The organism is Acidovorax sp. Root219 (genome assembly GCF_001428665.1).
In the GTDB taxonomy this organism is placed as follows: domain Bacteria; phylum Pseudomonadota; class Gammaproteobacteria; order Burkholderiales; family Burkholderiaceae_C; genus Acidovorax.
The window spans coordinates 217,318-272,541 of sequence record NZ_LMIJ01000030.1 but is presented as its reverse complement, the minus strand read 5'-3'; the positions used below and the strand labels follow the sequence as shown (position 1 = coordinate 272,541).

General features: G+C 67.6%; 53 protein-coding genes and 1 riboswitch (1 of these 54 only partly in view). Of the genes, 38 read left to right on the top strand and 15 right to left on the bottom strand.

The features are described from left to right. Nucleotides 1-82 precede the first annotated feature (82 nt). Nucleotides 83-859, bottom strand: coding sequence for an SDR family oxidoreductase (locus ASE28_RS26520; protein WP_057269199.1), 777 nt, complete (start codon nt 857-859; stop codon nt 83-85). Between the two features lie 74 nt (nt 860-933). Next, the gene (locus ASE28_RS26515; RefSeq protein WP_057269134.1) at nt 934-1,584 is read right to left on the bottom strand and encodes a TetR/AcrR family transcriptional regulator; all 651 of its coding nucleotides are present in this window, start codon (nt 1,582-1,584) and stop codon (nt 934-936) included. A gap of 78 nt (nt 1,585-1,662) precedes the next feature. On the opposite strand from ASE28_RS26515, the gene ASE28_RS26510 reads away from it, so the two are divergent. From ASE28_RS26510 to ASE28_RS31650, 6 genes are all read left to right on the top strand, one after another. Next, nucleotides 1,663-2,754, top strand: coding sequence for a DUF2855 family protein (locus ASE28_RS26510; protein ID WP_057269133.1), 1,092 nt, complete (start codon nt 1,663-1,665; stop codon nt 2,752-2,754). Between the two features lie 50 nt (nt 2,755-2,804). Beyond that, nucleotides 2,805-2,883: riboswitch (S-adenosyl-L-homocysteine riboswitch) on the top strand. A gap of 73 nt (nt 2,884-2,956) precedes the next feature. After that, nucleotides 2,957-4,390 carry an adenosylhomocysteinase gene (gene ahcY / locus ASE28_RS26505; protein WP_057202442.1) on the top strand — a complete coding sequence of 478 codons (1,434 nt, stop codon included), beginning with the start codon at nt 2,957-2,959 and terminating at the stop codon, nt 4,388-4,390. Nucleotides 4,391-4,499: 109 nt separating this feature from the next. Further along, a complete protein-coding gene (locus ASE28_RS26500; RefSeq protein ID WP_057201585.1) occupies nt 4,500-5,492 on the top strand; it encodes a TlyA family RNA methyltransferase in 993 nt (330 codons plus the stop codon). Continuing rightward, the gene (metF, locus tag ASE28_RS26495; protein WP_057201586.1) at nt 5,489-6,340 is read left to right on the top strand and encodes a methylenetetrahydrofolate reductase [NAD(P)H]; all 852 of its coding nucleotides are present in this window, start codon (nt 5,489-5,491) and stop codon (nt 6,338-6,340) included. Before ASE28_RS26500 ends, metF begins: the two co-directional genes overlap by 4 nt. Nucleotides 6,341-6,392: 52 nt before the next feature. After that, complete coding sequence (locus ASE28_RS26490; protein ID WP_057201587.1) at nt 6,393-7,004, top strand: hypothetical protein; 612 nt, start codon at nt 6,393-6,395, stop codon at nt 7,002-7,004. Nucleotides 7,005-7,203: 199 nt separating this feature from the next. Continuing rightward, nucleotides 7,204-7,683: a septal ring lytic transglycosylase RlpA family protein gene (locus ASE28_RS31650; RefSeq protein WP_082604121.1), complete on the top strand. Its 480-nt coding sequence runs from the start codon at nt 7,204-7,206 to the stop codon at nt 7,681-7,683. A 34-nt stretch (nt 7,684-7,717) separates the two neighbouring features. On the opposite strand, the gene ASE28_RS26480 is transcribed toward ASE28_RS31650, so the two are convergent. Further along, complete coding sequence (locus tag ASE28_RS26480) at nt 7,718-8,605, bottom strand: 23S rRNA (adenine(2030)-N(6))-methyltransferase RlmJ (RefSeq protein WP_057269132.1); 888 nt, start codon at nt 8,603-8,605, stop codon at nt 7,718-7,720. A gap of 275 nt (nt 8,606-8,880) precedes the next feature. Here ASE28_RS26480 and ASE28_RS26475 point away from each other — a divergent pair, with 275 nt between their 5' ends. The 7 genes from ASE28_RS26475 (at nt 8,881) to mdtD (ending at nt 15,100) form a co-directional block, all read left to right on the top strand. Beyond that, nucleotides 8,881-10,770, top strand: coding sequence for a serine/threonine-protein kinase (locus ASE28_RS26475; protein ID WP_057269131.1), 1,890 nt, complete (start codon nt 8,881-8,883; stop codon nt 10,768-10,770). Between the two features lie 205 nt (nt 10,771-10,975). Beyond that, nucleotides 10,976-11,407: a 50S ribosomal protein L13 gene (gene rplM, locus ASE28_RS26470; RefSeq protein WP_056414298.1), complete on the top strand. Its 432-nt coding sequence runs from the start codon at nt 10,976-10,978 to the stop codon at nt 11,405-11,407. Between the two features lie 11 nt (nt 11,408-11,418). Beyond that, nucleotides 11,419-11,811 (top strand): 30S ribosomal protein S9, encoded by a 393-nt coding sequence (gene rpsI, locus ASE28_RS26465; protein ID WP_007856955.1) that lies wholly within the window; start codon nt 11,419-11,421, stop codon nt 11,809-11,811. Between the two features lie 91 nt (nt 11,812-11,902). Next, nucleotides 11,903-12,616 (top strand): DUF6776 family protein, encoded by a 714-nt coding sequence (locus ASE28_RS26460; protein WP_057201590.1) that lies wholly within the window; start codon nt 11,903-11,905, stop codon nt 12,614-12,616. Between the two features lie 138 nt (nt 12,617-12,754). Continuing rightward, nucleotides 12,755-13,180, top strand: a complete 426-nt coding sequence (locus tag ASE28_RS26455; RefSeq protein ID WP_057201591.1) for a polymer-forming cytoskeletal protein — start codon at nt 12,755-12,757, stop codon at nt 13,178-13,180. A gap of 34 nt (nt 13,181-13,214) precedes the next feature. Next, complete coding sequence (gene erpA / locus ASE28_RS26450) at nt 13,215-13,580, top strand: iron-sulfur cluster insertion protein ErpA (RefSeq protein ID WP_008907234.1); 366 nt, start codon at nt 13,215-13,217, stop codon at nt 13,578-13,580. Nucleotides 13,581-13,678: 98 nt separating this feature from the next. Beyond that, on the top strand, nt 13,679-15,100 hold the full coding sequence (mdtD, locus tag ASE28_RS26445; RefSeq protein WP_057269130.1) for a multidrug transporter subunit MdtD: 1,422 nt from the start codon (nt 13,679-13,681) through the stop codon (nt 15,098-15,100). An 11-nt stretch (nt 15,101-15,111) separates the two neighbouring features. Here the strand turns inward: mdtD and ASE28_RS26440 are convergent, their stop codons facing one another. Together ASE28_RS26440 and ASE28_RS26435 are read right to left on the bottom strand one after the other, a co-directional pair. After that, nucleotides 15,112-16,221, bottom strand: coding sequence for an anhydro-N-acetylmuramic acid kinase (locus tag ASE28_RS26440; RefSeq protein ID WP_057269129.1), 1,110 nt, complete (start codon nt 16,219-16,221; stop codon nt 15,112-15,114). 27 nt (nt 16,222-16,248) lie between these two features. Further along, nucleotides 16,249-17,607, bottom strand: coding sequence for a M23 family metallopeptidase (locus tag ASE28_RS26435; protein WP_057201594.1), 1,359 nt, complete (start codon nt 17,605-17,607; stop codon nt 16,249-16,251). 201 nt (nt 17,608-17,808) lie between these two features. Here ASE28_RS26435 and tyrS point away from each other — a divergent pair, with 201 nt between their 5' ends. Beyond that, entirely contained in the window at nt 17,809-19,041 is a 1,233-nt protein-coding gene (tyrS, locus tag ASE28_RS26430; protein WP_057269128.1) for a tyrosine--tRNA ligase, read from the top strand. Between the two features lie 57 nt (nt 19,042-19,098). Here tyrS and ASE28_RS26425 read toward each other — a convergent pair whose 3' ends face one another. Then, nucleotides 19,099-19,995, bottom strand: a complete 897-nt coding sequence (locus ASE28_RS26425) for a LysR substrate-binding domain-containing protein (protein WP_057269127.1) — start codon at nt 19,993-19,995, stop codon at nt 19,099-19,101. Nucleotides 19,996-20,249: 254 nt separating this feature from the next. Between ASE28_RS26425 and ASE28_RS26420 the strand changes: the two genes are divergently transcribed. Genes ASE28_RS26420 through ASE28_RS26395 form a run of 6 tightly spaced genes read left to right on the top strand, consistent with a single transcriptional unit; the run spans nt 20,250 to nt 26,264 of the window. Beyond that, nucleotides 20,250-21,233: a porin gene (locus ASE28_RS26420; RefSeq protein WP_235516223.1), complete on the top strand. Its 984-nt coding sequence runs from the start codon at nt 20,250-20,252 to the stop codon at nt 21,231-21,233. 22 nt (nt 21,234-21,255) lie between these two features. Next, nucleotides 21,256-22,230, top strand: a complete 975-nt coding sequence (locus tag ASE28_RS26415) for a tripartite tricarboxylate transporter substrate binding protein (protein ID WP_057269126.1) — start codon at nt 21,256-21,258, stop codon at nt 22,228-22,230. Between the two features lie 22 nt (nt 22,231-22,252). Then, nucleotides 22,253-23,071 carry an aldolase/citrate lyase family protein gene (locus ASE28_RS26410; protein WP_057269125.1) on the top strand — a complete coding sequence of 273 codons (819 nt, stop codon included), beginning with the start codon at nt 22,253-22,255 and terminating at the stop codon, nt 23,069-23,071. Nucleotides 23,072-23,088: 17 nt separating this feature from the next. Then, nucleotides 23,089-23,973, top strand: a complete 885-nt coding sequence (locus ASE28_RS26405; protein ID WP_057201600.1) for an amidohydrolase family protein — start codon at nt 23,089-23,091, stop codon at nt 23,971-23,973. Next, a complete protein-coding gene (locus ASE28_RS26400) occupies nt 23,970-25,085 on the top strand; it encodes a hypothetical protein (RefSeq protein WP_082608264.1) in 1,116 nt (371 codons plus the stop codon). Before ASE28_RS26405 ends, ASE28_RS26400 begins: the two co-directional genes overlap by 4 nt. A 39-nt stretch (nt 25,086-25,124) precedes the next feature. Continuing rightward, the gene (locus tag ASE28_RS26395; protein WP_057269123.1) at nt 25,125-26,264 is read left to right on the top strand and encodes a DUF5624 domain-containing protein; all 1,140 of its coding nucleotides are present in this window, start codon (nt 25,125-25,127) and stop codon (nt 26,262-26,264) included. 77 nt (nt 26,265-26,341) lie between these two features. Here ASE28_RS26395 and ASE28_RS26390 read toward each other — a convergent pair whose 3' ends face one another. Next, on the bottom strand, nt 26,342-27,337 hold the full coding sequence (locus ASE28_RS26390) for a LysR substrate-binding domain-containing protein (RefSeq protein WP_057201603.1): 996 nt from the start codon (nt 27,335-27,337) through the stop codon (nt 26,342-26,344). A 128-nt stretch (nt 27,338-27,465) separates the two neighbouring features. Between ASE28_RS26390 and ASE28_RS26385 the strand changes: the two genes are divergently transcribed. The 3 genes from ASE28_RS26385 to ASE28_RS26375 all read left to right on the top strand — a co-directional run bounded on the left by ASE28_RS26385 (nt 27,466) and on the right by ASE28_RS26375 (nt 30,041). Beyond that, complete coding sequence (locus ASE28_RS26385) at nt 27,466-27,999, top strand: DUF2917 domain-containing protein (protein WP_057269122.1); 534 nt, start codon at nt 27,466-27,468, stop codon at nt 27,997-27,999. Between the two features lie 139 nt (nt 28,000-28,138). Continuing rightward, the gene (locus tag ASE28_RS26380; RefSeq protein ID WP_057201605.1) at nt 28,139-28,528 is read left to right on the top strand and encodes a DUF2917 domain-containing protein; all 390 of its coding nucleotides are present in this window, start codon (nt 28,139-28,141) and stop codon (nt 28,526-28,528) included. A 238-nt stretch (nt 28,529-28,766) separates the two neighbouring features. Beyond that, nucleotides 28,767-30,041: a glycosyltransferase gene (locus ASE28_RS26375; RefSeq protein WP_057269121.1), complete on the top strand. Its 1,275-nt coding sequence runs from the start codon at nt 28,767-28,769 to the stop codon at nt 30,039-30,041. 29 nt (nt 30,042-30,070) lie between these two features. On the opposite strand, the gene ASE28_RS26370 is transcribed toward ASE28_RS26375, so the two are convergent. Then, on the bottom strand, nt 30,071-30,469 hold the full coding sequence (locus ASE28_RS26370) for a BLUF domain-containing protein (RefSeq protein ID WP_057269120.1): 399 nt from the start codon (nt 30,467-30,469) through the stop codon (nt 30,071-30,073). Nucleotides 30,470-30,639: 170 nt separating this feature from the next. On the opposite strand from ASE28_RS26370, the gene ASE28_RS26365 reads away from it, so the two are divergent. The 7 genes from ASE28_RS26365 to cobJ all read left to right on the top strand — a co-directional run bounded on the left by ASE28_RS26365 (nt 30,640) and on the right by cobJ (nt 37,278). Continuing rightward, nucleotides 30,640-31,398: a Crp/Fnr family transcriptional regulator gene (locus ASE28_RS26365; RefSeq protein ID WP_057269119.1), complete on the top strand. Its 759-nt coding sequence runs from the start codon at nt 30,640-30,642 to the stop codon at nt 31,396-31,398. Between the two features lie 86 nt (nt 31,399-31,484). Then, nucleotides 31,485-32,909, top strand: a complete 1,425-nt coding sequence (gene glmU, locus ASE28_RS26360) for a bifunctional UDP-N-acetylglucosamine diphosphorylase/glucosamine-1-phosphate N-acetyltransferase GlmU (RefSeq protein WP_057269118.1) — start codon at nt 31,485-31,487, stop codon at nt 32,907-32,909. Nucleotides 32,910-32,930: 21 nt separating this feature from the next. Beyond that, a complete protein-coding gene (locus ASE28_RS26355) occupies nt 32,931-33,713 on the top strand; it encodes an ATP-binding protein (RefSeq protein ID WP_057269117.1) in 783 nt (260 codons plus the stop codon). An 11-nt stretch (nt 33,714-33,724) separates the two neighbouring features. Beyond that, nucleotides 33,725-35,068 carry a precorrin-3B synthase gene (gene cobG / locus ASE28_RS26350; RefSeq protein ID WP_057269116.1) on the top strand — a complete coding sequence of 448 codons (1,344 nt, stop codon included), beginning with the start codon at nt 33,725-33,727 and terminating at the stop codon, nt 35,066-35,068. Continuing rightward, entirely contained in the window at nt 35,068-35,697 is a 630-nt protein-coding gene (locus tag ASE28_RS26345; RefSeq protein ID WP_057269115.1) for a precorrin-8X methylmutase, read from the top strand. The genes cobG and ASE28_RS26345 overlap by 1 nt, the downstream gene beginning before the upstream one ends. Then, complete coding sequence (gene cobI / locus ASE28_RS26340) at nt 35,687-36,457, top strand: precorrin-2 C(20)-methyltransferase (RefSeq protein ID WP_235514403.1); 771 nt, start codon at nt 35,687-35,689, stop codon at nt 36,455-36,457. The genes ASE28_RS26345 and cobI overlap by 11 nt, the downstream gene beginning before the upstream one ends. Then, nucleotides 36,454-37,278, top strand: a complete 825-nt coding sequence (cobJ, locus tag ASE28_RS26335; protein ID WP_057269114.1) for a precorrin-3B C(17)-methyltransferase — start codon at nt 36,454-36,456, stop codon at nt 37,276-37,278. Before cobI ends, cobJ begins: the two co-directional genes overlap by 4 nt. Here cobJ and ASE28_RS26330 read toward each other — a convergent pair. Next, entirely contained in the window at nt 37,230-38,006 is a 777-nt protein-coding gene (locus ASE28_RS26330) for a cobalt-precorrin-6A reductase (RefSeq protein ID WP_057201613.1), read from the bottom strand. The two genes, cobJ and ASE28_RS26330, sit on opposite strands and share 49 nt — an antisense overlap. On the opposite strand from ASE28_RS26330, the gene ASE28_RS26325 reads away from it, so the two are divergent. Genes ASE28_RS26325 through cobF form a run of 4 tightly spaced genes read left to right on the top strand, consistent with a single transcriptional unit; the run spans nt 38,005 to nt 41,385 of the window. After that, the gene (locus ASE28_RS26325) at nt 38,005-39,198 is read left to right on the top strand and encodes a bifunctional cobalt-precorrin-7 (C(5))-methyltransferase/cobalt-precorrin-6B (C(15))-methyltransferase (RefSeq protein ID WP_057201614.1); all 1,194 of its coding nucleotides are present in this window, start codon (nt 38,005-38,007) and stop codon (nt 39,196-39,198) included. The two genes, ASE28_RS26330 and ASE28_RS26325, sit on opposite strands and share 2 nt — an antisense overlap. Then, a complete protein-coding gene (locus ASE28_RS26320) occupies nt 39,195-39,695 on the top strand; it encodes a cobalamin biosynthesis protein (protein WP_235514404.1) in 501 nt (166 codons plus the stop codon). The genes ASE28_RS26325 and ASE28_RS26320 overlap by 4 nt, the downstream gene beginning before the upstream one ends. Beyond that, on the top strand, nt 39,692-40,537 hold the full coding sequence (gene cobM / locus ASE28_RS26315) for a precorrin-4 C(11)-methyltransferase (protein WP_057269113.1): 846 nt from the start codon (nt 39,692-39,694) through the stop codon (nt 40,535-40,537). Before ASE28_RS26320 ends, cobM begins: the two co-directional genes overlap by 4 nt. Continuing rightward, the gene (cobF, locus tag ASE28_RS26310; RefSeq protein WP_057201617.1) at nt 40,534-41,385 is read left to right on the top strand and encodes a precorrin-6A synthase (deacetylating); all 852 of its coding nucleotides are present in this window, start codon (nt 40,534-40,536) and stop codon (nt 41,383-41,385) included. Before cobM ends, cobF begins: the two co-directional genes overlap by 4 nt. Here cobF and ASE28_RS26305 read toward each other — a convergent pair. Both ASE28_RS26305 and ASE28_RS26300 read right to left on the bottom strand, forming a co-directional pair. Then, nucleotides 41,374-42,450, bottom strand: a complete 1,077-nt coding sequence (locus ASE28_RS26305; protein ID WP_057269112.1) for a GGDEF domain-containing protein — start codon at nt 42,448-42,450, stop codon at nt 41,374-41,376. The two genes, cobF and ASE28_RS26305, sit on opposite strands and share 12 nt — an antisense overlap. A gap of 154 nt (nt 42,451-42,604) precedes the next feature. Then, the gene (locus ASE28_RS26300; protein WP_057201619.1) at nt 42,605-43,102 is read right to left on the bottom strand and encodes an Lrp/AsnC family transcriptional regulator; all 498 of its coding nucleotides are present in this window, start codon (nt 43,100-43,102) and stop codon (nt 42,605-42,607) included. A 128-nt stretch (nt 43,103-43,230) separates the two neighbouring features. On the opposite strand from ASE28_RS26300, the gene glmS reads away from it, so the two are divergent. Beyond that, nucleotides 43,231-45,138, top strand: a complete 1,908-nt coding sequence (gene glmS, locus ASE28_RS26295) for a glutamine--fructose-6-phosphate transaminase (isomerizing) (RefSeq protein ID WP_057269111.1) — start codon at nt 43,231-43,233, stop codon at nt 45,136-45,138. Nucleotides 45,139-45,289: 151 nt separating this feature from the next. Here glmS and ASE28_RS26290 read toward each other — a convergent pair whose 3' ends face one another. From ASE28_RS26290 to ASE28_RS26275, 4 genes are read right to left on the bottom strand one after another with little or no spacing between them, the layout of a single operon-like run. Further along, on the bottom strand, nt 45,290-47,032 hold the full coding sequence (locus ASE28_RS26290) for a carboxylesterase/lipase family protein (protein WP_235516221.1): 1,743 nt from the start codon (nt 47,030-47,032) through the stop codon (nt 45,290-45,292). A gap of 7 nt (nt 47,033-47,039) precedes the next feature. Further along, nucleotides 47,040-48,059 (bottom strand): tripartite tricarboxylate transporter substrate binding protein, encoded by a 1,020-nt coding sequence (locus ASE28_RS26285; protein ID WP_057269110.1) that lies wholly within the window; start codon nt 48,057-48,059, stop codon nt 47,040-47,042. A gap of 39 nt (nt 48,060-48,098) precedes the next feature. Next, on the bottom strand, nt 48,099-49,382 hold the full coding sequence (locus ASE28_RS26280) for a DUF1254 domain-containing protein (protein WP_235516220.1): 1,284 nt from the start codon (nt 49,380-49,382) through the stop codon (nt 48,099-48,101). Next, entirely contained in the window at nt 49,379-50,590 is a 1,212-nt protein-coding gene (locus tag ASE28_RS26275) for a CaiB/BaiF CoA-transferase family protein (RefSeq protein ID WP_057269196.1), read from the bottom strand. The genes ASE28_RS26280 and ASE28_RS26275 overlap by 4 nt, the downstream gene beginning before the upstream one ends. A 107-nt stretch (nt 50,591-50,697) precedes the next feature. Here ASE28_RS26275 and ASE28_RS26270 point away from each other — a divergent pair, with 107 nt between their 5' ends. The 3 genes from ASE28_RS26270 to ASE28_RS26260 all read left to right on the top strand — a co-directional run. Beyond that, on the top strand, nt 50,698-51,687 hold the full coding sequence (locus tag ASE28_RS26270) for a LysR family transcriptional regulator (RefSeq protein WP_057269108.1): 990 nt from the start codon (nt 50,698-50,700) through the stop codon (nt 51,685-51,687). A gap of 608 nt (nt 51,688-52,295) precedes the next feature. After that, on the top strand, nt 52,296-54,029 hold the full coding sequence (locus ASE28_RS26265; RefSeq protein ID WP_082608262.1) for a diguanylate cyclase: 1,734 nt from the start codon (nt 52,296-52,298) through the stop codon (nt 54,027-54,029). Nucleotides 54,030-54,275: 246 nt separating this feature from the next. Beyond that, nucleotides 54,276-55,224: the 5' portion of a tripartite tricarboxylate transporter substrate binding protein gene (locus tag ASE28_RS26260; RefSeq protein ID WP_057269106.1), read on the top strand. The gene runs 35 nt beyond the window's last position; the window shows 949 of its 984 coding nt (coding positions 1-949); the start codon lies at nt 54,276-54,278; the stop codon falls past the right edge of the window.

Here is a 55,224-nt window from a genome sequence, read left to right as displayed (position 1 = left end):
CGGCAATCGGTGGGGCTGCCCATGGGGCGCCCGGATCTGCCGATTTTACCGGGCCGGCGCCCCGTCCCCCTGCGGCAGCCCCTCAGGCCACTTGTGCCTGGGTGTGGCGCGCATACATCTTCTGCATGCCGCCCAGCCAGCGCTCGTAGTCCTGGCCCTTGTTGCGGAAGTACTGCGCCACCTCGGGGTGGGGCAGCACCAGGAAGCGCCCGTCCTGCATGGCGGCCAGCACGTCGCCCGCCACCTGCTCGGGCGGCAGGATGCCGTCGTGCGAGGCCGAGCCGCCATCGCCCGTGACCATCGCGGTCTGTACCGACTGCGGGCACAGGCAGGCGACGCCCACGCCCTTGCGGCCGTAGGCGATGCGCAGCCACTCGGCAAAGGCCACGGCCGCATGCTTGGTGACGGCATAGGGGGCGGATTCAACGATGGTCAGCAGCCCGGCCGCCGAGGCCGTGATGAGGAAGAAGCCCTCGCCGCGCTCCACCATCTCGGGCACCACGGCGCGGGCCGCCCAGACATGGGCCATGCCGTGGATGTTCCACATGGCGTCCCACAGCGGGTCTTCGAGCTCGATGCCGCCCGGGCGGCCCAGAATGCCGGCGTTGGAGATGTAGGCGTCGACGCGGCCGTAGCATTCGCGCGTGGCGGCCACCAGGGCCTGGATATCGGCTTCGCGCGCAACGTCGCAGCGCACGGCCAGGCCACCGAATTCGTCGGCCACGGCCTGGGCTGGGTCCAGGTGCAGGTCGGCCACGACCACGGCGCGGGCGCCTTCCTGTGCAAAGCGCCGCGCGATGCTGCGGCCGATGCCGCTGGCGCCGCCGGTGACGATGATGACCTTGTCCTTCGGGTCCATGGGGTGCTCCTTCTTCTGTGAGGGCGCCAGTGTGGAGTGCCACGGCAAGCGTAGCAGCCGCGCAGGTGACAGGTTCAGCGCGGCGGATTCGCGGCCTGCAGGATGGCTGCGCAGCACAACTGCTCCACGCCATCGGCCCATTGCCGCATGGCTGCAGGATCGAGCTGGAGCAGCAGCACATAGCGGCGCCCGCCCCAGGCCGACAGGTGCAGGGCCTGCTGGAGGTCGGGGCCCGGTGGGTGGGGCAGGTCGGTGCAGGCGGCGAACACATGGCCCCAGGCCGCAGCCAGCTCTTCGTGGGCGCGGCGGTGGTGGTGCGGCTCGGCCATGGCGGCTTCCAGTGCCAGCATGTCGGGGTGGAAGGTGGGCAGCTCGGGCGCATCCACGCCGCAGACCAGGCGCACCAGGTGGTGGATGCGTTCCTCCCAGCGCAGGCCGGCGGGCTGCACGGCCTCGCGGTCGATGGCCGCGAGCAGGGCTTCGAGGCAGTGGCGCACATAGCCCGAGAGCAGGGCGGTCTTGTTGGGGAAGTAGTCGTAGAGCGTGCCCACGGCGATGCCGGTCTCCAGCGCCACGTTGCGCGTGGTGAGCCTGTCCCAGCCATCGCGCTGCCAAATCCGAACAAAGGCGTCGTAGATGGCCTGCACGGTGAAGCGGGCGCGGGCCTGGCGCGGCCTTTTCAACGGCCTGGCAGCCGCTGCGGGGCGGGCGGGAGGGGCCTTCATCGGTTTCCGAACCCGCTGCAGGGCAGGGCGCCATACAGTGACCGCAGCGCATTTTCACACCCGACCCGGAGACACACCATGACCATGCAGACCCGCTTGTTGACCGACAAGAATGCATTGAATCACACCCGCGCCGTGCAATCGCCCCTGGCGCCACTGCAGTCAGGCGAGGCCCTGCTGCGCGTGGACCGCGTGGCCGTGACGACGAACAACATCACCTACGCCGCCTTCGGCGATGCCATGAAGTACTGGGACTTCTTTCCCACCGGCGAGGCCGGCTGGGGCCACATGCCGGTCTGGGGTTTTGCCGAGGTGGTGGCTTCCGACGTGGAGGGCGTGGCCGTGGGCGAGCGCTTCTACGGCTACTGGCCGATTGCCAGCCATCTGCGCATGCAGCCCGTGCGCGTGACGGCGCGGGGCTTCTACGACGGCGCGGAGCACCGCCAGGGCCTGACCTCGGCCTACAACCAGTACACGCGCACCAGCGCCGATCCGGCCTACCGGGCCGACGACGAGAACTACCAGATGCTGGTGCGGCCGCTGTTCATCACCTCGTTCATGCTGGCGGACTTCCTTGCGGACAACGCATTCTTCGGTGCAGAGCGCCTGGTGTTCTCCAGCGCATCGAGCAAGACGGCCTTCGGCACCGCGTTCTGCCTGCAGGGTCTGGAGGGCATCGAGCGGGTGGCACTCACTTCGCCCCGCAACAGCGCCTTTGTGCAAGGCCTGGGGTGCTACGAGCGCACGGTGGCCTATGGCGAACTGGAGGCGCTGGATACGGCCGTGCCCACGCTGTACGTGGACTTTTCGGGCGACGAGGACCTGCGCGCGCGGGTGCACCACCACCTGGGCGATGCGCTGGTCTACGACTGCTATGCCGGCTCGGCCCAGAACACGCATTTCCTGCGCGATACCGCACTGCCCGGGCCCGCTCCCGCGTTCTACTTCGCGCCGGTGCAGATCCGAAAGCGCAATGCCGACTGGGGCCCGGAGCTGGTGAACCAGAAGTTCAACGCCGCGCAGCGCGCCTTCATCGACCGCATCAGCGATGCCCGCCAACCCTGGATGCAGGTGCAGGAGCACCAGGGTTTTGCGGCGGCGCAGGCGCTGGTGCAAGACCTGCATGCCGGCCGCATCGACCCGCGACTGGGCCACGTGGTGATTCTGTAGGCGTGTGCAGCCGGAAAGCCGTGGCCGGGCGGTTTTCCCTATAATGCGCGCATCCGAGGAGCGTTGCAGCGTCCCCAGCACTGGCGGGGCGTGAGGCTCGGAGTCATCTAGCAACGACGCTCATCCACTTCTCGTGTGGTGAGCCTTCCGTCTCTCCCCGCGCAGAACGTGGTCTTTCAAACATGCTTTGGAGCACACCATCATGAACGCACGCGTCAACGCCCCGGTCAACACCGACTGCATCATTGCCGACATCGGCCTGGCCGCCTGGGGCCGCAAAGAGATCCGCATCGCCGAAACGGAGATGCCTGGCCTGATGGCCATCCGCGAGGAATTCGCTGCCCAGCAGGCGCTCAAGGGCGCCCGCATCACCGGCAGCCTGCACATGACGATCCAGACCGCCGTGCTGATCGAAACCCTGCAGGCCCTGGGCGCCGACGTGCGCTGGGCATCGTGCAACATCTTCTCCACGCAGGACCATGCCGCTGCCGCGATTGCCGCCAACGGCACGCCCGTGTTCGCCATCAAGGGCGAAACCCTGGCCGAATACTGGGACTACACCCACCGCATCTTCGACTTCGGGCCTGCCGGCAGCGAAGGCGAAGGCCCCAACCTGATTCTGGACGACGGCGGCGACGCCACGCTGCTGATGCACCTGGGCCAGCGCGCCGAGAAGGATGCCTCGCTGCTGGACAACCCCACCAGCGAAGAAGAAACCTGCCTGTACGCCTCCATCAAGGCCAAGCTGGCCGTGGATCCGACCTGGTACACCCGCAAGAGCGCCCAGATCATCGGCGTGACCGAAGAGACCACCACGGGCGTGCACCGCCTGAAGGAAATGTCGGCCAAGGGCACGCTGCTGTTCCGCGCGATCAACGTCAACGACTCGGTGACCAAGAGCAAGTTCGACAACCTGTACGGCTGCCGTGAGTCGCTGGTGGACGGCATCAAGCGCGCCACCGACGTGATGATCGCCGGCAAGGTGGCCTGCGTGGCCGGCTACGGCGACGTGGGCAAGGGCAGCGCCCAGGCCCTGCGTGCCCTGTCGGCCCAGGTCTGGGTGACCGAGATCGACCCCATCAACGCCCTGCAGGCGGCGATGGAAGGCTACAAGGTCGTGACCATGGAGTACGCCGCCGACAAGGCCGACATCTTCGTCACCACCACCGGCAACAAGGACGTGATCACCCATGACCACATGAAGGCCATGAAGGACCAGGCCATCGTCTGCAACATCGGCCACTTCGACAACGAGATCCAGGTCGCGTCGCTCGAACAGTACGAGTGGGAAGAGATCAAGCCCCAGGTGGACCACGTGATCTTCCCGGACGGCAAGCGCATCATCCTGCTGGCCAAGGGCCGCCTGGTGAACCTGGGCTGCGGCACGGGCCACCCGAGCTTCGTGATGTCCAGCTCGTTTGCCAACCAGACCATCGCCCAGATCGAGCTGTTCATGCACAAGGACCGCTACGAAAACGGCCAGGTCTACGTGCTGCCCAAGCACCTCGACGAAAAGGTGGCCCGCCTGCACCTGAAGAAGGTCGGCGCCATGCTGACCGAGCTGTCCGACGATCAGGCCGCCTACATCGGCGTGTCCAAGCAAGGCCCTTACAAGCCTGACACCTACCGCTACTGATCGGTTGCTGCCGCTGGCGCTCTTCTTCTCAAGGGAGGGGCGCCGGCGGCGAACGACTTCCTGCCCTCGAGGCCCTGAAATCCATTGCCCTCGGGTGAGAGAGTGACGCATGCGCGCAGATGTTTTTTTGGTGGAATCCGGCCATGCGACCACACGGTCGCAGGCACAGCGCCTGATCACTGCAGGGGTGGAGTGGCGCCTGTCGCCGCTGTCGCCCTGGCAGAAGGTGGCCAAGAACGGTGACGAGATTCCATCGGTGGCCGAGTTGCGGCTGCTCGATGACGCGGAGGTGAAATACATCTCGCGCGGCGGGCTCAAGCTCGAAGGCGCGCTCAAGGCGGTGGGCCTGTCCGTCACCGGGCTGCGCTGCCTGGACGTGGGCCAGAGCACCGGCGGTTTCACCGACTGTCTGCTGCAGCAGGGCGCGGTGCAGGTGATCGGCGTGGACGTGGGCCAGGCCCAGTTGCACGAGAGCCTGCGCAGCGACGTGCGCGTGGTCTGTGTGGAAGGGCTGAACGCGCGATCGATCACCGCGCAGGTGCTCAAGGAGGCCTGCGAGCAGGCGATCTCGGACCCGGTGGGCGGCGCGGTGGCAGACGACGATGTGCAGCCCGAAAACCCGTACCGCTGGATGTCGGGCGATGGCGAGGTCACCGACTACGACGACAGCGACGATGTGAGCGACGACGATATCGAGGCGGACGCTGCCAAGGGTGCTGCTCCGGCAGGCCAGGAGCCCACGCCCCGATCCGGGCTGCGCCGCCGTGCGGGTTACGAGCAGGTGGACACCACCCCCAGCTTCAGCCTGGTGGTGGGCGACCTGTCGTTCATCTCGCTCACGCTGGTGCTGCCCGCGCTGGTGCCACTGCTCGCGCCGGATGGTCAGTTGCTGATGCTGGTCAAACCGCAGTTCGAACTGCAGCCCGGCCAGGTGGGAAAGGGCGGCATCGTGCGCGATGAATCCCTGTACGCGGTGGTCGAGCAGCGCATCCGCGACTGCTGTGCCGGCCTGGGTCTCTCGGTGCAGGCCTGGCTGGACAGCCCCATCAGCGGGGGTGATGGCAACCGTGAATTCTTTGTTTTTGCCAGGAGGGCCGCATGAATGCTGCCAAGGCGCAGGCCACCGGGTTTCCGGTAAGTCTCGAATTCTTTCCCACCAAGACGCAGGCAGGCGCTGACAAGCTGCGCGCCGAGCGCCAGCAGTTGTATGCGCTGAGCCCCGAGTTCTGCTCCGTCACCTACGGTGCGGGCGGCTCCACCCAGGAAGGCACCTTCGGTGCCGTGCGCGAGATCCTGGCCGAAGGCGTGCCTGCGGCATCGCATTTCTCGTGCATCGGCGCCACGCGCGAATCGGTGCGCCAAGAGCTGGCCCAACTCAAGGCCATGGGCGTCAAGCGCCTGGTGGCGCTGCGCGGCGACCTGCCCAGCGGCTATGGCGCGGGTGGCGAGTTCCAGTATGCCAGCGACCTCGTGGCCTTCATCCGGGCCGAGACGGGGCGCGACTTTCACATCGAAGTGGCCGCCTACCCCGAGGTGCACCCCCAGGCGCGCTCGCCGGAAGCCGACCTCAAGGCCTACCTGGCCAAGGTGCAGGCGGGTGCCGACGCGGCCATTACCCAGTATTTCTACAACGCGGATGCCTATTTTCGCTTCGTGGACGACGTGCAGCGCCTGGGGGCCAGCATTCCGGTGGTGCCCGGCATCATGCCGATCACCAGTTCCACCCAGCTCATGCGCTTCTCAGATGCCTGCGGCGCCGAGATCCCGCGATGGATTCGCTTGCGTCTGCAGGCCTTCGGCGACGACACGGCCAGCATCAAGGCCTTTGGCCTCGACGTGGTGACGGATCTGTGCGACAAATTGCGCAGTGAGGGCGTGCCGGCGCTGCACTTCTACACCATGAACCAGAGTGCCGCCACGCTCGAAATTTGCCGTCGGCTGGTGCTGTAACCGGGCCGAAACGGTAATATCCGTACCCTTTGTTTCATTTTTCTGGTGCGCCATGAAGGTTGTATTTGCGGTGATGCTGGCCCTTTTGGGCGGGCTTGGTGTGTCCAACGTGGGGGCGCAGACGCGCTACCACTGCCGGGATGGCAATGGCAATGACTACAGCCTGTCGCGCCCGTGCCCGAGTGGCAGCACCACCCGGACGGTGGAGGCCGGACCTGCTCCGTCTTCTTATTCGTACAGCCAGCCCTCCCGTCCCACGGTGGTGCGCACCGCGCCCGACGTGCCGGATCACTACAGCTACATGAGCGGGCGCTGCCGCTCGCTGGACGAAAACATCCGCAACGCCTATTCGCGCAAGATCGCGCCCGACGTGGTGCAGGGCATGCAGCGCGAGTACCGCCGCGACTGCAGCGAGGAAGAGCGCGATGCGTCGCGCCGCATGTACGATGAGCGGCGCTCCGGCGACCGCCAGCGCCGCGACGAGGAACAGTCTGCCCAGGCGGCAGCCGACGCGGCGCGCCAGCAGGATGCCCGCCAGGTCCAGCAGTGTGCGGAATCGCAGCGCATCCTGAACGCCAAGCGCGCCCGGACCGACCTCACCGAGGGCGAGCGGGGCGACCTGAAGCGCTTTGAAGAGGCGTTTCTTGCGCGCTGCAAGCGCTGATCTTTTGCGAGGAATCGCCTGCGCGCTGGTGGCCTGCCTGCTGTGGTGGCCATCCGCATGGGGCGAAGAGGCGGGTTTGCGCCTGGATGGTGCAACAGGCAGCGGCCTCAAGGTGCCAGCCGACGCAGCAGAGGTATTGCCGCTTCGCAACGGAACTGCCGTGCCTTCCTATCCCACCCTGCCGTCTGATACGGCGGAAATGAACGACGAAGACGACGACGACTCCCCCGAAGTGGACGAGAGCCCCCTCGAAACGGGGCTGGCCTCCTGGTATGGCCAGCGCTTTCACCGGCGGCGCACGGCCAGCGGCGAGCTGTTCGACATGAACGCCATGACGGCGGCGCACCGCACGCTGGCATTCGGTACCCGCATCTGCGTTCGCAGCCGGGAGACGGGCAAGGGCGTGGTGGTGCGGGTCAACGACCGGGGTCCGCACGTGGCCAACCGCATCGTGGACCTGAGCCGTGGCGCGGCGATGGCACTGGGGGTGCAAAGCCTGGGGCTCAAGGCCGTGGACGTCTTCCCCCTGAGCGCAGATGCGGTCACCTGCCCGCCCGCTCCCCTGGACAACCTCTTGCAGCGTTTGGCCCCACCGGAGGTCGATGAGGCGGGCGCACCAGTTGCCAACAACGGTCGTCGCACACGTGCCGTGCCGCCGCGCTTGCGGCGTTCTCCCTGAGCGAGCGCTGCCGCGCGAAGCGCGGCCGTTCTCTTTATCCGCCGGATTCCAGCGTGTGGGTGGCGTTCCTGTCCTGCGCCAGCAGCTCGGTCATCTGGGGCAGGGCTTCCTTGAGCGCGGCCTTGAGCGTGAAGGGGGGGGTGATCAGGAACATGCCGCTGGCCGGCAGGCCGGGGCGCTTGACGTCGCCGGCGGCGTTTTCGGTGATCTTGCTGGACTTGACGGTCAGCGTGGCATGCAACCAGCTTTTGCCCGCCTTGGTGGCCAGGGTCTTCAAGCGGCGTGGCAGGTCATGGGCTTCCGGGCGCGGGATGATCGGGTACCAGAACGCATAGGTGCCGGTGGCAAAGCGCTTGAGCGAATCCGCCGCCATGTCGAGCACCTTGCCGTAGTCGCTTTTCATCTCGTAGCTGGGGTCGCACAGCACCAGCGCGCGCCGCGCAGGCGGGGGCAGGAATTTCTTGATGCCCTCGAACCCGTCCTCGTGCAGCACGGCCACCTGGCGGCCAGCCTCCAACTGGGCCACGTTGCCTGCCAGCGCGCGCAGGTCGGTCGGGTGCAGCTCGAACAGCTTGAGCTTGTCACGCTCGCGCAGCAGGCGCTGGATGATGAAGGGCGAGCCGGGGTAGACCCGCGTGGCCGCCCCCTGGTTGAAGGCGCGTACCATGTCCAGATAGGCCTGCAGGGCAGGCTGGAGCGCGGGAACGCCCGGAGCGATCAGCCGGGCGATGCCGTCGGCCGATTCGGCGCTGGTGTTGGCATAGTCGCCGTCCAGCCGGTACAGGCCTGCGCCGGCATGGGTGTCCAGCACGGTCAGGGCCGCATCTTTCTCGACAAGGTGTTGCAAGGCAGCAATCAGCACCGTGTGCTTGAGCACGTCGGCGTGGTTGCCTGCATGGAAGGCGTGGCGGTAACTGAACATCCCCCAATGGTAACGAGTGTCAGCCCCCGGGCTGATATTTCGGCGGCGGATCCGTCAATCGGGGCTTTCAGCCGCCACAGGGTGGCACGGACAATGCAGGACAGGGCAGAATTGCGTGCTGGGAGGCTCCTGCGTGACGTTTTTGGCAGATGGGTGGCTTTTTGTTTCAATGCCCCGGCTGTCATGCATCATGATCGCTGGTGCCGCGGGGCGGCCCCTCGCAGCAGTTCCCTGACCCCCGTCCCGGCCGCCTTTCCGCCCAGCTTTTTCGCACAATGATCGAAACCTCTGCTCCTGCTCCTGCCAGTGCCGTCAGCCATGTCGATGCGCTGCCGCCTGGGACGCGGCTGGCCGAGTTCGAAATCCTGGCGCTGCTGGGCGTGGGCGGTTTTGGCATGGTCTACAAGGCGTTCGACCATTCCCTGCACCGCGCGGTGGCCATCAAGGAATACATGCCGTCGGCACTGGCCGGGCGTGCGCAGGGGCAATCGCTGTGGGTGCGCTCGTCATCGGACCAGCAGACCTTCCACGCCGGCCTCGAATCGTTCGTGGGCGAGGCCCGCCTGCTGGCGCAGTTCGACCACCCCTCGCTGGTCAAGGTGTTCCGCTTCTGGGAGGCCAACAACACCGCCTACATGGTCATGCCGCTGTATTCGGGCATGACCTTCAAGCAGGCACGCGCCCAGATGCGCACGCCGCCCACCGAGGAATGGCTGCGCAAGCTGCTGTGGTCGGTGCTGGGGGCGCTGCGCGTGCTGCACGACGGCAAGACCCTGCACCGCGACATCTCGCCCGACAACATCTTCCTGCAGGACAGCGGCCCACCGGTGCTGCTGGACCTGGGCGCAGCGCGCCATGCGATCAACGATAAGGACCACAAGCACACGGCCGTGCTCAAGGTGAACTACGCGCCTATCGAGCAGTATTCCGAAGGCGACGAGGATTTGCGCCAGGGCCCCTGGAGCGACCTGTATTCGCTGGGTGCGGTGGTGCATGGCTGCCTGTGCAACGACACGCCCCTGCCAGCCACCCTGCGCTCCATCAAGGACCGCATGGTGCCGTTCTCGCGGGTGGCCAAGACCGTCAAGAAGCAACTGGGCGTCGAATATTCGCCCGCCTTCGTGGCCGCGGTCTCGCAGGCGCTGTCGCTCAAGCCGGAAGACCGGCCGCAGAGCATCGATGCCTTCCTGCAGCTCATGGAAATGACCGCGCCCCCGGAAGGCGTGGACCATTTCGATTTTCGAGCCGACCTGGGCGACATCTGGGTGGAGCCCGCCGACCAGCCCGGCCCTGGCCTCCTCACCCCGACGGTAGATGTGACGGCCGCCCCCGCCATCGTGGCCGAAATCGCAGCCCAGGCGAACAAGGCGATGGAGGCTGCGGGCGAAGACGCTGCTGCCGATGGGTACCCCGATACCGTCCAGCGGGGCGGGGCCGACACTGTCTTCATGGACCCTGCGGACACAGAGGTCCTGGTGACGGCCGACCATGACCGCAAGGCAACGCGCCACGGCCGCGGCGAGGCCAGTGGTGCCGCAGGCCGGGTGCGTGCGGCACTGACGGAGTCCGAGCGGGCCGCTGCAGCCCTGGCGGCACGTGCCGACCGCCGGCCGGGCCGGATGCCGGTGTGGCTGGTACTCGGCGCAGCCGGGTTGGCCGTGGCCGCCGCCGGGGTCTGGTGGTCGCAAGGCCGCGGCCCGAAGGCCGCACCCGCAGACGACATCATCACCGAGATGGCCGAGCCGGCGCCCGCTGCGTCCGAGGCGGCGGCCGTTCTGGTGCCGGCCTCGGAACCTGCGCTCGTGGTGGCCAGCGCGCCTGCGGACGCCGCGCCCGGCGCTGCCGATGCCGCCTCGGCGGCGGCGGTGGCCAAGCCCGCGCCCAAGCCCAAGCGCGCTGTGGCCTCCGAGCCGGCGCCTGCGCCCGTCGTGGCCCACGAGGAGCCGCCACCACCGCCACCACCACCGCCTCCGGTGGAGCGCCCCCGTCCGGCGCCGGTGCGCGTGCCATCGCCCCAGGAAGCGTGCGCAGACGCCAGCTTCCTGACGCGGCCCATGTGCATTCACAACGAATGCCAGAAGCCCTCCCAGGCGAATTCCGCCATTTGTGTGGAGAACAAGCGCCGCTACGATGCCGAAGAGGCGCGCCGCCGCCAGTCGCCCTGAGCCGGCTTGGTGCGCAATTGCGGGCCTTGCGTTGATTTCGCCAGGCATGGCTTGCGCCGCATGCCCAGTAATTCGTATAATCGAGGGCTTCGCAGCGCTTTTGTGGTCCCGCGGCGAGGAATTACATGCCACCTAAGAGGCTTCCTTCAGAGAAGCACCGACCGTGGAAAAGGACCCGCCAAACCCTCTTTTGAAGAGAAAACTCATGACTACTACTTTCAGCGCCAAGCCCGCTGAGGTCGTGCACGAGTGGTTTGTGATTGACGCGACCGACAAGGTCCTCGGACGAGTAGCCAGCGAAGTTGCTCTCCGTTTGCGCGGCAAACACAAGGCCATTTACACGCCTCACGTCGACACCGGTGACTTCATCGTCATCATCAACGCCGCCCAGCTCAAGGTCACCGGCACCAAGTCCCTGGACAAGGTGTACTACCGCCACTCGGGTTACCCCGGCGGTATCACGGCCACGAACTTCCGCGACATGCAAGCCAAGCACCCTGGCCGTGCGCTGGAAAAGGCTGTCAAGGGCATGCTGCCCAAGGGTCCCCTTGGCTACGCAATGATCAAGAAACTCAAGGTGTATGGCGGTGCAGAGCATCCCCACACCGCCCAGCAGCCCAAGGCTCTGGAAATCTAAGGAGCCTTGAGATGATTGGTGAATGGAACAATGGCACCGGCCGTCGCAAGTCCAGCGTCGCCCGCGTGTTTCTGAAAAAAGGCACTGGCAAGATCACGGTGAACGGCAAGGACATCCAGTCCTATTTCGGCCGCGAAACCTCGATCATGATCGCCAAGCAGCCGCTCGCACTGACCAACCATGTCGAAACCTTCGACATCCAGATCAATGTGCACGGTGGTGGTGAGTCCGGCCAGGCCGGCGCTGCCCGCCACGGCATCACCCGCGCCCTGATCGACTACGACGCGACGCTCAAGCCCGCACTGAGCCAAGCCGGCTTCGTGACGCGCGATGCCCGCGAAGTGGAACGCAAGAAGGTCGGTCTGCACTCTGCACGCCGCGCCAAGCAGTTCTCCAAGCGTTAAGCCTGGTTTGCCCTGCAAAAAAACCGCCTTCGGGCGGTTTTTTCGTTTAAGGTGCGCTCTTCGTTTTCGAGCACCTGTTTCCGACCCCCCCATGCGTTTTCGCCTTCTTCGCCGCCGGCTGACCATCAGCGCCCCTCGGGTGGCCATTCGCAGCGCCATGCCCTGGCCCGTGCGCTGGCTGTTGCTGGCGGTGGTCTTCGGGCTGTGCGCCGCCGTGGCGCTGTGGGCCTTCGAGTTCGGCAAATCCATTGCGGGGCTTGAATCCGGTGCTCGCGAGGAACTGGTGCGGCTGCGCGGCGAAGTGGCGCGGCTGGTGGAAGAGACCCAGCGCCAGCATGCCGTCTCGCAGACGGCCGAGAGCATCCTCACGGCCGACCGGGCTACCTTGCAGACTCTGATGACACAGGTGCGGCAACTCGAGGCCGAGAACCGCACGCTGCGCGAGGACTTGGGCTTCTTTGAGCGCCTCATTCCCGCTGGCGGCACCGAAGGCGTGGCCATCCGCGGCCTGCATGCCGAAATCGTGGGCGGCATGCAGTTGCGCTGGCAGGTGCTGGTGATCCAGGCCGCGCGCAATGCCCCCGAGTTCAATGGCAAGCTGGAGCTGATCCTGGCCGGCACCCAGGACGGCAAGCCCTGGAGCCAGGCCTTCCCCCAGAGCGCGGCCCTGCAACTGCGCCAGTACCGGCGACTGGAGGGCATGTTGACGCTGCCGCCCGATGCCGTGGTAAAAACCGTGACCGCGCGGGTGCTGGATGGCAGCACTGTGCGCACCTCCCAGACCATGGCCCTGGCGGCCGAATAGCCGCCGCCAACCGCCGCCGCGTTGTTGCTGGGTGGGCACAGGATGCCAGGGCCTTGCCTTTCTTTTTGATGCGGATGGACCGCCTGCCGGCGCCTTTGGCGCGTGCGGGCCGCCGTCCCTGACCCAGGAGTTTTGCCCATGTTTTCCCGAAAAAAGCAGCCCCCGATCAAGAGCCTGGTGGCCCACGGCACCCGCATCGACGGCAATGTGCTGTTCGGCGAGGGCATGCGCATCGATGGCGAGGTGGTGGGCGACATCCGCTCGGGCACCGAGCAGCCCAGCATTCTGGTAATTTCAGAGTCGGCCCGGGTCGAAGGCGCGGTGCATGCCGACCATGTGATCGTCAACGGCTCGGTGACCGGGCCGGTGCATGCGGCCGAGCTGCTGGAGCTGCAGCCCAAGGCGCGCATCACCGGCAACGTGCACTACAAGGCGCTGGAGATGCACCAGGGCGCCATGATCACCGGCCAGATGTGCCCCCTGGCCGCAGTGGCCGATGAAAAGCCCCCACTGCAGTTGTCGTCAAAGCCGGCGGCCCCTGAATCCCCGACTGCTTTGCAGTAGTATTGGCTCCAAACCTGAAAATCGGAGTTCCCCCATGAGCGCAGTTGCCGAAAACATCCAGACCGAAATGCCGGCCCCCATCCTGTTCACCGACAGTGCAGCAGCAAAGGTGGCGGACCTGATCGCGGAAGAAGGCAATCCGGACCTCAAGCTGCGCGTTTTCGTGCAGGGTGGCGGCTGCTCGGGCTTCCAGTACGGCTTCACCTTCGACGAAATCACGAACGAAGACGACACCACCATGACCAAGAATGGCGTGTCGCTGCTGATCGACGCCATGAGCTACCAGTACCTGGTGGGTGCCGAGATCGACTACAAGGAAGACTTGCAGGGTGCCCAGTTCGTGATCAAGAACCCCAACGCCACGACCACCTGCGGCTGCGGCTCCAGCTTCTCTGCCTGAGGACGCGGGGCCGTGCCCACGGCACCGCACTTCGCAGCAAGCCGCCTTCGGGCGGCTTTTCATTTGGGGCTCCTGATTCCCTCTTAGTCTGGCACTGCATGCAGCAAGAACAATCCCGCAAAGTCCTCCTGTGGCTGGTGGCCATCGGCTTCTTCATGCAGACGCTGGACGCCACCATCGTCAACACCGCGTTGCCGGCCATGGCGCGCAGCCTGGGCGAAAGCCCGCTGCAGATGCAGTCGGTGGTGGTTGCCTACTCGCTGGCCATGGCCATGCTGATCCCGGCCTCGGGATGGCTGGCCGACCGCTTCGGTTCGCGCCGCGTCTTCCTCTCGGCCATCGTGCTGTTCGTGCTGGGCTCGGTGTGCTGCGCGCTGGCCCAGAGCCTCGCCCAACTGGTGGCGGCGCGCGTGGTGCAAGGCCTGGGCGGGGCGCTGCTGATGCCCGTGGGGCGGCTGGTGGTGCTGCGCACCTTCCCGCGCGAGCAGTTCCTGCAGGCCATGAGCTTCGTGGCTGTTCCGGGCCTGATCGGTCCGCTGATCGGCCCCACGCTGGGCGGCTGGCTGGTGGAGGCCGCCTCGTGGCACTGGATCTTCCTGATCAACGTACCCGTGGGGCTGGTGGGGTGCATCGCCACGCTGCGCTTCATGCCGGGCGAGCCCGTGACCTTCGTGCCCCGGTTCGACCTGGCGGGCTACCTGATGCTGGCTTTCGGCATGGTGTCGCTTTCCTTGGCGCTGGATGGCCTGGCCAGCATGGGCCTGCGCCAGGCCAGCGTGCTGGTGCTGATGGTCTTTGGCCTGGCCAGCCTGGTGGCCTACTGGCTGCATGCGGCGCGGCGGGCCGATCCCCTGTTCTCGCCGCAGCTGTTTTCGGTCGACACCCTGCGCATCGGCCTGCTGGGCAATCTGTTCTCTCGCCTGGGCAGTTCCTGCATGCCCTTCCTGATCCCGCTGCTGCTGCAGGTCACCATGGGCTACTCACCCATGCAGGCCGGCATGATGATGCTGCCGGTGGCGATTGCCGGCATGTCGATGAAGCGCTTCACCACGCCGCTGATCACCCGCTTTGGCTACCGGCAGGTGCTGGTGGGCAATACCCTGCTCGTGGGGGTGACCATGGCCAGCTTCGGGCTGGCCACGCCCACCCAGCCGCTGTGGATGCACGTGCTGCAACTGGCCGCCTTTGGCGCGGTGAACTCCCTGCAGTTCACGGCCATGAACACGGTGACCCTCAAGGACCTGGACCATGCCAATGCGAGCAGCGGCAACAGCCTGTTGTCCATGGTGCAGATGGTGGCCATGGGCATGGGCGTGGCAGCGGCGGGCGCGGTGCTGGCAGCCTTCACGGCCTTTTTCCAGCCCTCTGCTGCGGGCCACACGCTCTGGGCTTTTCAGGCGACGTTTGCCTGCATGGGGTTGATCACGGTGGCTTCGGCCGGCATCTTCTGGCAATTGTCGCCAGAGGATCGGGCCAGCAGCAAGGCTGCGACCACGGCCGACGCGGCAGACCATGGCTGACCCACCAGCGCTCACGCCGGGTAGATGGCGCCCAGCACGCGGCCCCCGGCGGCGCCGGTGACGCTGGGCAGGTTGCCCGGCTGGCCCCTCACCGCCTGGCGCGCCAGCCAGGCAAAGGCAGCGGCTTCCACCTGCAGCGCGGGCAGGCCCAGCGCATCGGTGGCGACGATCTGCAGGGCAGGGCAGGCGGCCTGCAGTCGGGCCATCAGGTGGTCATTGAGCGCGCCGCCGCCGCATACCGCCAGGGTTGAGGCGCCCGCGCCATGGCGCCGGGCATCTTCGGCGCAGGCAAGCGCCGTGAACTCCGTGAGCGTGGCCTGCACGTCCTGCGGGGTGGCGCTGCGAAAGGCATGCAGGCGGTTGGCGAGCCAGCCGGGATTGAAAAGGTCGCGCCCCGTGCTCTTGGGTGGCACTTTGTGCAGAAAGGGTTCCTGCCGCAGCAGGACCAGCAACTCGGGCAGCACCTGACCGCTGGCGGCCCAGGCGCCGCTGGCGTCAAATGCCTGGCCTGTGTGCAGCTGGCACCAGTGATCCATCAGCGCATTGCCGGGGCCGCAGTCGAAGCCCAGCACCTGGCCATCGGCGCCCAGCACGCTCAGGTTGGAGATGCCCCCGATGTTGAGCACCAGCATGGTTTCGCCGTTGCGCCCGAAGACACCCTGGTGAAATGCGGGCACCAGAGGTGCGCCTTGCCCGCCTGCAGCCAGGTCGCGGCTGCGAAAGTCGGCCACCACGGCAATGCCCGTGCGTTCGGCCAGCAAGGAGGGGTTGCCCAGTTGCAGCGTGTAGCCCGTGCCGTCGAACTCCTGCGGGCGGTGGCGCACGGTCTGGCCGTGGGCTCCGATGGCACGGATGGCACTGGGTGCCAGCCCGCTGCGTTCCAGCAGCGTCTTGACCACGCCCGCATAGGCGCGGGCCAGCCCGTTGCCCGCCAGGGCGGCACGGTGCAGCTCATCGCTGCTGGGGGTGTTGAGGGCGAGCAACTCGGCCCTCAGGTCGGGGGTGAAGGGCGCGCTGGCATGGTGGGTGACCACCATGCGGGAGTCGGAGAAATCCGCCAGCACCCCGTCGATGCCGTCGAGCGAGGTGCCCGACATCAGGCCGATGTACAGCTCGGACATGGCCCGGTGGCTTGTTGGCGAAGGACGTCAGTCCGCGCTGGCTTGTTCGATCGACGCAGCTGCAGACAGCTGGATGCGCATGTTGGAAGCCAGGCGCTCAAAGGCAGGGCGGCCAGCGGCCGACACCGGTGCGGCGGCTTCGCTCGCTGCCACGATGGTCTGCGGATCCTGGTGCTGGCCGTTCACGCGGAATTCGAAGTGCAGGTGCGGGCCGGTGGCCCAGCCCGTGGAACCCACGGCGCCCAGGGTCTGGCCCTGTTCCACCGACTGGCCCTGGCGCACGTCGATGCGGCTCAGGTGAGCGTACACGGTGACGTGCTGGTTGCGGTGCTTGACGAAGACCACGTTGCCGAAACCGTTCTGTACGCCGGAGAACTCCACCACGCCGTCACCCACGGTGCGCACGGGCGTGCCCGTGGGGGCCGCGAAATCAGTGCCCAGGTGGGCGCGCCAGGTTTTCAGGATGGGGTGCATGCGCATCTTGAAGCCGCTGGTCACGCGCGAGAACTCCACGGGGGAGGTCAGGTAGGCGCGGCGCATGCTTTCACCGTCCAGCGTGTAGTAGGCACCTTTGGAGGCACCCGATTCCTGGAACCAGATGGCCTGGTGGGTCTTGCTGTTGTTGACGAACTCGGCGCTCAGCACGCGGCCGCTGCTCAGTGGCTCGCCGTCGGCTTCCAGGGTTTCATAGACCACCGAGAAGCGGTCGCCCTTGCGCAGCGAACGGCGAAAGTCGATGTTGCCCGAGAACAGCTCGGCCATCTGCACCGCTACGGCGTCGGGGATGTTGGAGGCGTCGGTCGCGGCGAACAGCGAGCTGTTGATCACGCCGCCCGCCAGGCGGCTGTTGGTCGTGAGCTTGGCGGTCTCGACGCGCGCGCCGAATTTCTCGCCCGTGCGCTCCACGATCAGGCGGCGGAAGTTGCCGCTGTCGTCGGGCACCCAGCGGGCCGTCAGGCGCACCAGGCGGTGGTCGTCGGTGGTTTCGGCCGACACGACGCGGCCGGTGCGGCCCAGCATGTTCTGGCGCACCGTGTTGTCGCCGCGCAGGAAGGCGGCGGCGGCCGGGTCGGCCACGCCCAGGCGCTGCAGCAGCGATTCGGGGGTGTCGCTGCTGCGCACCTGTTCGGAGCGGAACAGCGAGAAACCGGGTGCATCAAGCTGGCCGAGCACCAGGTTCTCGGCCAGTGATTCCACCGGGTAGCTCACCATGCGCACCGGCATGTCCGCCGGGTCGGGTGCGAACGATGCGACTGCAAATGCGCCACCGCCGCCCGTGAGCAGCAATGCTGCAACGGCGGCGGTGATGTGCTTGGGGTGTTGTTGGATGCTATGGGACAGTCGGTCTAGCAAAGCCGCGCTGGCGGTGGTCAAGCCGTGAATCAAAGGTCTATCCCCAGTGTGAGAGTGATCTCCTGGCACTTCCCCGGTGTGAATACGGGGCAAGGCAAGGCGCACAGACTGTCTGTTTGCAGCGATTCGACAGGGTACGAAACGGGTCGAAACAGCGGGCCCATTAGAATCCGCCTCTGCAATGTGGGCTGGAGTATAGCGGTGCGCGCTGTATAGACATCCCAAAAAACCCTTATGAATCAATCTGCTGTTACAACGATGCCGGTTTCCGATGGTGTAGGACGGGCGCTTGAAATCTCGCTGCGCGGCGTGCAGGAACTGCTGCCGCAGGACGAATGGGTCAAGAAGCTGGCGCGCTCGGAGGCCACGGAGACGCCCTTGCGCATCAAGCTGGGCCTGGATCCCACGGCGCCCGACATCCATATCGGCCACACGGTGGTGCTCAACAAGATGCGGCAACTGCAAGATCTGGGCCACCAGGTGATCTTCCTGATAGGAGATTTCACCAGCCTGATCGGCGACCCCTCGGGTCGCAACAGCACCCGCCCGCCGCTCACACCCGAACAGATCAAGGCCAACGCCGAGACCTATTACCGCCAGGCCAGCATGGTGCTGGACCCGGCACGCACCGAGATCCGCTACAACAGCGAGTGGAGCGAGCCCCTGGGCGCCAGCGGCATGATCCAACTGGCCGCCAGGTACACGGTGGCGCGCATGATGGAACGCGACGATTTCCACAAGCGCTTCACCACCGGGCAGTCCATTGCGGTGCATGAGTTCCTGTACCCGCTGATGCAGGGCTACGACTCCGTGGCCTTGAAGAGCGACCTGGAGCTCGGCGGAACGGACCAGAAGTTCAACCTGCTCATGGGCCGCCATCTGCAGCAGGAATATGGCCAGGAGCCGCAGTGTGTGCTCACCATGCCGCTGCTGGTGGGCCTGGACGGCGTGGACAAGATGTCCAAGTCCAAGAACAACTACATCGGCATTGCCGAAGAGCCGAACACCATGTTCGCCAAGGTGCTGTCGATCTCCGACACACTGATGTGGGACTGGTTCACCCTGCTGTCCTTCCAGTCGCTGGCGCAGATCGCCGCGCTCAAGGCCGAGGTGGCGGGCGGGCGCAACCCCAAGGACGCCAAGGTCATGCTGGCCAAGGAGATCACCACGCGCTTTCACAGTGCAGCGGCGGCCGAGGCAGCCGAGCAGGACTTCCACAACCGCAGCAAGGGCGGCGTGCCCGACGAAATTGCCGAACTCAGCCTGTCCGGCGCGCCCATGGGCATCGGCGCGCTGCTCAAGGCCGCCAATCTGGCCCCTTCCAGCAGCGAAGCGGGCCGCCTGATCGATGGTGGCGGCGTGCGCGTGGACGGCAGCGTGGTCAGCGACAAGGGCCTCAAGCTCGAAGCGGGCACCTACGTGGTGCAGGTCGGCAAGCGCAAGTTCGCACGGGTAACCCTGGGCTGATCCCCATCCTGGTCAGGTAAGGCCCCCTGCCGATCCGTCGGCAGGGGGCCTTTTCATTCATGGCGCACTGGCCACGGTGCGCAAGGTGGCCAGCATGGCCAGCGTGTGCGGGTCGGTTTCTGCCGTGCGGTATGCCAGGTAAAGGGTCGATGCCGCGTCCTGCTCTTTGATCGGCTTGTAGTCCACCCCTTCGAGGCCTATGCAGCGGGTGTCCTGCGGAACGATGGCGATGCCCAGGCCGGCGGCGACCAGGCCGATCATGAACGCCGGCTCGCGCGCCTCGCGCACCACGCGGGGGCGAAAGCCGGCCTGGGCGCACAGCTGCATCACCGGCCAGTACAGGCCGATGCCGGCGTCGCGCGGATAGGTGATCAAGGCCTCGTGGCGCAGGTCGGCCATGCCGACGGTGTCCTGCCGGGTGAGCGCGTGGCCTCGGGGAATGGCCGCCACCAGGGGCGCGCGGTACCACTGCTCCAGATGCACGCCGTCCGGTGGGCGCGCGTCGGGTTTGCGCAGGATGCCCACATCCAGTTCGCGCTCGTACAGCGCCGCCAACTGGGCTACGGAGGCCATCTCCTGCAGGTCGATCTCCACATGTCCGTGGCTCTGGCCAAAGCCGCGCAGCGCGCGCGGCAGGCGCTCGGTGAACATGGCCGAGGCCGTGACACCGAGCGCAATGCGCCCGAAGATGCCGGCCGAGGCGCTGCGCGCCGCCTCGGTAGCCTCCTGGGCGGCGGCCAGGATGGCGCGGGCCCGCACCAGCAGCTCCTTGCCAGCCTGGGTCAGGTACACGCGCCGCGTGTCGCGCACGAAGAGTTCGGCACCGATCTCCTCCTCCAGCGCGCGGATCTGGGTGCTCAGCGGGGGCTGGGCCATGTGCAAGCGCAGGGCGGCACGCGTGAAGTTCAACTCTTCGGCAACGGCCACGAAGTAGCGCAGATGGCGCATTTCCATGGGAGGCTCCTGCAGTGGGCAAAGGGAAATTCGGAATTTATACGAAATAGATATTGATTTCTATCTAAAAATAGTATTTCCGGATATTGATCGCCAAACTTAGCATTCCTCCTGCCGTAGCCGCCATGCGATGCGGACACCTATAACAGGAGACAAAGTTGACCCCCCCAAAGCCATCCCTCCGGAGGACGGGCCGTGTTCGTGCGGCCTCCACCACCCCAGCCTTCCTTTTTCTCTCCGGTATCGCGGCCTGCGTGCTGGCCACTGCAGCCCATGCCCAGAGCGGCGTGACCATCTTCGGAACGCTCGACCTCAATGTGACCCACGCCAAGGCCGGTGGCGCCTCGGTGACCTCCATGTCCTCGGGCGGCAACCTCATTCCCAGCCGCCTGGGCTTTCGCGGCACGGAAGACCTGGGCGGCGGCCTGGCCGCCAGTTTCTGGCTCGAAGCCCAGTTGCTGCCCGACTCGGGCGCGCTCGAGGGCTCGGCCCTGTTCCACCGCCGCTCCACCGTGAGCCTGTCCAGCACCGCCTGGGGTGAGGTGCGTCTGGGTCGCGACTATGCGCCCACGTTCTGGAATGTTTCCCAGTTCGCGCCCTTCGGCACGGTGGGCGTCGGCGGCTCTGCCAACATCATCGAGGGCTGGCCCTTCGGCACCGGCGGGGCCCGCACCTTCGTGCGCTCGGCCAACTCGCTCGGTTACCTGCTGCCGCGCAACCTGGGTGGCGTCTATGGCCAGGCCATGGTGGCGGCGGCCGAGGGAGCCGATGGCGCACGGTACACCGGTGCCCGGCTGGGCTATGCCTCCGGTCCGGTGGACGTGGCCGTGGCCTACGGCGAAACTCCGGCCAAGGGGCAGACCAACAAGGTGGCCAACATCGGCGGCTCGTACAACTTCGGCATGGTCAAGCTCATGGGCTACTGGCTGGACCAGCGCGCGCAGGGCACCAAGCACTCGAACTGGCTGCTGGGCGCTACGGTGCCAACGGGGGACGTGGGTACCGTGCGCCTGTCGGTGGCCGAGGCCAAGGCGCGCGGCGCTGCGGTGGCGGGCGACGGTGCGCGCCAGATCGCCGTGGGCTACGTGCATGCGCTGAGCAAGCGCACGGCGCTGTACACGGCGTATTCGCGCATCACCAACCGGGGCAGCGCAGTCTTCATGACCAGCGAGGCCCCCGAGGCGACGCCGGGCTGCAATGCCTCGGGCCTGCAGTTCGGCATCTCGCACAGCTTCTGACGTGGCACAGGAGCTTCACACCATGCACAAGCGCAACGCTCTTCTTGGCATCGCCGCCGCCGCCGCCCTGGCCTGCACGGGTCAGGCCCATGCCCAATCCACGCCGGACTGGCCCAATGGGCCGGTGCGCCTGGTCACCCCCACCCCGGTGGGGGTCGGGTCCGACGCCTTTGCGCGCCTGTATGCCGACCGCCTGTCCAAGCTGCTCTCGGCCGCCGTGGTGGTCGAGAACCGCCCGGGCGCTTCCAGCACGCTGGGCACCGATGCGGTGGCCAAGGCCGCGCCCAACGGGCAGACCTTCCTGTTTTCCACCAGCCTGCCCATCACCACGGTGCCGCACCTGATGGCCAAGCTGCCCTACCACCCCGAGAAGGACCTGGTGCCCGTGGCGGCGCTGTTCCGCGGGGGCTCCTTCGTGGTGGCCAGCCAGTCGTTCACCGGCAAGTCGCTGCGCGAGATGGTGTCCATTGCCAAGCAGAAGCCCGGTAGCCTCAACTACGCCACCTACGGGCCGGCGAGCACGGCCAACCTGGGGATGGAGCTGCTGCAGGATGCGGCAGGCATCGACATGGTGCAGATCGCCTACAAGCAAAGCGCCATGCCCGACCTCATGAGCGGCCAGCTCGACGTGGGCTGGGAGCCGGCCTCGTCGGCCCTACCCAACATCCGCTCGGGCAAGCTGCGCGCGCTGGCCTACACGGGCGACAAGCGCAGCGCCACCCAACCTGACGTGCCCACGCTGTCCGAGCTGTACCCGGGGCTGGAGCTGTTCACCTGGATCGGCATCTGGGCGCCGACAGGAACCTCCCCTGCGGTCATCGAGCGCATGCGCAAGGCGCTGGAGACTGCCTCCAAGGACCCGCAGATCGTCAGCGCCCTGCATGAGACCGGTAACAAGGTGCTGAACCTGACGCCTGCACAGATGCAGGCCAACATCGCGCGCGAGTCGCAGTCGATGGAGCGCCTGATCAAGGCCAAGAAGATCGTCATCAACTGAACGCCAGAGAGAACCCGCACCCATGTCCGCCCACCACCTTCCCCCCCTGACCCCTGTTGCGGGCGCTCCCTGGCTGATCGACCGGCTCACCATGGGCCACCCTGTGGCCGCCTTTGGCGTGCGCGGCGCGCGCACGCCCGAGATCGCCCGACTGGCCAAGGCCAGTGGCCATGAAGTGATCTGGGTGGACCTGGAGCACAGCACCATGCCCATCGACGTGGCCGGGCAGATCTGCGCCTGCGCGCTGGACATCGGCATCATGCCGCTGGTGCGCGTGCCCGAGCGCGAGTACGGCGTGATCGGGCGCCTGCTCGATGCGGGGGCCATGGGCATCATTGCGCCCCGCGTGGAAACGGCTGCGCAGGCGGCGGACATTGTGGCCGCCTGCCGCTTTGCGCCCCACGGCCACCGCTCGGCCATCGGTACGCTGCCCCTGGTGCAGTACCGCCGCATGCCTGCCGACACCCTGTACCGCGCAGCCGACCAGGCCACGCTGGTCAAGGTGCTGGTCGAGAGCCCGCTGGGCATCCGCAATATGGCCGAGATCGCGGCCGTGCCTGGCGTGGGCCTGCTGGCCATCGGCACCAACGACCTCAGCGCCGAGCTGGGCGTGCCTGGCGACTTCCGCGACCCGGCCGTGCGCGCCGCGCACGAAGCCGCACTCGCCGCCTGCCGCGCCGCCGGCAAGCCCCTGGCCATCGGCGGCATCAGCGACGCGGCCTACAGCGCCGAGCTGGTGCGCCTGGGCGCGGCGCCGCTGCTCATGACGGCCATTGACACCGATCTTCTTCTTGCTGCCGCGCAGGCCCGCGCGGCACAGGCTTTTGCAACCCTCTCCTGACTGAATGGTTCCGATTCATGGCTTCCGAGATCCTCGTTCCCACCCCCACCCGCGATGCGGACACCTTGTCGCGCCCCGCCTTTGCCATGCCGGCCGGCGCCTGCGACAGCCATGTGCACGTCTTCGGCCCGGTGGACCGCTACCCGCATGTGGCGCAGCCCCACTACACCCTGCCCGAGGGCCCGGCCCCCATGCTCGAGCGCATGACGCGCGGCCTGGGCCTTGCCCGTTTTGCCATCGTGCAGCCCAGCTTCTACGGCACGGACAACTCCTGCATGCTCGACGCCCTCGATGAGCTGGGCGGTCGCGCGCGCGGCGTGGCCATGGTCGAAGACTCGGTGGACGACGAGACCCTGCAGGCCATGCACCAGCGCGGCGTGCGTGCCCTGCGGCTTGATCTGTTCCTGCGCGCGCAGTGGCCCATCGCACAGATCGTGGACTACATCCAGCGCAGCGCCGAGCGCGTGCGTCCTTTTGGCTGGCACCTGCAGTTCTATACACCGGGCACCGTGGTGCGCGACCTGATCCCGGCGATGCCGGACATCGCCTCTGACTTCGTCATCGACCACATGGGCTACATGCTGGAGAGCGATGGCCTCACGCGCACCGACTTCGACCGCCTGATCGCCGCCGTGGCCGGCGGCAGCGGCTGGATGAAGCTCTCCGGCCCCTACCGCATCGCCAAGGATGGCAATTACGCGCGCCTCTTGCCCTATGCCCAGGCCATCGTGGATGCGCTTCCCGAGCGCACCATCTGGGGCAGCGACTGGCCGCATATTCCCAACGGGCAGATGGACACCGGCGCCCTGCTCAATCTGCTGGGCGAGTGGGTGCCCGACGAAGCACGCCGCAACCGCCTCCTGAGCGACAACCCTGCCCGCCTTTACGATTTCCAGCCATGATGAACCCGTCCTCCGCCATCGCCCTGCGCGAAATCCAGCGCCTGCCCACCAGCGCCGCGCGCGCCGTCGAGCCCTTCACCATCCATGGCGTGCAGTACCTGGCGGTTGCCCAGCTGTCCGAGGACATACCTGGCACCGCCCCCGGAATGGGCGCGGGCGACAGCGACGTTGATCTGTGGGTCTACCGCTGGGAGGCCACGGGCTTCACCGAGTTCCAGCGCCTGCCCGTGCCAGGCGGCGAGGACGCCGAATTCTTCACGCTGGACGGTCGCCACTTCCTGGCCACGGCCAGTCTGCGCAGCGGCCATGGGCCCTACGACATGTCGCCGCCTTCGGTGATCTACGAATTCGTGAACGGCCGTTTCGAGCCCTTCCAGCAGATCGTGGGCACGGCGGCCAAGCAGTGGCACTTCTTTGGCGTGCAGGGGCGGCATTTCCTGGCGCTGGCGCAAGGGGCAGCCGGGCATGGAGCGCCCGTGGACGGGGCGGCGCAGTCCATCCTCTTCGAATGGGATGGCGAGCGCTTCGTACCGTTCCAGACCGTGGAATCGGCCTGGCGCTACAACTGGCTGGCGTTCGAGGTGCAGGGCCGCACGCTGCTGGCGTATGCCGACCACATCGCGCCCTCGCGCCTGCTGGCCTGGAGCGGCACGGCGTTCGAGACGCTGCAGGTGCTCGAAGGCACCAGTGGCCGGGCCTTCTGCCACTTCCATGCGTCGGGTGCCGACTGGCTGGTGTTTGCCAACCTGCTGGGCGAAACCTGGCTGCTGCGCTGGAACGGCGCGCAGTTTGCGGCCTACCAGCACCTGAGCGGGCCGGGCGGGCGCGAGTTCGCGTGGTTGCCCGCCCGGGCCGGTGCCGATGGCGGCCACCTGGTGCAGGTCAACTTCATCCACGGTAGCCGCGAGGCCCCGATCCCCGAGTTGCAGTCGGTCATCTACCGCTGGCAGGGCGATGGGCTGGCGCCCGTGCATTCGTTCGATACCTCGGGCGGAACCGATGCGGCGGCCTTCACGGTGGGCGGTGTTCCGTACCTGGCCGTGGCCAACAGCCTGAGCGGCTCGCTGCACTTTCGCACCGACAGCCGCATCTACCAAATTCTGCATACGTGACAGCAGGTTCACCAGTCCGTACCACCACGACAAGCCACCATGTACCAACCCCAATCCGACTTTGCGGGCCTGTTCCATGCCTTCACCGGTGGGCCCGATGCCATTGGCCCACAACTCACCGCGATGATGCTTGAGCAGCGCGCCGACAGCCCGCTTCTCGTCTCCGCCGCGTCGGACATCGCCCTGTTTCCGGGGCGCGGCGCTGCGCCGAGCCTGGAGAGCTTTCGCAAGTCCACGCGCGGCTTCATCGAACTCACGGCGGTCTCCCACCTGCCGCTGGCCTTGGCCTACGTGGCGCGCCGCCGCGAGCTGGCGCCCGATGATCTGGCATGGCGCACACAGCTGCAAGGCCTGCTGCCGCACATCGCCCGGGTGCGGGCGGCCAACACCGAGGGCATGTGGCGCCAGCATGTGAACCTGGACGCCTTCGCGGGCCAGGAGGCGAAGATCGTGGCCATGGTGCATTACACGCTTTCCACCACCGAGGCCTACATCCAGCGCGCGCTGGCCGATGCCTCGCTGATGGACTTTGATGCGCTCGTGGTGCAGTACCTCGACCCGCCGGCTGCGGTGTCGCCCGTGTCGATGAACGCCATCATGTTCGCCACCTTCGGGCTGGCCTATGTCGACATCGCCTACCGCATCGGCGCCTGGCTGCGCGGCAGCGGCATCGATTGGGCGCGGGTGATGGTGCTGGTCAGCGGCCAGTCGGGCCGGCCCACGGCCGGGGTGACCTGGTCGTCCAACAGCATGTGCAACCTGGTCTGGCGGGTGAGCGACGGCCAGATGCCGGCCGACCGCCTCTACGTGGCGCCGCACGCGCCAGGGTTCTCGGTGGACCAGTTCAACGACACGGCTGCGCTGGCCAGCCTGGAGGTGAGCTACCGCAAGCTCTGGATGCACACCCGCACCAGCGTGGAAGTGTCTCGCCAGATGTTCGCCAACCACCCCGCCTATGTGTTCTCGCCAGCCACGGCGCAGGACATGCCGCCCATCCATGGCCTCGATGACCAGGCCGCCTGCGTGGCGCGCCTGCGCCGCATCATGGAAGACCCGCAGCAACTGCTGGTGAACTGCGTGGCCGACTATGTGATCGAGGCGCTGCAGCGCAATGGCAACCGGCCCGGCGAGGTGGCCATCCCCGGCTTCACCAACGTGGACTTCAGCGCACTGGCCTGATTTCCGGTGTGCCTTGCCCTGTTGGCAACCCTGCCTGGTGATGGTTGCCAGCGGGGCAGGGCCTGCCGGAAACTGGATCAGTCCAGGTCGTCCTGCGTGTCCGGGTCGGGAACTTCGCCCACGGCCTCGCGGGTGGCCTGCGCCTGTATCTCCAGCCAGGCGCAAAAGGCCTTGATCTCCGGGCGCTGCGCGCTGCGCGGCCCGACCAGCAGCCAGTAGGCCAGGGGTGAGTCCAGCCGGTGGTTGGGCAGCAGTTCCACCAGGTCGCCCGCAGCCAGGGCATCGGCAATCAGCGGCATGCGCGCCAGCGCCAGGCCCTGACCGCTCAGGGCCGCCTGCACGATCTGGTGGGCGTAGTTGAAGTACAGCCAGCGCTGGGGCTGCAGCTTGGGGTGGCCCTGGTTCTCGAACCAGCGCTGCCAGCTGAGCCATTCGAGGTGCTGGCTGCGGTGCGCGTCCCCCGCCTCGATCAGGGTGAAGCGGGCCACGTCGGCGGGTGTACGCACCGGCGGGTTGCTTTTGATGAGCCAGGGGCTGGCCACGATGGCCAGTTGCTCGCCGCACAGGCGCACCGCGCCGGGCGGCAGCGTTCCGGGCAGGCTGTAGCGCAGCGCCAGGTCCACGTCGGAGGTTTCCAGATCCACGGGCACATCGGTGGCGTCGATGCGGATGTCGATGCCCGGGTTGTCGCGCTGGAACTCTTCCATGCGCGGAATCAGCCACATCGATGCGAAGCTGGCCCAGGTGCTGATGGCCACGCTCTTGCGCCCGGCCGTCTGGCGCACCAGGCGCACCGAGGCATCCATGCGCTCAAGCGCAGGCGCCACCGCACGCTGCAACTGGGCGCCGGCGCTGGTCAGCTCCACCGCGCGCGTGTGGCGCAGGAACAGGGGCACGCCCACTTCGTCCTCCAGTGACTGGATCTGGCGGCTCACGGCCGATTGGGTCAGGGCGAGTTCATCGGCTGCGGCGCGGAAGTTCAGGTGCCGGGCCACGGCCAGAAAAGCCCGCCAGTGGCCGACAGCCACTGGGCGGGTGCGCGAAAGGGCGGGGGTGTTCTCGGCGTTCTGCATGCGGGGTGTGAATGTTCATTCATGCGTTGGTGGCATCAATAGCGTACCGCGTTTTCATTGGACCGAAGACCGCTACAGGCGGATCATCCAGGCTCTACAACGTTTTTTCAAGCACCAAGGAGCCCACCATGTCGTCCCGCACCGTTCTGGAATCGCAACAATCCGCCATCGCCCCCGCGGCCGGCCGCGTGTTGGCCGGAAGCTGGAAGCTGGACGCGGGCCGCGCCATCACATTGAACCCGCGTGAGCGCAGTGTGCTTGAAATTTCGCAGGGCCGGGTGTGGCTTGCGGTCGGCGCAAGGCCCGGCCACACGGATCAGGGCGCGCAGGACATGGTTCTGGTCCGGGGCCAGTCCCTGGTCATCGAGCCTGGCCAGCAGGTGGTGATGGAGTCCTGGTACCTGCGGGGGGGCGCCCCCGGTGCCGTGGCCTTCTGCTGGGACAGCGTGCCAGCCACCCGCCCGGCTGCTGATCCGGCGCTGGACTGGGAGCTTGGCGTGGCGCAACCGCTGCGTGACCTGGTCTGCGCGCTTGGCCAGGGCGGGCGGGCCGTGGGGTCGGCGGTGGCCGCCACCCTGGGTGCCAGCGGCCGGCTGGTTGCCGGCCTGGTGCGGTTTGCTCTGCATCGGTTAGCGACCCAGCGTGCGCGCATGCCCGCCTGAGGAGGACAGGCCGTCACCGGTATCCGGCCGTTTTGTCGATTGATGCCGAAGTTGAATCAATCAGGGCCTTGCAATTCATTGGACGCACCGCAAGCACAGGTGCACCATAGAGGCCTATAGGGTTTACCAGGAGAAAACCATGACCGCATCGAATGTTCTGCAATTGCAAGCTTCCAGCGCCTCGGGCCGCGTTGCGGCCAAGGACGTCTGCACGCTCAAGGCTGGCGCAGCCATCAGCTTCACGCCCCGCACACCCCGGGCCCTGCGCATTACCGAAGGCCAGGCCTGGGTGACGTTGGACGACGGCCCGCACGGTGCCAGCCGCGAGGCGGCTGGAGACGTCTTCCTGCAGGCCGGCCAGACGCTGTGGGTGGCCGCCGGCCAGCACGCAGTGGTGGAGACGCTGGGCCGCCAGCGCCTGCAGTACCGCTGGACCGGCCTGGCCCCTCGCTCCGCACCTGCCTGGTGGCGCCGTGCACTGGGCGTGGCCAGCCTGCCCTCTTCGGATGGAGCCCCCTGCTGCGCCTGATGGGTGTTGGTGACCACCACGCAGGTGGTGGTGCGACGTAGAAGAGAGAGCTGAGAGCTGCTGCTGCCTGGTTCACAGGCGCTGCGGCTCTTTTTTTGTTGGCGCAACCTGCCGGGTTCCTGGGCCCCCGCTCTTCGCGAGAAGTGCGGGGGCTTTTTATTTCTGATCTACATTGCCTGAATGAAAAGCTGCCGTATGCAGTTGAGATGAAGCACTTGGCACTCGCCCACTCCCCCTGATGAAAATCCTCTTCATTCACCAGAATTTTCCCGGACAGTTCCAGCACCTGGCACCTGCCCTGGCATCGCAGGGGCACGAGGTGCTGGCCTTGACCATGACGCCGGCTGCCACGGGAGGGCAGGCGTCGTGGAATGGGGTGAGGATGGTTCCCTACATGCCTTCACGCCAGTCGACACCCGGCATCCATCCTTGGCTGGTCGACACGGAAACGAAACTCGTGCGTGGCGAGGCCGCTTTCCGGGCCTGCCTGGAATTGCAGCGCCAGGGGTTCCACCCCGATGTGGTCATCGCCCATCCGGGTTGGGGCGAGAGCCTGTTCGTCAAGGAGGTCTGGCCCGATGCCAGGTTGGCGATCTATTGCGAATTTTTCTACCAGGCGCATGGCGCAGATGTCGGGTTTGACCCGGAGTTTCCCGATGGGCCGTTTCCCCGTGCCCGCATGCGCGCAAAGAATTTCAACAACCTGCTGCATTTTGATCTGGCGGACGCCGGTATCTCGCCGACCCGGTGGCAAGCGGACGGGTTTCCCTCGCCCATGAGAGATCGCATTGCCGTCATTCACGATGGCATCGACACGGACCTGCTGGTGCCGAATCCGGCGGTCGCCCTGGCGTTCTCCACGCCCTCTGAAAAGGTGACCATCCGAAAGACCGATGAGGTCATCACATTCGTCAGCCGCGATCTGGAGCCATTGCGCGGCTACCACCGGTTCATGCGGGCCCTGCCGGAGATCCTGCAGCGCCGGCCGCACGCGCGTGTTCTTGTCGTCGGCGGTGATGGCGTCAGCTACGGTCCCAGGCCCGATCCTGCCCGGTTCGGGGCGCGCAGCTGGAAGCAGATTTTCCTGGACGAGGTCCGCGACGCCCTGGGGCCGCAGGGCATGGCGCGCGTCCATTTCCTGGGGCGCCTGTCCCATGCGGATTTCGTGTCGGTGCTCCAGATCAGCAGCGTGCATGTCTACCTCACCTACCCCTACGTGCTCAGCTGGAGTCTGCTGGAGGCGATGAGTGTGGGCTGTGCCATCGTTGCCAGTGATACCGCCCCGGTCCGGGAGGCGGTGGTGCACGACGAGACCGGGCGGCTCGTCGATTTCTTTGACCCTGGGCAATTGGCCCAGGAGGTGTGCGCGCTATTGGACGACGCGGGCGCGCGAGCGCGTCTGGGCGGGAATGCCCGGTTGTTCGCTCAGGGTAACTTTGATCTGCGCAAGGTGTGCCTGCCCCGGCAACTGCACTGGCTTCACGGCATCGCGGGCAGCCCGCTGCGCAGCTGACCGCTGGCCAGAAGAAGCGGCCGGGTTGGCTACAGCTCCAGTTCGCTGCGCAGGGCTTCGAAGGCGGCAAGGGCCGCTTCGCCATCCATTCGTTCCAGCCGCGCCAGCGCCTCGGTATCGTCCACCGAGGTGAAGGCCAGGCTGAACTGGTGAAACCTTCGCTCGGCCAGCAGCCCATGGTGCAGGACCTCCACCCCGGTGTGGCGCGGATCGTTGCGGATGCGCTCGGTGAGCTTGAGCACTTCCTTCTGTGTGCCTTCCAGTTGCTGGCAAAAACGCATGCCGTCGAAGACCAGCAGGCCGGTGATGCCCAGGCGGGCATTCTTAGCGCGGGCATGGCCGGCAATCTCGGCGACCACGCTCAGGGGTTGATCGGGTGCCAGGGTACTCACGTACAGGGCTTCGTACAGGCTGTGGGCTGGTGTCATAGGTGCGGCGCAATGTAGGGCGGCGCTGACAGACGCGCAATGTCAAAAGACATAGCAAAACCCCGCACCCTGCAAGGGCTGCAGGGACCATGGTGCGGGCCCAACATCCTCAAAAAATGCATACCGGCCGGCGCGCCAGGTGGCGGCCGGCTACCTAAAATGGCGCCACGATGAATGCCACCCTGTCGCCCCCGGCATGCCCGCCGAAATGCCATGAATGCCGCCTGCGCAAGACCGGCGCCTTCACGCCCGTGGAGCCGCAGGTGCTGGATTTCATCGAAAGCTTTCGTTCGGCCACGCTGACGGTTCCGGCCGGTGGCGCCCTGGTGCATGAAGGCCAGGTCAACGCCCGCCTGTTCACGCTCTACTCGGGCTGGGGGTTTCGCTACAAGACGTTGAGCGACGGTCGCCGCCAGATCCTGAACTTCCTGCTGCCCGGTGATCTGGTGGGTCTGCAGCAGGAATTCGGCGACCTTTCGGCGCATGGCGTCGAGGCGCTCACGGACTGCGCGCTGTGCGTTTTCCAGAACGACAGCCTGTGGGCGGTGTTCGCCGAGCACCCGCGCCTGGGTTACGACGTCACCTGGCTGGCTGCCCACGAGGAGAGCCATATGGACGACAACCTTCTGACCAACGGCCGGCGCAATGCCACCGAGCGCGTGGCCATGCTGCTCATGCACCTGTACCGTCGGCTTGACCGCGTGGGTCTGGTCGATGCCGCAGGCACGGTGGCCTTCCCGCTCAACCAGCAGCACATTGCCGATGCACTGGGCCTGTCGCTGGCGCACACCAACAAGACCCTGCGCCGGCTCGCGCTGCTCGGCCTGCACGAGCTCAAGAATGGGCGGTTGCGCCTGCTCAATACCCGTGCGCTTGAACGCATCGCCGAGTATTACGACACGCCGCCGCGCCTGCTGCCTCTGTTGTAGGCGCGCAGGCGGAGCCCTGGCGCGGCGCAGCCGATAATCCCGGTGCCTGCACGCCACCTGGCGCGCAGGCCCAATTTTTCATTTCCATGACGCAACTCGACATCCTCATCATGGCGGCCGGCAAGGGCACGCGCATGAAAAGCCGCCTTGCCAAGGTGCTGCAGCGCCTGGGCGGGCGACCGCTGCTGCACCATGTGCTGGACCAGGCGGCCCACCTGCAGGCGCGCAGCGCCACCGTGATCACCGGCCACGGCGCTGCCGAGGTGGAGGCCGCCACCCACCAGGCCGCCGCAGGTGGCGCAAAGCTGGCATTCGTGCGGCAGGAGCCGCAGCTGGGCACCGGCCATGCCGTACAGCAGGCCGTGCCGCACCTGCGCGACGACGGCACGGTGGTGGTGCTGTCGGGCGACGTGCCGCTCACCGAGGCCGACACCTTGCGCGCCCTGGTGGCGGCAGGCGGTGGCGAGCGGCTGGCGCTGCTCACCGTGACGCTGCCCGACCCCACGGGTTATGGCCGCATCCTGCGCAACGAATCTGGTGCGGTGCAGGGCATCGTCGAGCAAAAGGACGCGAGCAAGGCGCAGCGCGCCATCGCCGAGGTCTACAGCGGCATCATGGCCGTGCCCGCGCGGCTGCTGGCCCCCTGGCTGGCACGCCTGACCAATGACAACGCCCAGGGCGAGTACTACCTGACCGACATCGTCGCCATGGCCGTGGCCGATGGCGTGCCCGTGGTGGCCCACCGCATCACCGATGCCCTGCAGGTGGCCGGCGTGAACAGCCCGCTGCAACTGGCCGAGCTCGAGCGCGCCCACCAGCAGCGCCAGGCCCGGGCTCTGCTGGAGCAGGGCGTGCGCCTGGCCGACCCGGCCCGCTTCGACCTGCGCGACGACGTGCGCACCGGCGTGCGCGGCGAACTGGTGTGCGGGCAGGACGTGGAGATCGACGTCAACTGCGTCTTCACCGGCCGCGTTGAGCTGGGCGAGGGCGTGCAGATCGGCGCCAACTGCTGCATTGCCAATGCGCGCATCGCCGCGGGTGCTGTGATCCACCCCTACACCCACATCGATGGCGAGAAACTCGGTGCCAGCGTGGGCGAGGGTGCACTCATCGGCCCCTTTGCGCGCCTTCGCCCGGGCGCCCAACTGGGCCGCGAGGTGCACATCGGCAACTTCGTGGAGGTGAAAAACTCCACCCTGGCCGATGGCGCCAAGGCCAACCACCTGGCCTACCTGGGCGATGCCACGGTGGGCGAGCGCGTGAACTACGGTGCTGGCGCCATCACCGCCAACTACGATGGCGCCAACAAGCACCGCACGGTGATCGAAGCCGACGTGCACATCGGCAGCAACTGCGTGCTGGTAGCGCCCATCACCATCGGCGCAGGTGCCACGGTGGGTGGCGGCTCCACCCTCACCAAGGACGTGCCGCCCGGTTCGCTGGGCGTAGCGCGTGGCAAGCAGGTGGCGATCGCCAACTGGCATCGCCCCACGAAGCAGTCCAAGGCATGAGCTGAGCAGGAGGCCCGCGCCATGAGCGACGACGACACCCGCCAGACCGTGGAGGCCCTGCGCGCCGAGCTGGCCCGCAGCCAGCAGCAGGTGGCCGACATGGCCGCCGCGCAGGAGGAGTTTCTGCGCGCCGTCTCGCACGACCTGCGCGCGCCGCTGCGCCACGTGACTTCGTACGGCACCCTGGTGCGCGAGGTGCTCGGCGACCTGCCGGCCGATGTGGTGCAGGCGCCCGAGCTGCAGGAGGCACTGGGCTTTCTGGCCACCATGGACCAGTCGGCCCGGCGCATGGGGCTCATGATCGACGGCCTGCTGGCCATCACGCGGGCCACGCGCGCGCCGCTGCACTGCACCACAATTGCGCTGGCCGATGCCGTGGCCCAGGCGCGCACGGACCTGGCTGCGGCCGAGGCCGGGCGCGATGTGCAATGGCACCTGGCGCCCGATCTGCCCGCCCTCGACGCCGACGCCGGCCTGCTGCGCGAGTTGCTGGTGCAGGTGCTGGGCAATGCGCTCAAGTTCACGCGCGGCCAGGCGGTGGCGCAGATCCACATCGGCGCCGAGCCGCTGGCGGATGGCCGCGTGGCCGTGACCGTGCGCGACAACGGCACGGGCTTCGACCCTGCGCGCGCGGGGTCGCTGTTCGGCGTGTTCCAGCGCCTGCACCGCGAGACGGATTACGAGGGTGTGGGCGCCGGCCTGGCCCTGTGCCGGGTGATCGCGCAGCGCCATGGCGCGCAGATCACGGCCGCCGGTACGCCGGGCCAGGGCTGTGCGGTCCGCCTCGAGTGGCCGCAGCCCTGACCGATCGAGGCATGCCGAACCAGGGCCCTGGCGCCCGCCAACCCCTTCACACCCCGCAGGTCCAGGGCTGGTGCCCCGGTGCCTGGCAACCCATGGCCTCGGGCGATGGGCTGGTGGTGCGCGTGCGCCCGCCGCTGGGGCGGCTGTCCCCGCACCAGGCATGGCGCCTGGCCCGCCTGGCCCGCACGCACGGGGCGGGCATCCTGGAGCTGTCCAGCCGCGCCAATGTGCAGTTGCGCGGCGTGGACCCTGCGCGGCACACCGCGGTGCTGCGGGCCCTGGCGGGCTGCGGGCTGCTGGATGTGGACGTGCAGCGCGAGCGCCTGCGCAATGTGGTGCTGGACCCCTTGCACCGGCCCGGCGATGGCGTGCAGGCGCTGGCAACGGTGCTGCTGCAGGGGCTGGCCGAGGCCGATGGCCTGGAGGCGCTGCCCGCCAAATTCGGCTGGTCCATCGATGGCGGCCACTCGCACTGGCTGCAGGCTGTGTCCGCCGACATCCGCATGCACAGGGTTGCGGGCACGCACCCCCCGGCCTGGCGGGTACAGCCGGATGGCCTGCCCTGGGCCCTGGCCGCGGCGGGGCCCGCGCAGGCCGCTGCCGCAGGGTTGGCCCTGGCGCGGTGGTTTGCCGCGCAATGCCTGGCGCAGCGCACGGCCGGGCGGCGGCCGGCGCGCCTGGCGGCACATGCCGACGAACTGGAGCGCCTGCGGGCCGCCGCCACGCCGCACCGGCCCTGGCCCGCCGGGTTGCCCCCGGGGGTTCACTGGGTGCCCGCCACCGACGGCCAGGGCACGGATTCCACGCAGCCCGACCCGCAGCCCGGCTTCCTGCCCGGCATCGGCACGCTGGTGGGTGCGCCCCTGGGGCGCTTGCCGGCGCAGGCACTGGCCCGGCTGGCGTGGGCCTTGCGGGGCAGCGCTTGCGGCCTGCGCGTGACCCCCTGGCGCATGCTGCTGGTCGAATCGGGGGACCCGGTGGTCGGGCCGCCAGGCTTCTGGCATGCCGCGGGTCTGGGCGTGGCCGCGCACTGGGTGACCCAACCCGGCGATGCCCGCCTGCGTGTCTCCGCCTGCACGGGGGCGCCCGGGTGCCCGCAGGCCCAGGCACCCACGCAGGCACTGGCGCTGGCGCTGGCAGCCCATGTGCCGCCGCAGGCCCACCTGCACGTGGCGGGCTGCGCCAAAGGCTGTGCGCGCCAGGCCCCTGCCACGGTGACCCTGCGCGCGGAGCCCACCACCGGCGAGCCGGTTTTCGCGGTAGTGCGGCAGGGGCGCGCAGCGGACGAGGCGGTCGGCCACGTGGGGCTGTCCGCACTGCAGGACAATCCCGGCCTGTTGTTTGAAAAGAATTGATGCTGCACCGCTACGAAACCGATGGCGCCGAGATCTACCGGCAGTCTTTCGCCACCATCCGCCGCGAGGCGTCCCTGGACCGCTTCACCCCCACCGAAGAACGTGTCGTGGTGCGCATGGTCCATGCGGCCGGCATGGTCGAGCTGGCACCCCATGTGGCGTTCTCCCCCGGCATGGCCGAGGCGGCAGAGCAGGCACTGCGCCAGGGTGCCCCGGTGCTGTGCGATGTGCGCATGGTCAGCGAGGGCATCACCCGCAAGCGCCTGCCCGCCCACAACCGGGTGCTCTGCACGCTGCAGGATGAACGCGTGGCGGCGCTGGCCCAGGAAATGGGCACCACCCGCAGCGCGGCCGCAGTAGAGCTGTGGCGGCCCGACCTGGCGGGCGCAATCGTGGCCATCGGCAATGCTCCCACCGCACTGTTCCACCTGCTCAACATGCTGCAGCAACCCGGCTGCCCGCGCCCGGCGGCGATCATCGGTTGCCCGGTGGGCTTTGTCGGCGCCATGGAATCCAAGGAGGCGCTGATGCAGGACCTGCCCGTGCCCTGCATGGTCGTGCGCGGCCGCCTGGGGGGCTCGGCCATGACCGTGGCCGCCATCAACGCCCTGGCCAGCCATGCCGAGTGAGGCGATGGAGGCCGTGAAGGCCGCGCCCGGCGTCGTCTGCGTGGGCCTGGGCCCCGGTGATCCGGAACTGATGTCGGTCAAGGCCGACCGGCTGGTGCGCGGCGCACGCCACGTGGCCTTCTTCCGCAAGAAGGGGCGCCCCGGCAAGGCCCGCCAGGTGGTGGACGGCCTGCTGGCACCGGCGGCCACCGAATACCCCATGGAGTACCCCGTGACCACCGAGCTGCCCGTGGACAGCCCGCAGTACGTGGCCCAGCTCGCGGCGTTCTACGACGACTGGTGCACCCGCCTGGAAACGCTGGCCCGCACCGAGCAGGTGGTGGTGCTCTGCGAAGGCGACCCCTTCCTTTACGGCTCGTTCATGCACCTGTACACCCGGCTGCGTGAGCGCGCCGCCGTGCGCCTGGAGGTGGTGCCCGGCATTCCCGGCATGGTGGGCTGCTGGCACGCCACGGGCGAGCCCATCACCTGGGGCGACGATGTGCTCAGCGTGATGACCGGCACCCTGCCCGAGGACGAACTGGTGCGGCGCATGCAGACCGCTGACGCCTTGGTGGTGATGAAGGTGGGGCGCAATCTGCCGCGCATCCGCCGGGCCCTGCAACGCACAGGCCGGCTCGGTGCCGCCTGGCTGGTGCAGAACGGCACCACGGCCAGCCAGCAGGTGGCCAAATTGACCGAGGTGAGCGACGAGGCCTGCCCCTACTTCGCCATTGTGCTGGTGCATGGCCAGGGCCGCCGGCCGGAGGCCGCCTGGTGAGCCCGGGCCAGACCACCGGCCGCCTGACCGTGGCGGGCCTAGGGCCCGGGGCCCTCGCGCAGGTCACGCCCGAAGTGGCCGCCTCCCTGCAGGCCGCGACCGACGTGGTGGGCTACCTGCCGTATGTGGAGCGGGCCCGCGCCTTGTTGCAGGAGCGCGGTGGAACGGCCGCTGTGGTCTGGCATGCATCGGACAACCGGGTGGAGCTGGACCGGGCACGCCAGGCGCTGGCCTTGGCCGCGCAGGGGCGTCAGGTGGTGGTGGTGTCCTCCGGCGACCCGGGGGTGTTCGCCATGGCCGCAGCCGTGTTCGAGGCCATCGAGCAGGCGCCGCCCGCGCAGGCCGCCGCCTGGCAGGCGCTGGATGTGCAGGTGCTGCCCGGCATCACCGCCATGCTGGCCGCAGCGGCGCGCGCCGGTGCGCCGCTGGGCCATGACTTTTGCTGCATCAACCTCTCGGACAACCTCAAGCCCTGGCCAGTGATCGCCCGGCGCGTACAACTGGCGGCCGAGGCCGACTTCGCCATGGCGTTCTACAACCCGCGTTCGCGCAGCCGGCCCGAGGGCTTCGTGCGCCTGCTGGCCTTGCTGCGCGCGCACTGCGAGTCCACGCGGTTGATGGTCTTTGCGCGCGCCGTGTCCACCCCCGACGAGGCGCTGCACGTGTGCACGCTGGCCGACGCCGCGCCCGAGATGGCCGACATGCGCACCGTGGTGCTGGTGGGCAACAGCACCACGCGGCAGGTGGGGCGCTGGGTCTACACCCCGCGCTTCTATGGGCTGGAGGCCGCCGCGCCAGGCGCCCCGGGCAGCATGCCATGAGCGATCCAGTGCAGCACGGCGTCCACCTCCTCGGTGCGTGGGCGCGGCGGCAGCGGCGGGCGCTGCACCATCACCACCGGCAACCCCAGGGCGCGGGCGGCCAGCAGCTTGCCGCGCGTGGCCTCGCCCCCGGCGTTCTTGGCCACCAGCCAGGTGATGCCATGGGCCTGCAGCATTGCCTGGTCGTGCCCGGCGCTGAAGGGGCCGCGGCCCAGCACCACCGTGGTGTCGGCCAGCGGCAGGCTGCCCGGAGCAGGTGCGTCCACCAGGCGCAGCAGGTAATGGTGCCGGGCTTGGCCGGCAAAGGCATCCAACTGCTTGCGCCCTATGGCGAGAAAAACCCGGGCAGGCTCGTGGGGCAGCGCCTGTGCGGCCGCAGCCATGTCAGGCACGTCCACCCAGCGGTCTGTGGCCTCGGCCTGCCAGGGTGCGCGTTCCAGCGCCAGCAGCGGCGTTCCGGTGGCCTCGCAGGCAGCGCAGGCGTTGCGGCTCATCTGTGCGGCAAAGGGGTGGGTGGCATCCACCACGTGGGTGATGCCCTGGCCGCGAATGAACTGTGCGAGCCCCTGCACGCCGCCATACCCGCCGCAGCGCGTGGGCACGGGCTGCGCCACGGGGGCCTGCGTGGCCCCTGCATAGGAAAACACGGCAGGTATCCGCGCCTGTTGCAGGGCCTGCGCCAATTGGCTGGCGCCGCTGGTGCCGCCCAGCAGGAGAACATGCGTCATGGCTGATCCGTGGTTGACATTGGTGGGCCTGAACGAGGAGGGACTGGACGGGTTGGCACCGGCCGCGCGCCGGGCCATCGACCAGGCCCAGGTGATTGTCGGCGGCCCGCGCCACCTGGCGCTGGCGCAGGCCGGCGATCGCGGCCGCCCCTGGCCCGTGCCGTTCGACACCGCCCCCGTGCTTGCCCTGCGCGGGCAGCGCGTGGTGGTGCTCGCCTCGGGCGACCCGTTCTGGTTCGGTGCGGGCGGCAGCCTGGCGGTGCACCTGGCACCGCACGAATGGCGCTGCCACGCGCAGCCCTCGACATTCTCGCTGGTGGCGGCCCGCCTGGGCTGGCGCCTGGAGGCCACCGACTGCCTGGGCCTGCACGCCAGCCCGCTGCAGCAGTTGCTGCCGCGCCTGGCGCCGGGTGGGCAGTGCATCGTGCTGCTGCGCGATGGCTCCGCCGTGGCCGAGCTGGCGGGCTGGCTCACGCAAGAGGGCTGGGGCGCGAGCACGCTGTGGGTGATGGAGTCCGTGGGGGGGCCGCGCGAGCGCTGCCGCACACTGCGGGCGCACGAGGCCGAGGCCGTGCTGGCAGCCGACCCTGCCCAGGCCCCGGTGGCTGTCGCCCTGCGGGCCGCTGGCGGCCCCGCCTTGCCCCAGGTGCCCGGGCGTGCCGACGGCTGGTATGCGCACGACGGCCAGATCACCAAGGCCCCGGCCCGGGCGCTGACGCTGGCCGCCCTGGCGCCCCGGCGCGGCGAGCGGCTGTGGGACATCGGCGGGGGCTCGGGCTCCGTGGCGGTGGAGTGGTGCCTGGCTGGCGGCCTGGCCAGCAGCGTGGAGCAGCATGCGGCGCGAGTGGACAACATCCACAGCAATGCGGCGCGGTTCGGCCTGCAGCCGGCGCTGCAGGTGGTGCACGGCCTGGCGCCCGATGCGCTGCAGGGGCTGGCGCCACCCCAGGCGGTGTTTGTCGGCGGCGGCTTTGATGCCGCTCTGTTTGCCGCCTTGCGGGCCTTGATGCCCACCGGCTGCCGGCTGGTGGTCAATGCCGTGACCCTCGAGACCGAGGCCCTGCTGGTGCAGTTGCAGGCGGACCATGGTGGTCAGTTGCTGCGGCTGGAGCTGTCGAGCGCCGAACCGCTGGGGCGCATGCGCAGCTGGAAGGCCGCGCGCCCGCTGGTGCAATGGAGCTGGCAGCCGTGACGGCGCTGCTACCCCAAGCTGGTATTGCCGCCCCCGTGCATGCCTGCCTGGTGGTCGGAGTGGGCCTGCGGGCCCAGGCCACGCCTGCCGCCTTGCAGGCGCTGTGGCTGCGGGCGCAAGCCCTGTTGCCCGGACAAGCGGACTGCTTTTGCGCCGTGGCCGTGCTGCAGGGCAAGGCCACGCATCCGGCACTGGCAGACTGGCTGGGCCTTGCGTCCGCCCCGGTGCTTGCGGTACCGGTGGAGCCCATGCGCCACCAGCCCGTGGTCACGCAGTCGCCGCGCCTGCAGGCCCGCTATGGCACGGGCAGCGTGGCGGAAGCCGCTGCGCTGGCCGCCGCTGGGCCACAGGCGCAGTTGCTTGTGCCCCGCCTGGTGGCCGAGGATGGCAGCGCCACACTGGCTGTGGCACGGCGCCGCCCGGGCCCCCTCGATTGTTGTGTGGCAGCGGCAGGCTCTGGCCGTGCCGCTGCATTGACCCAAGGAGCTACGGCATGACCGTGCATTTCATCGGCGCCGGCCCTGGCGCCGCCGACCTCATCACCGTGCGGGGGCGCGACCTCATGGGCCGCTGCCCGGTCTGTCTGTACGCCGGCTCGCTGATCCCGCGCGAGCTGCTCGCGCACTGCCCGCCACGCGCGCACATCGTCAACACTGCGGCCATGGACCTCGATGCCATCATGGCCGAGATATCCGCCGCCCACGCGCGCGGCCAGGACGTGGCCCGCCTGCACTCGGGCGACCTGTCGGTCTGGTCCGCCATGGGCGAGCAGCTGCGGCGCCTGCGCGCCGCAGGCATCGACTACACCGTGACGCCGGGCGTGCCCTCTTTTGCCGCCGCTGCCGCTGCGCTGGGCGCGGAGCTCACGCTGCCCGGCCTGTGCCAGTCGGTGGTGCTGACACGCACTTCGGGCCGGGCCACTGCCATGCCAGAGGGTGAGAACCTGACCGCCTTTGCCGCCACGGGCGCGGTGCTGGCCATCCATCTGTCCATCCACCTGGCCGACAAGGTGCAGGCCGAGCTGCTGCCGCACTATGGCGCCGACTGCCCGGCCGCCATCGTCTGGCGCGCCAGCTGGCCCGACGAAACCGTCGTGCGTACCACCGTGGGCGGGCTGGCCCAGGCGGTGGCCGCCAGCATGGAGCGCACGGCGCTGATCCTGGTGGGCCGCAGTCTTCAAGCCGAGGCATTCGCCGAAAGCCGGCTCTACGCCGCCGACTACGACCGCCGCTACCGGCCCCTGGGCACGGCGCCGCGTTTTCCGGCTGTGGATATGCCTGCCGGCGCCGCGCTGGACACGGCCCGGGACCAGCCGCTGGACCAGGCCTCCAAGGCATGAGCACCAGTCCGTTCCAAGGTCTGCCGCCGGTGGCGCTGACGCTGATCGGCATCGGCACGGGCAACCCCGACCACCTCACCCGCCAGGCCACCACGGCCATGAACGCGGCCGATCTGATCCTGCTGCCGCACAAGGGCGAGGACAAGGCCGAACTCGCCGCACTGCGCCAGTCGCTGTGCGACGAGGTGCTGGTGGCGCCCGCACCGCGCATCGCCGGTTTCGACATGCCGCTGCGCCGCAGCCAGGGCGACGACTACCTGGCCCAGGTCGACGAATGGCATGCTGCCATCGCCCGCTGCTGGCATGCCGCCATCGCTCAGGCCCTGGGTGCGCCCGCTGCCGGCGACGCGCCTGCGCCCAAGGTCCTGCGCGTCGCCCTGCTGGTGTGGGGAGACCCGGCCTTGTACGACAGCACGCTGCGCATTGCGGCACGCATGCAGCCCGCCCCGGTGCGTGTGGACGTGGTGGCCGGCATCACCTCGGTGCAGGCGCTGGCCGCCGCCCATGCGGTGCCGCTCAACGACATTGGCCAGCCCTTCGTGGTGACCACCGGCCGGCAACTGCGCGAGCAGGGCTGGCCTGCAGGCGTGGACACAGCCGTGGTGATGCTCGACGGGCAGTGCAGCTTCATGGGATTGCCCCCCGAAGGCCTGCACATCTGGTGGGGCGCCTACCTGGGCATGCCCCAGCAACTGCTGGACAGCGGCCCCCTGGCCGAGGCCGGCCCGCGCATCGAGCGCACCCGCGCTGCGGCGCGCGCCCAGCATGGCTGGCTCATGGATATCTACCTGTTGCGGCGCGCATCTGGGCTGCCTGCCACCGAAGGCCCGCCGGTATCAGCGGTCTGAGGTGGCCGGTTGCGGCGCCGCAGCGGAACCCGCATCGGTCGAGCTGTCCGTGACGCGGTTGCGCCCGGCGTTCTTGGCCACGTAGAGCGCGGCGTCGGCCGCATCCATCCAGGCACGCAGCGCACCGTGCCGGGTATGCGCGGCCGCCACGCCGATGCTGGCGGTCATGCGCAGCGCCGGCATGTCGCGCAAGCGAATGGCCTCGGTCTGCGCGCGGATGCGTTCGGCCACGGCCACCGCCTCTGCCGTTTCCATGCCGGCCAGGAGAATGGCGATCTCATCGCCACCATAGCGGCCCGCGCAGTCCGTTGCGCGCACATTGCCGCGCACCACATGGGCCACCGCGCGGATCACCTCGTCGCCCACGGTGTGGCCGTGCTGGTCGTTGATCTGCTTGAAATTGTCGATGTCCATCATCAGCATGCAGGCCGCGTCCAGGCCCGTGTGGTGGCGGCGCAGCGCGGCCTCGGCCTGCTCCTGCCAGTGGCCACGGCCGTACAGGCCCGTCAGCGTGTCCACGCGGCGCAGTTCGTCGAGCAGCAGGTTCTGCTGCGACACCTTGCGGATGAGTCGGTAGCTGACCATGCTGACCGAAAGGGTGTGCAATGCCATGACCGGCAGACAGGCCAGGATGATGGGCAGGGGGCTCTCGGGCGCCCAGTGCACGCCCGTGAGCGCCGCGCTGGCTGCTCCCCCTGCGAGCATGGCCGGAATCGACCGGGCCCACAGGCCGCGGATGCCGGTGGTGATCTTGTCCACCAGGGTCAGCGTGCACAGCAGCACGCTGGGCAGCAGGCTGAAGTGCATCAGCGGCACCAGGGCCGCTGCCAGGGCCGAGTCGGCGAGCAGGTTGCGGATCTCGGCGCGGTACGGGTCAGCGCTGCGCCGTGACAGCTGGTAGGCCAGGTGGGGCCATACGAAGCACGGCAACACCATGCCCAGCCAGGCGAGGAGGGATGCTTGGCGCTGCCACAGCACCACCGCCACCACCACACCGCCCAGGCCCATGCCGAGCACGCGCAGGGGGTAAACGCGCCGGGGCATCTGTTGTTCGTAGGTGGCCATGGATGGAAATGCTGGCGCAGGCGGTTGGGCCGCTATATGAGGAGTGCACGGAGAGCTTACCTTTACCCGGCGGTAGAGGCCAGCGGGAAATGGCGTGCTTTTATGGCCCGGTTGGTGGCCCGGCTGGCCCCGTGCCCTGCGGCCGGTGCGGCCGCTACCGCGCCTGCACCGGGATGGCCGTGCTGAACTTGGCGCGTTTGGTGCTGAAGAAGGCCTTCACGTTGCGCACATTGGCGTCGCCCGTGAACAGCTGCTGCGACAGCGCCAGGTAGCCCGGCATGTCGCGCGTGTGCGCTACCAGGATGAAGTCCGGGCCGGGCGACACGCGCCAGCACTGCTGAACGGCCGGGTGCGCCACCGCGCGTGCCTCGAAGGCGTCCAGCGCCTGCGCGTCCTGCCGATCCAGCGACACTTCGACGATGCAGGCCAGGCCATGGCCCTGCACGGCGGCCAGGCGGTCCGGCTGCAGCAGGGCCACCTGCCGCTCGATCAGACCCACGTCGTGCAGCCGCTTGACCCGGCGAAGGCAGGTGGGCGGGGACACATGCACCTGCTCGGCCAGGGCCTGGTTGCTCTGGCTGGCATCAGCCTGTAGCAGGTTCAGCAGCTGCAGATCAGTGTGGTCCAGTGTGATAGGTTCCGAAACTTCCATTGTTTTGGAATTTTATTTCATTCAATGAAATTGGTGAAATTTAAGTTCATTTTTATATGAATATCAATCACTAATTCCGATGGGCGCTGCCTACCATTGCGCCACTTATCCAACAGGAGCAACAATCCATGTGCGGCATCGTCGGCGCGGTCTCCACGCGCAACATCGTTCCCATCCTTGTACAGGGCCTGCAGCGGCTTGAATACCGCGGTTATGACTCGTGTGGCGTGGCCGTGCATGCCTCCAGCCTGGACGCCACGCGCCCGGCCGGTTTGCAGCGCGCTCGCAGCACGGCCCGCGTGGCCGAACTGCTGGAGCAGGTGCAGACCGACCATGTCGATGGTGCCACCGGCATCGCCCACACCCGCTGGGCCACGCACGGCGCGCCTGCGGTGCACAACGCCCACCCCCATTTCAGCCACGGCACGGGCGATGCAGCCGGCACGCCGGGTCGCGTAGCGCTGGTGCACAACGGCATCATTGAGAACCACGAGGAACTGCGCGCCGCCCTGCAGGCCCGCGGCTATATGTTCGCCAGCCAGACCGATACCGAAGTCATCGCCCACCTGGTGGACAGCCACTACAGCGGCGACCTGTGCGAGGCCGTGCAGGCTGCGGTGGCCCAGCTGCATGGCGCCTACGCCATCGCCGTCATGCACAAGGACGAGCCGCACCGCGTGGTGGGCGCGCGGGCAGGCTCGCCGCTGATCCTGGGCGTGGGTTCGGGCACCGGCAGCTCGGTGGCGGGCGAGCACTTTCTGGCCAGCGACGCCATGGCCCTGGCCGGCGTGACCGACCAGATCGTGTACCTGGAAGAAGGCGACCTTGTGGACCTGCAACTGGGCCGCTACTGGATCATGGGCAAGGGCCGCGAGGCGCTCACCCCTGCGCAGCGCCCGGTGCGCACCGTGCAGGCGCACAGCGGCGCGGCCGAGCTCGGCCCCTACCGCCACTACATGCAAAAGGAAATCTTCGAGCAGCCGCGCGCCATTGCCGACACGCTTGAGGGCCTGGAAGGCATCGTGCCCGAGTTGTTCGACGGGGCCGACGGCACTGCCGCCTGGCGCGTGTTCAAGGAGATCGACAGCGTTCTCATCCTGGCCTGCGGCACCAGCTACTACAGCGGCTGCGCCGCCAAGTACTGGCTCGAAGAGATCGCCGGCATCCCCACCCAGGTGGAAGTGGCCAGCGAGTACCGCTACCGCACCAGCGTGCCCAACCCGCGCAGCCTGGTGGTCACCATCACCCAGTCCGGCGAAACGGCCGACACCCTGGCCGCGCTGCGCCATGCGCAGAGCCTGGGCATGCAGCACACGCTGACCATCTGCAACGTGGCCACCAGCGCCATGGTGCGCGAATGCAAGCTGGCCTACATCACCCGCGCAGGCGTGGAGATCGGCGTTGCCAGCACCAAGGCCTTCACCACGCAGCTGGCCGGGCTGTTTTTGCTCACGCTGGCGCTGGCGCAGTCCAAGGGCCGCCTCACGGCCGAGCAGGAGGCCGCCCACCTCAAGGCCATGCGCCACCTGCCCGTGGCGCTGCAGGCCGTGCTCGCGCTCGAACCCCAGGTCATCAGCTGGTCCGAGGACTTCGCGCGCATGGAGAACGCGCTGTTCCTGGGCCGGGGCCTGCACTACCCCATCGCCCTCGAAGGTGCACTCAAGCTCAAGGAGATCAGCTACATCCACGCTGAGGCCTACCCCGCCGGGGAGCTCAAGCACGGCCCCCTGGCCCTGGTCACCAGCGCCATGCCCGTGGTCACCGTGGCGCCCAACGATGCGCTGCTGGAAAAGCTCAAAAGCAACATGCAGGAAGTGCGCGCCCGCGCCGGCGTGCTCTACGTGCTGGCCGATGCCGACACCCGAATCGAGAGCAGCGAAGGCATCCACGTGATCCGCATGCCCGAGCACTACGGCCCGCTGAGCCCGCTACTGCACGTGGTGCCGCTGCAGCTCCTGGCCTACCACACGGCCTGTGCGCGCGGCACCGACGTGGACAAGCCACGCAACCTGGCCAAGAGTGTGACAGTGGAGTAACGGCGCGCCTGTCGCGGCCGCCCCCCTGACTACAACAAATAATGTCCGTCGGATGAAAGGACGGTCCGTCGGGCATGTCCTGCATTGTGAAAATCAGCGGAGCTTCTTGTCTCCGAGCGAGGCCATGAAGTCCGTTCGAGAACACCCAGTCTCATTCCACCCCCAACCGGGCCGCTTCGAGGCTTGAATCAAAAACCAGTGAACGGGGCCACGCAGGCCAGGCGGAGCCCAGACTTGGGCTGTTGGGGTCCCCGTCCTGCGCAAAGCTGCCGATACTCTGAATCATCTTTGCCGACAAGTCGAGCCGGCCCGCCTTGTTCGCCCGATTGAACGAGATGCTCGAATAGAGCGATGTCCCGAAATTGCCGAAGATGAACGGCAGGTCAAAACTGTGTGCCGCGCCATAGACCTTGTCAAAAGGCGGCGGCAGTTCATCCCAGTCAAAGCGGTAGTGCCAAACATCGGGTTGGCGAGATTTGAGCGCATTGAGCACATCATCCCGAAATGCAAAGAACCAGTTGCGGTCGAGCTCTGCGATGCGTGCGTTCAGCCCTGTCGTCGGCGCGTCCACCGGCAGGTATTGCGCAGGCACCCAATCCTCGATACGGCTGGCGGGTGGGGCGTCAGGCTGGTAGCCATGGACCCGCTTGAACACCGCGGCGTCATCGAGCAGGCGGCCGCTGGTGCCGCCAAAGGCTGGCCGAGTTGCCAGCAAGGCAGGAAATAGTTTGCTTTCGTCGCGCGTATTCCCCGCCAATACCGGCACCTTGACGTAACGGCCGGCGCGGATTGCAGCTATGGGATCCGCAGGCACGACGTATCCGTCGGGGATCGGGTTGGCAGCCGAAAGTCCCAGCGGTGCAAGCCGCCTGAGCACGGTGGTCAAGATGGCGTCGGGTGATAGCCCGCGTAGGTAGGCAGCCAGCTGCTGGGGCGTGCGCGAAGCAATGTGTGCCTCTGCTGCAGGCCGATCAGCGGCTACACCGTCGGCCAAGAGGGAATGAGTCAGTAAGGCGTTTCCTCGCGTCGCCCACACGCTGCGGGGAAGGATGGTTGCAAAGGAGCCCGGCGGCAGCGTGGCTGCCGATGAAATACCCCCGCTGAGCGCCACCAACCGGTGAAACAAGGGCGTGGGCCTGGAGACCACCATGGGCGAGGTGAGTAGCGCGTACACGTTGACCGCCCCGGCGGACTCACCCATCAACGCGACCCGGCCAGGGTCGCCGCCAAAGCCGCCGATATTGTGCTGGACGAATTCCAGCGACTTCACGATGTCGAGCAGCGCGAAGTTGCCTGAGTCGGTGGCGGCCTCACCCGTCTTCAACGGTGCAAGGTCCAGGAACCCGAAGACGCCAAGCCGGTAGGCGACCGACACCACGACCGAGCCGGTAGCACGTGCCAGCGCGGCACCGTCGTACACCGGGTCCGCGGTGTAGCCGGTGATATTGCTGCCGCCGTGGACCCAAACGATGACGGGCCTCGGGGTCGACGCGGAAGCGGTGGGCGCCCAGATGTTGAGGTAGAGGCAGTCCTCCGAGCCCAATGTCTGGCCCAGCGTGCTGCCGATGGTGGCGTCGTATCGATTGTTCAAGCCCGGCCCATACAGTCGGCCTGTCTGCACGCATGCGTTCGCAAACGACGTCGCCGCACGTGGTTGCGTCCATGCGGGCGGATCCTCAGGTGCTCGCCAGCGGCGCTGCCCCACTGGCGCTGCCGCATAGGGAATACCTTTCCAGCTGTAGACGCCACCGACCGATGCATCCTCGGCGCCGACCACCGGACCAAAGGCCGTGGGTCGCTGTAGGCCCGTGTTCACGGCGGGCGTGTGGGTGCAGGCGTTGAGCGTCAACAGTGCGCCAATGGCGAGAGCCCAGCAAGTCGAGGAGGATTTCATCATGCGCTCAATCGATCTTGATGTTGGCATCACGGATCACACCGGTCCACTTGCGTGTCTGGTCGTCGATGTACGTCGCGAACTTGGCTCCGGGCGCGCCGCTGGCCTCCAGGCCCATGTCGAGCAGCTTCTGTTTAATGGTGGAGTCGTCCAGTGCCCGCAAGATGGTCGCTTGCAGCTTCGCCACCACATCCCCTGGCGTGGCGGCTGGCACCATGAAGCCGTACCACCCGGACGCGACCACCCCCTGAAAGCCCTGTTCGCGAATCGTAGGGGCTGCCGGATATAGCGCACTGCGTTTTTCGGAGGCCACGCCCAGCACCCGCAACTTGCCGGCCGCGATGTGGGGCAGCGCCGTACTGATCGCCGTCAGGGTGGCATCGAGGCGCCCCCCCAATAACTCCGAGTAGGCGACGGAATCCCCTTTCATGTGGACGTTGATGCCCTCAATGCCGGCTTCACGCAAAAGCAGTTCGCCAGCCAGGTGGGGCTGCGACCCCGCGCCAGGCGTGCCAATGTTGATGCCCCCCGGGCGGGTCTTGGCGAACGCGACCAGATCGCGCACGCCCTTTATCTGAGTCTGCGCATTGACGATCAGGAACAAGGGCGCGTGCATGGCCATCGCGATGGGGCGCAGTTGCTCGCGCTGGTAGCTCAGGCCCTTTCCGTAAAGCGCCTCGGCCGTTGCATAGGGCGCCGCCACATAGAGAACGGTGTAGCCATCGGCGGGCGCGCGCGCCACGAACTCGGTCCCCAGCCGAGTGCCCGCCCCAGGCTTGTTTTCGACGACAAACTGCTGGCCCAGGACCTTGGCCAGGTACTCGCCCAGCACTCGGGCCGAGAGGTCACTGGCCCCGCCCGCTGCGTAAGGCGAGATCAACTTGACCGGCCGCGTGGGCCAGTCCGCCTGCGCATGCGCTAGCAGGCCGGTGCCCGACGCCAAGCCGGCGGCCATCGTGGCGAGCACGGTGCGGCGCTGGAGCCGCGTTGATGCAAGGGTGTTCAAAGCCCGATGGTGCAAGGTCATGTCTGTCTCCTGTTGTGGTTGTGTCGAAGGGCGGCCGTGCTACAGACGGCGCAAGGGCGGGTATGGAAACCGGAACTCTCGGTGTCGAAGTCTGGGCTGATAGAGACGAAGGACCAGGAAGAACTCCTCTCCGGGTGGGGCGGGCAGCCAGTTGTGCGCCGGGCCCGGGTCCTCTGCCTGAATTCGGATGGAAAGGCTTCCGTCCGCACCCCTCAGCAGACCAGGCAGGCGATCGCCAACCGAATAGCGGTGCGCTGGGTTGGCCACCAGCAGGCAGTCGCTTCGCCGGTACAGCGTGAGCGACCAGAAGGCGTCCACCTCCGGCACAGCGCCTGGCTCGAAGTGCAGCTCGTAGGCGTGCGACCCGTTGAGCAGCGCGCCATCGGCGTCCACCTCCGCCGTTGGGTACATGGCCTCCTCGATGCCCAGTGCACCGATGAAGTTGCGCGCGACGCGCGCGCGCATCGCCACGTCTGCGCCCCAGTGCGTTCGCACCGCGACGGGCAGCGCCCAGCCACCCCCAAGAGCGTGCGGCTGGGCCTTCTGGCGAAGCTCCTCGTACACCAGTGGCAGTGCGTCCGCAAGAGCTCCCTCATCCACTGGCCAACACAGGCTCTCCCCCATCGGCACCGGGTTGCGGGCCAGGGCCTCGTCGATCGTGGCGCGGTAGAGCGCGGCATCCGGCGCATGCCCCGCGCGGCCATCGAGACCCGTGTCCACCCGAAAGGCGGCCTCCCCGCCGTCCAGCCGGTGCGTGGAGATCCCGCGTTGCAGCGCGGCAGCCTGTTCCAGGTCATCGGGACGATCGTCCACCAGGAGGCGTCCGATCACCCAGACATCCTCGCCCGGCGCGGCGATCACGTTGTCCACGCCGTCGGGCACCGGGCCATGCCAGGCAGGGCCATGCACCAGCGTGCGCTGGCGCCGGTTCCCGGTGGTGCGGCGCCCTACGTAAGCAAACGGGTTGGTCCATGCGTCGAGCAAGCCCAATGTCCAGTAACGCTCACCCATGTCTGGCGTGTCAATGAGCACGGGCCCTCGGGACAGATCCAGCCACGCATTGCTGAAGACGGTGTCGTTGTTGGGACTGACCACTTCGCGGTCTTCCGGCCCGATTCGGCGGTGGGTGTGGGTGAAATGGTTCATCCAGCGCATGTGCGAAGCACGGTTGTCGCTCGCGAAACCCTGAACGGGATGGCGGCGCGCCGTGGTTGCAGCGCGCATGCGCATCATCTCGAACAGCGGCAAAGTCTGCTGCACCGCAGCACGTGCGTTGCCATGCGATGGCGTCTCGGTAGTGGAGAAGGCAGGAGTCATGTTCATGCCACCACCCCGGATTCACGGAATGTGGCAATGTCGTGCGCCGAGTAACCTAACTCGGCGAGCAGTTCCGCACTGTCCGCCCCGCAATCTGGCGCCGCGGCGGGTGTGGGCCGTGGACCGCTGCCCATGCGATACGGCCGTCCCAAGGCCCGATACCCTTCGCCGTCGCTCGACGCGGAGTCCACGAAGATACCGGTAGCCATCACGTCCGCGTTGGTCAGTACATCGCGGTAAGGCCGCACTGCCCCAGCAACAATCTGGTGCTGGCTGAGCATCTGGACGGCCGCGTCGCTGGTGTAGGCCGAGAGGCATTCATCGAGCACGTGACGCAATTCGGCGCGGTGGGCAACGCGTTGCTCGTTGCTGGAGAAGCGCGAGTCTTGGACCAGTTCTTCCCGGTCCAAGGCCCGGCAAAAGCGCTTCCAATGATCCTCAACGTAGGCGGAAAGCACGATGTGGCCATCTCGCGTGGCCACGACCTCGGCTGCGGGCGCGTTGTTGGGCTGACCATGTCCGATGCGGGTGGGCTCTGGCCCGCCACCCAGGTATTCGCACCAGGTGGCCGCCTGAAGATGGAGGGCAGTCTCCAGCAGCGACACCTCCAGCGTCTCGCCCACGCCGCTGCGTTCGCGTCCATAGAGGGCCGCCAGGACGGCCTGGGCCCCCAGGTCCGCTGCAGCAGCATCGATGATCGGCACACCCACCTTTTGCGGCGGGCGATCAGCCTCACCCGTGACGGACATAAGGCCGCTCTCCGCCTGCGCCGCAATGTCGTAACCGGGGCGTTCGCTCGACGGCCCCTCGCTGCCAAAACCCGAGATCGACAGGTAGATAACCCGAGGATAACGAGCATGCACCTGCGTAGGGCCCAGGCCGAGCTTCTCGACTGCGCCCGGGCGCAGGTTTTGCACGACCACGTCGCATTGGGCGATGAGACGCCAAGCAACTTCCCGGCCCGACTCGCTCTTGAGGTCCAGCGCGATGGACCGTTTGCCCCGGTTGTAAGCCCTCACCATGGCCTCGCCATATCTCCCCACATGGCGTGCCTGATCGCCCGTCATCGGCTCGACCTTGATCACCGTGGCCCCCAAATCCGCCAGCGCCATCGCGGCACCGGGGCCTGCAATGTATTGGCCCAGATCAATGACGGAGACCCCGGCCAAGGGCGCTGCGGGTGACGTCGAAGTGTTTTCTCGGGAATAAGTCATGGCCACAACCATAGTCGTGGTCGACATTCCTGAAAAATCCATAATCCTGATTGCGTGATCACTTTGGGTGATCGCTATCCATCGGCAGCCATTCGCGGGGGCGCTTCATGTCTTTACCATCCGACTACCTGGTGCGGCGTCTGCGCATGCGCCATCTGGAACTGCTGGTGGCCCTTGTCGATGCGGGCTCAATGCGCGCCGCCGCAACCCATTTGAACTTGAGCCAGCCAGCGCTAAGCAAGATGCTGGGCGAGATCGAAGCGGGATTCGATGCCCGTCTTTTCGAGCGCACAGCGCATGGACTGGTAGCCAACGCTGCGGGAAACGCAGCGATCTACCGTGCCCGGGTCATCCTGGGCGAGCTTTCGCGCAGCAAGGACGAAGTGGATGCGGTGCGAGACGGCGCAGAGGGTTTGCTGCGATTGGGCACCCTCTCCGTGACCGCCACCGTGCCTCAAGCGGTGATCGAACTACGCAGGCGACTACCGCTTGCCAAAGTACAAGTGCACGAAGGCAGGGTCCGCGAGCTGATCCAGCGACTCTTGAACAGCGAGCTCGACTGCGTGTTCGGCGCCGTCACCCCCGAGCTGCTCACCAGCGCACAACTCTCGCTGCTCAAGCCGGAGTTGCTGGTGGCTGACGAACTGTGCGTGCTGTGCGCGCAAGGACACTCTCTGTCGCGCAAGCGCCGATTGACCTGGCGCGATGTTCACTTCCAGCCGTGGGTCGCCCCCCCAAAGGACACGCTGGTTCGACAGGCATTGATGACCGCGTTTCTCAACGCAGGCCTGAAGCCGCCAGAGCCCGCGATTGAAGTGCTCTCGTCTGTCACCCTCGGCAGCGTTTTGCGCCTTGATGAGAACATGCTCGGCGCAGTGCGCTTTGAACAGGCACGAGATGAACTGGCGCGCGGTGGCATCGTTCGTCTGCCCATCACACCGCCGGTGCTGCTTCCGTCGCTAGGTCTTTACACGCGGCAAGCTGCAGAAGGACCTCCCGCGGTCGTGCAGGCTTTTGCAGATGCAATTCGCTCGGTGAGCACCCGTGTCAACATACAGAAACCACCAGGCACGGCCAATAAAAGAAAGTCTGGATGATCCATCGCAGGTATTGCGCGGTCAGCCGTCGCACTTTGGTAACACCGTTCACGGCGGGGTGAAGGCAATCTACACCGCCGCACCGTCCTGGCAGGCTGAAGAAATACCTCCCAGCCAGCCCAGCAGCCCAACCCCGGTAAGCTCACTGGTCCCTCCTAGATAGCTTGACCCTGACCCCCATGCGCGGCGCCAACACCTTCACCGAGAGCCTGTTTCTTTCCGCATGCTCCAAGCTTGGGGCGATTGTCAATTTCCTACACTGCGCGAGTACAGATTCGGCACAACATTTAGGTACACCAGCTGCCGCGGGTACATATAAACATAGGTGATGTCGCAGGCCCACGATTGGTGCTGCCTGTCGCCGCTTGGACTCACAGACAGCGAGCGGTATCACCTTGAGCGGACCGCCGACTATCAACGGGCCCGAATGCACAAGATGCGCCGTTGACACATTTTGTTTTTCGGCGTTACCCGGCCAGTCTTGCGACAAGGCGTTTTGACACATTGTCAAAAGTTCGGGCTGTCTATAGAGATTCCGACATCTGTTATTGATAAGATTCCCAGTACCCCCATCAGCGGCGAGCTGGCCCCGCCGGTGGCAGCCTTCCATGCGGCTTTTTGCAACGCGAATGGCCGGGGCCCGGTCTCTGTGCGATATTCACGGGACCCCGTTCTGGAAACAGCCAACCCCGCAGCACCTGGCGCCACAGACCATGGAACGCACAGACCAACTCCTGGCCGACCTGAAGGAATGCGAAGCCGCAAGTCTCGTGGGTGCCCACGACGTGGGGGTCGAGATGGCGGTGCGTGCCTTGCGAGCCGCCAGGGAGTGCGGGCTGCAGCCCGAAGCCGCGTTGGCGGCAGCCTGGCTGGCCGAGCACCAACTGCGCCGGGGCGAGAGCGAAAAGGCGGCCGAGAGCGCCTTTGCCGCCCTGGCGGAGGCCGACGCGCTCGGGCTGCATGGGGTCGGGATCAAGCTGCGCAACACCTTGACCCGGGCCTGGTGCCAACTCGGTCGGGCTGACGAAGCGCTGCCCGAGGCAATGCAAGCGCTGGGGCGGGCGCGCACGCTGGGTGCGCCCGGGCTGGTATCGCGCAGCCTCTCCAGCCTGGCTGGCGTGGTGGAGCTGCTGGGCGATCATCCGCATGCGATCACCCTGCTGCACAAGGCGGATGAAGAGGCCCAGCGCGACGGTGACAAGGTGGCGCAATTCGCTGCCGTCGTGAATCTCGCGGGCGCACTGTGCCGGTCCGGGCGCAAGCTCGCCCATATGCCGGGCCCGCTGGCGCCAACCGAAGCGCAGGCTGCGGATCTGCGCGAAGCCCTGGCCGTGGTGCAGCGGGCGACGGCGCTCGCGCGGGGGCATGTCCGTTGGGAAATGGTCTGCGCCGAGATCGAATGCCTTGCCCTTGAGGCCCTGGGGCGGCTGCAGGAGATGCGCGCCGCAGTCGATCGGCACCGGGCATTCGCCATAGAGGCGAAGGCCCCGGATGCCCGTGCAGAAAACGAACTGCTCAACGCGGACTGGCTGTTGGCCAGCGGGCGCGCGGTCGAGGCCTGCGAAGCGCTGGACCACCGGGTGGATGCGGCCGCAGCCCAGAGAAACGAAGGATGCCGCCGGTGGTGGTGGAGATCCAGGTACCGTGCCTTCAAGGCCGCTGGCTCCGATGCGCAGGCACTGGCGGCACTGGAGTCCATGGTGGTCCAGGTGCGCCGCGACCGTGAACTCAGCCTGAACGCCCAGGCGCGCGTGCTGTTGGGCGAGGTGAGGATGGAAATCGCCCAGCAGGAACTCGCGCAATTGCGGCTCGAAGCCGAAGAACTGCGCGAGCGTGCCGATGTGGCGACGCAGAAATCCCTGCTCGACCCGCTCACCGGACTGGCCAACCGGCGGGCACTGGACGCCCGCCTGATGGCCGTTCTGCCGATGCGGCATGGGCAGGCGGAGGGCTTTTCGCTGGCCATCATCGACATTGACCACTTCAAGCAGATCAACGATGGCTGGGGCCACGACGTCGGAGACGCTGTGCTGCGCGAGATCGCCAAGTTGCTGACCAGCGGTGTGAGGGGTGGCGACTTCGTGGCGCGCATTGGCGGCGAGGAGTTCGTCATTCTGCTGTGGGGGCAGGCATTGGCGGATGCCTCCCTGGTGTGCGAACGGCTTAGGCAGCAGGTACAGGCACATGACTGGTCCCGGTTCGTGCCGGGGCGGGATGTGACTGTCAGCATGGGGCTGACCTGTGCCCAGCCCCTGGACGATGCGGCCCAACTTCTGCGGCGTGCCGACCAATGGATGTACACGGCCAAGCGCGAAGGGCGCAACCGATTGCAGGGGGAATGAGGTGGGTGGATCCACGCGATACGCATGCCCAGGCAAGACAGCCCGCGGAGCCCGCTGTTGAACGCTGCAACAGCTGGCCTGCCACACGGCCTGCGCGCGTGCAATCGCAGGGGCGTGCCGGTATTGAAGACAGGCCTATCTGCTAGGCGGCATCTGGCGTAGCGGGCGGCGCATCCGCCGTTCAAAATGGAGACAGAGCCCTTGGGGCCCGCGACACGACAGAACAACGACACACCAGGAGACCAAATGCGCCTTGCCTTCCCCCTCGCACGCCGATCGGCGCTGGCCCTGCTCACCGTGCTGGCACTGCCCGGCGCCTGGGCCCAGGCGCCGGCCTATCCCGACAGGCCCATCAAGCTGGTGGTGGGCTACCCGGCCGGCGGCGCGGTGGACATCGTCGCGCGCACGGTGGGCCAGGCCATGTCCATCAGCATGGGCCAGCCCGTCGTCATCGAGAACAAGCCCGGCGCCGGCACCAACATCGCAGTGAAGTCCGTGATCAGCGCGGCCCCCGACGGCTATACGCTGATGCTCGCGGCCAACGCACTGGCGGCCAACATGGCGCTGTACCAGCCCGCGCCGTTCGATGCCGAAAAGGACCTGGTGCTGATCTCGCAGGTGGGCCGGGTGCCCGTGGTCATTGCCGCGAACCCAGCGGTGCCGTACAACACCGTGGCGCAGCTCATCGCGGCGGCCAAGGCCAAGCCCGATGGCATCGCCTTCGCCAGCCCGGGCAACGGCGCCACGCCGCACATGGCGGTAGAGCTGTTCGCCAAGGCGGCCGGCATTGAACTGCAGCACGTGCCCTACCGCGGCGGCGGACCAGCCATCACCGACACCATCGGCGGCCAGGTGCCGCTGGTCGCAGTCAATGCGCTGGAGGCCCTGCCGCATGTGAAGAGCGGCAAACTCAAGGTGCTGGCCGCGCTGAGCGCCAACCGCACCAGCATCTTCCCGGACACGCCGACCATTGCCGAGTCCGGCTACCCCGGCTTCGAGGCATCTGTCTGGTATGGGCTGGTCGCGCCTGCGGGCACGCCCAAGGCCGTCACCGACAGACTGCATGCCGAAGTGCAGAAGGCGCTTGGGCAGCCCGAGGTCAAGGCGCGCATGACCGGCGTGGGCGGCGAGGTCACGCCCGGCAGCAGCGCGCAGTTTGCCGCCCTGGTGCGCTCCGAACGCCAGCGCTACGAAA

Excerpts from the sequence above, each read along its gene's own strand:
- ASE28_RS26520 (WP_057269199.1), bottom strand. The coding sequence starts at position 859 with ATGGACCCGAAGGACAAGGTCATCATCGTCACCGGCGGCGCCAGCGGC.
- ASE28_RS26515 (WP_057269134.1), bottom strand. The coding sequence starts at position 1,584 with ATGAAGGCCCCTCCCGCCCGCCCCGCAGCGGCTGCCAGGCCGTTGAAA.
- ASE28_RS26510 (WP_057269133.1), top strand. The coding sequence starts at position 1,663 with ATGACCATGCAGACCCGCTTGTTGACCGACAAGAATGCATTGAATCAC.
- ahcY (WP_057202442.1), top strand. The coding sequence starts at position 2,957 with ATGAACGCACGCGTCAACGCCCCGGTCAACACCGACTGCATCATTGCC.
- ASE28_RS26500 (WP_057201585.1), top strand. The coding sequence starts at position 4,500 with ATGCGCGCAGATGTTTTTTTGGTGGAATCCGGCCATGCGACCACACGG.
- metF (WP_057201586.1), top strand. The coding sequence starts at position 5,489 with ATGAATGCTGCCAAGGCGCAGGCCACCGGGTTTCCGGTAAGTCTCGAA.
- ASE28_RS26490 (WP_057201587.1), top strand. The coding sequence starts at position 6,393 with ATGAAGGTTGTATTTGCGGTGATGCTGGCCCTTTTGGGCGGGCTTGGT.
- ASE28_RS31650 (WP_082604121.1), top strand. The coding sequence starts at position 7,204 with ATGAACGACGAAGACGACGACGACTCCCCCGAAGTGGACGAGAGCCCC.
- ASE28_RS26480 (WP_057269132.1), bottom strand. The coding sequence starts at position 8,605 with ATGTTCAGTTACCGCCACGCCTTCCATGCAGGCAACCACGCCGACGTG.
- ASE28_RS26475 (WP_057269131.1), top strand. The coding sequence starts at position 8,881 with ATGATCGAAACCTCTGCTCCTGCTCCTGCCAGTGCCGTCAGCCATGTC.
- rplM (WP_056414298.1), top strand. The coding sequence starts at position 10,976 with ATGACTACTACTTTCAGCGCCAAGCCCGCTGAGGTCGTGCACGAGTGG.
- rpsI (WP_007856955.1), top strand. The coding sequence starts at position 11,419 with ATGATTGGTGAATGGAACAATGGCACCGGCCGTCGCAAGTCCAGCGTC.
- ASE28_RS26460 (WP_057201590.1), top strand. The coding sequence starts at position 11,903 with ATGCGTTTTCGCCTTCTTCGCCGCCGGCTGACCATCAGCGCCCCTCGG.
- ASE28_RS26455 (WP_057201591.1), top strand. The coding sequence starts at position 12,755 with ATGTTTTCCCGAAAAAAGCAGCCCCCGATCAAGAGCCTGGTGGCCCAC.
- erpA (WP_008907234.1), top strand. The coding sequence starts at position 13,215 with ATGAGCGCAGTTGCCGAAAACATCCAGACCGAAATGCCGGCCCCCATC.
- mdtD (WP_057269130.1), top strand. The coding sequence starts at position 13,679 with ATGCAGCAAGAACAATCCCGCAAAGTCCTCCTGTGGCTGGTGGCCATC.
- ASE28_RS26440 (WP_057269129.1), bottom strand. The coding sequence starts at position 16,221 with ATGTCCGAGCTGTACATCGGCCTGATGTCGGGCACCTCGCTCGACGGC.
- tyrS (WP_057269128.1), top strand. The coding sequence starts at position 17,809 with ATGAATCAATCTGCTGTTACAACGATGCCGGTTTCCGATGGTGTAGGA.
- ASE28_RS26425 (WP_057269127.1), bottom strand. The coding sequence starts at position 19,995 with ATGGAAATGCGCCATCTGCGCTACTTCGTGGCCGTTGCCGAAGAGTTG.
- ASE28_RS26415 (WP_057269126.1), top strand. The coding sequence starts at position 21,256 with ATGCACAAGCGCAACGCTCTTCTTGGCATCGCCGCCGCCGCCGCCCTG.
- ASE28_RS26410 (WP_057269125.1), top strand. The coding sequence starts at position 22,253 with ATGTCCGCCCACCACCTTCCCCCCCTGACCCCTGTTGCGGGCGCTCCC.
- ASE28_RS26405 (WP_057201600.1), top strand. The coding sequence starts at position 23,089 with ATGGCTTCCGAGATCCTCGTTCCCACCCCCACCCGCGATGCGGACACC.
- ASE28_RS26400 (WP_082608264.1), top strand. The coding sequence starts at position 23,970 with ATGATGAACCCGTCCTCCGCCATCGCCCTGCGCGAAATCCAGCGCCTG.
- ASE28_RS26395 (WP_057269123.1), top strand. The coding sequence starts at position 25,125 with ATGTACCAACCCCAATCCGACTTTGCGGGCCTGTTCCATGCCTTCACC.
- ASE28_RS26390 (WP_057201603.1), bottom strand. The coding sequence starts at position 27,337 with ATGCAGAACGCCGAGAACACCCCCGCCCTTTCGCGCACCCGCCCAGTG.
- ASE28_RS26385 (WP_057269122.1), top strand. The coding sequence starts at position 27,466 with ATGTCGTCCCGCACCGTTCTGGAATCGCAACAATCCGCCATCGCCCCC.
- ASE28_RS26380 (WP_057201605.1), top strand. The coding sequence starts at position 28,139 with ATGACCGCATCGAATGTTCTGCAATTGCAAGCTTCCAGCGCCTCGGGC.
- ASE28_RS26375 (WP_057269121.1), top strand. The coding sequence starts at position 28,767 with ATGAAAATCCTCTTCATTCACCAGAATTTTCCCGGACAGTTCCAGCAC.
- ASE28_RS26370 (WP_057269120.1), bottom strand. The coding sequence starts at position 30,469 with ATGACACCAGCCCACAGCCTGTACGAAGCCCTGTACGTGAGTACCCTG.
- ASE28_RS26365 (WP_057269119.1), top strand. The coding sequence starts at position 30,640 with ATGAATGCCACCCTGTCGCCCCCGGCATGCCCGCCGAAATGCCATGAA.
- glmU (WP_057269118.1), top strand. The coding sequence starts at position 31,485 with ATGACGCAACTCGACATCCTCATCATGGCGGCCGGCAAGGGCACGCGC.
- ASE28_RS26355 (WP_057269117.1), top strand. The coding sequence starts at position 32,931 with ATGAGCGACGACGACACCCGCCAGACCGTGGAGGCCCTGCGCGCCGAG.
- cobG (WP_057269116.1), top strand. The coding sequence starts at position 33,725 with ATGCCGAACCAGGGCCCTGGCGCCCGCCAACCCCTTCACACCCCGCAG.
- ASE28_RS26345 (WP_057269115.1), top strand. The coding sequence starts at position 35,068 with ATGCTGCACCGCTACGAAACCGATGGCGCCGAGATCTACCGGCAGTCT.
- cobI (WP_235514403.1), top strand. The coding sequence starts at position 35,687 with ATGCCGAGTGAGGCGATGGAGGCCGTGAAGGCCGCGCCCGGCGTCGTC.
- ASE28_RS26325 (WP_057201614.1), top strand. The coding sequence starts at position 38,005 with ATGGCTGATCCGTGGTTGACATTGGTGGGCCTGAACGAGGAGGGACTG.
- ASE28_RS26330 (WP_057201613.1), bottom strand. The coding sequence starts at position 38,006 with ATGACGCATGTTCTCCTGCTGGGCGGCACCAGCGGCGCCAGCCAATTG.
- cobM (WP_057269113.1), top strand. The coding sequence starts at position 39,692 with ATGACCGTGCATTTCATCGGCGCCGGCCCTGGCGCCGCCGACCTCATC.
- cobF (WP_057201617.1), top strand. The coding sequence starts at position 40,534 with ATGAGCACCAGTCCGTTCCAAGGTCTGCCGCCGGTGGCGCTGACGCTG.
- ASE28_RS26305 (WP_057269112.1), bottom strand. The coding sequence starts at position 42,450 with ATGGCCACCTACGAACAACAGATGCCCCGGCGCGTTTACCCCCTGCGC.
- ASE28_RS26300 (WP_057201619.1), bottom strand. The coding sequence starts at position 43,102 with ATGGAAGTTTCGGAACCTATCACACTGGACCACACTGATCTGCAGCTG.
- glmS (WP_057269111.1), top strand. The coding sequence starts at position 43,231 with ATGTGCGGCATCGTCGGCGCGGTCTCCACGCGCAACATCGTTCCCATC.
- ASE28_RS26290 (WP_235516221.1), bottom strand. The coding sequence starts at position 47,032 with ATGAAATCCTCCTCGACTTGCTGGGCTCTCGCCATTGGCGCACTGTTG.
- ASE28_RS26285 (WP_057269110.1), bottom strand. The coding sequence starts at position 48,059 with ATGACCTTGCACCATCGGGCTTTGAACACCCTTGCATCAACGCGGCTC.
- ASE28_RS26280 (WP_235516220.1), bottom strand. The coding sequence starts at position 49,382 with ATGAACATGACTCCTGCCTTCTCCACTACCGAGACGCCATCGCATGGC.
- ASE28_RS26275 (WP_057269196.1), bottom strand. The coding sequence starts at position 50,590 with ATGACTTATTCCCGAGAAAACACTTCGACGTCACCCGCAGCGCCCTTG.
- ASE28_RS26270 (WP_057269108.1), top strand. The coding sequence starts at position 50,698 with ATGTCTTTACCATCCGACTACCTGGTGCGGCGTCTGCGCATGCGCCAT.
- ASE28_RS26265 (WP_082608262.1), top strand. The coding sequence starts at position 52,296 with ATGCGGCTTTTTGCAACGCGAATGGCCGGGGCCCGGTCTCTGTGCGAT.